Below are 57,671 nucleotides of genomic sequence, written 5' to 3' on the forward strand. Positions count from 1 at the left end.
GGCCGCCAGGGCCCGCGGGCCGCGCTGCCCGGCGCCGGCCGCCAGGGCGGAGCGCGCGGACAGCAGGGTCCGGGGCAGCCGCAGCAGGGCCGTCCGGGCGCGTCGGGCATGGCGGGCGCCTTCGGCCAGGCGCCCGGCGGGCCGCAGGGCCAGCAGGGTCCCGGCGCGGGCGGTCAGCAGGGCTTCGGCGACGGCCGGCACCCGGGTGCCCAGCAGCAGTCGCAGGGCTTCGGCGGCGCGCGCGGCGGTGTTCCCCCGCAGCGCGGTAACGGCGGCGAGCCCGGCCGGCAGCCGCAGCTGCCGCCGCGCGGCGGCCCGCGTGCCGAGCTGCCGGGCGGCAACGGGCCGTCCCGTACGCAGGGTTGGGCCGACGAGAACGCTCAGCACCGGGCCGCTCTGGACGCACCGCGCGGCCACGACGAGCAGGGCCCGGAGCAGACCTCGCAGATGCCGCGGATCGACGACCGGCAGGGACCCGGCGCGACGGCCGAGATACCCCGCTTCGACGACCGGCAGGGCCCGGGCTCCGCCGCGGACACCTCGGCGTTCCCCCGCCCCGACTTCGACGCGCCGCAGCAGGGCACGGACGGCTCCCAGAACACGGGCCAGTTCGTCCGCTCGGACGTCTACGGTCAGTCCGGGCAGCACAACCCGGCCGACACGGGCCGGTTCGCGGCCCAGCAGGGCTACGACCACGGCAACACGGGCCAGTTCCCCGCACAGCAGCAGTACGACAACGGCTCCACCGGCCAGTTCGCGGCCCAGCAGGGCTACGACCACGGCAACACGGGCCAGTTCCCCGCACAGCAGGGCTACGACAACAGCTCCACCGGGCAGTTCGCCGCACAGCAGCAGTACGACAACGGTTCCACGGGCCAGTTCGCACAGCCGGGTCACGACAACGGCTCCACCGGCCAGTTCGCACAGCCCGGTCACGACAACGCCGCACCCGGCCGGAACGCCCACCCGGGTGGTCCCGCCGACTTCGGCGGGCTGCGCGGCCCGGCCGCCCAGCGGCCGCAGCAGCGCCCCGCCCGCCCGGAGCCGGGCAACCAGGGCGCCCCGCAGCAGCGGCCGGACGACGCCTGGGCCCTGCCGCCGGCCCCGGGTCCCGGCGACGGCCGTACGCCGCTGTTCGACACCCTGGAGACCAACTGGTTCCACGGTGAACAGCGGCAGCAGCAGGGCGGCGAAGCGGCTCCCGCTCCGGCCGCTCCCCAGCAGCAGCAGCCGCAACAGCCGCAGCGGCCGCAGCCGCAACAGCCGCAGACTCCTGCGGCCCCTCAGCGTCCCGCCGCCTCCGCCTGGCGCACCTCGCCGAACGACGAACTCGTACGGCAGGCCGAACGTGTCAGGCAGCCGGCTGCGGGCGGAGTCACCACCTCCGGCCTGCCGCGCCGGGTGCCCCGGGCCAATCTCGTCCCGGGCACGGCTCAGCAGCAACAGCACCAGAGCGGTCCGCAGGTCTCGCGTGCGCCTGACGACGTACGCGGCCGGCTGACCAATCTCCGTCGGGGCATCGCACAGGGCCGTCAGGCCGGTAACGGTCAGACGGGCAGTTTCCCCAGCCCCACTCACCAGCAGGAGCGTTAGTTGAGCCCGATGAGCCAGGCGGCACAGAACCTCAACTGGTTGATCACCAACTTCGTGGACAACACCCCCGGGGTGTCCCACACCGTCGTGGTGTCCGCCGACGGACTCCTACTGGCGATGTCCGAAGGTTTCCCCCGGGACCGCGCCGACCAGCTCGCGGCCGTGGCCTCGGGTCTCACCTCGCTGACCGCCGGGGCCTCCCGGATCTTCGAGGGCGGCAGTGTGTCGCAGACGGTCGTCGAGATGGAGCGCGGCTTCCTCTTCCTGATGTCCGTGTCGGACGGGTCGTCCCTGGCGGTCCTGGCCCACCCCGAGTGCGACATCGGCCTCGTCGGCTACGAGATGGCGCTGCTCGTCGACCGCGCGGGGGCGGTCCTGACGCCAGATCTGCGCGCCGAACTACAGGGCAGTCTGCTGCACTGACCGGCTCCGGCACCATCCAACTCACCAAATCACCGTCCGGCCGCCACAATCCCCCCACCGGCCCCGTCAGACGGCTTGACTGACCGACTTGCTGTCCCGCCCGCCCGGAGGATTCATGACCCCGCCCCCCGCCTCTCATGATCCGTACGCTGAGCCGTACGGGGATGAGGGCGACCAGCCGCTGGTACGTCCCTATGCGATGACCGGCGGCCGGACCCGGCCGCGCTACCAGCTCGCCATCGAGGCGCTGATCAGCACCACGGCCGACCCGGCAGCGCTGATGGGACTGCTCCCGGAGCACCAGCGGATCTGCCATCTGTGCCGCGAGGTGAAATCCGTGGCGGAGGTCTCGGCGCTCCTGTCCATGCCGCTCGGTGTGGCCAGGATCCTTGTCGCGGACCTTGCTGAGGCCGGCCTGGTGGCCATCCACCAGCCGGGCGGGGACGAGAACAACGGTGGCGCACCGGCTGTGACGCTGCTCGAAAGGGTGCTCAGTGGACTTCGCAAGCTCTGACGGCGGTCGGGCGACCACCTCCGCCAAGATCGTGGTGGCGGGCGGCTTCGGCGTGGGCAAAACCACGTTCGTCGGCGCCGTCTCGGAGATCAACCCGCTGCGCACGGAGGCCGTGATGACGTCCGCTTCGGCGGGCATCGACGACCTCACCCACACCGGGGACAAGACCACCACCACGGTGGCCATGGACTTCGGCCGCATCACACTCGACCAGGACCTGATCCTCTACCTGTTCGGCACCCCCGGCCAGGACCGCTTCTGGTTCATGTGGGACGACCTCGTCCGCGGCGCCATCGGCGCCATCGTCCTCGTCGACACCCGCAGGCTCGCCGACTGCTTCCCCGCCGTCGACTACTTCGAGAACAGCGGACTGCCCTTCGTCATCGCCCTCAACGGCTTCGACGGACAGCAGCCCTACAACCCCGACGAAGTCCGCGAAGCCCTCCAGATCGGCCCCGACGCCCCCATCATCACCACCGACGCCCGCCACCGCGCCGACGCCAAATCCGCCCTCATCACCCTGGTGGAACACGCCCTCATGGCCCGGTTGCGGTAACAGGGGAGCAAATACAGCCCCCAAGTCGAGAGCGCCATACGGCAGTTGTCGTAGACACACCGGGGCCGGCCGGGTCCATTGACACGGTCGGCCCCGGTGTTCATAACGTTTCGGCAGAGGAATCGCGTGGTATGGCCACGCGTCGCGCACATGCGATGCCGCTGTGCGCACAACCCCCCGGACTTTTGCGGCGGCTAGTTGTTTATGACCGTTTTATGTGGGACGTGCGTCACGCGGGACCACCCGTTTCCGCTGTTTGGAAGTGCGCATGTCGACGTGCTGGAATGCCTGAACTACCCCATGGCCACAGACGTACTCACCGGTAGTGGTCCGTCGATGGCGGACAAGGTTCTGAGACACAGCGGCACGACCTAGGTGCCGACCCGCCGAGAGGTTGTTGGTCGAGTGAGGCGAAGCAAGAACGGCCCCGAGCCGTCGGCCCGGGGCAATTTCACCCCGCCGCCGCGTGCTGCGGCGCCCGCGCACGTGCCCGGTTCGCAACCGACGGCAGCGGCCATCGCGAGCGGCGGCCGCTTCTCCCCGCGCAACTGGCGGGTGCGGACCCGGCTGAACGCGATCCTGCTCCTGCCCGTACTGGTCGGCCTCGTCATGGGCGGCTTCCAGGTCAACAGCTCCATCAACACCTGGCAGGACGCCCAGGACGCCGAGCACACCGCCCGCCTGGTGCAGGCCTCGCTGGGCTACGCCGACGCCCTCTACCACGAGCGCGATGTCAGCGCGGCCCCCCTGCTCCAGGGCAAGGGCCAGGACGACCCGGACGTCACCGAGGCCCGCCGGCAGACCGACAAGGCGGCCGGCGTCTTCAACGAAGCCGCGCAGTCCATGCCGCACAAGGCCGGTCTTGAGCGCCGGCTCAAGCTGTTCCGCGACACCGAGCCCGAGCTGCAGAAGCTGCGGGCCGCGGCGTTCACCTCCAAGCTGCCCGGCGCGCAGACCGAGGAGGCCTACGTCAAGGTCGCCCACCCGCTGATGGAGTTCGCCAACGAACTCGGCCTGGGCACCGGCAACATCACCTCCTACGGCCGTACCGTCTACGCCATCTCGCTGACCAAGGCCGCGCTGTCCCTGGAGCGCTCGCTCGGCATGCACCTGCTGATCAAGCCCGGCCCGGACGCCACGGACCTGGCCGGCCAGCGCGTCGCCCTGTCGTCCTACGCCTACCTGGAGGGCATCGCCGTCGAGGAGTACATCGGCGGTGGCACCCAGGAGGACGCGGACAAGCTGGACGCGCTGAAGAAGGAGATCCAGGACAAGGCCGCGGCGATGGCCGAGCAGGCCAAGGCCAAGGACCCGAACTACGTGGCCCCGCCCCAGGACCCGACCCAGATGGTCACCGCGCTGGCCACGCTGAGCAGCACGGACCCGGCGGCGCGCACGGCCCTGGCGCAGCAGGGCATCACGCCCGAGAACTGGTGGGCCGTCAACACCCTCAAGTTCGACGCCTACCGCCAGATCGAGTCGGACATGGCCGACACCGCGGTGAACGAGGCCGCCGCGATCGCCGACAACGCCAAGAAGTCCACGTTCATCACCGGTGCGATCGTCGTGGTCGCCCTGCTCGCAGCGTTCATCCTGGCCGGTCTGGTGGCCCGCCAGATGAGCCGCTCCATGCGCCGGCTGCGCAACGCCGCCTTCGGTATCGCCGAGCAGCGCCTGCCGATGCTGGTCGACCAGCTCTCGCGCACCGACCCCGGCCGTGTCGACACCCGGGTCGCGCCGATCCCGATCACCTCGACCGACGAGATCGGCGAAGTCGCCCGCGCCTTCGACCAGGTGCACCGCGAGGCCGTCCGGCTCGCCTCCGAACAGGCCCTGCTGCGGGGCAACATCAACGCGATCTTCACCAACCTCTCGCGACGCAACCAGTCGCTGATCGAGGGTCAGCTGACCCTGATCACCGACCTGGAGAACCACGAGGCCGACCCGGACCAGCTGGAGAACCTCTTCCGCCTGGACCACCTGGCGACCCGTATGCGCCGCAACGGCGAGAACCTCCTGGTCCTCGCCGGCGAGGAGCCCGGCCGCCGCTGGGACCAGCCGGTCCCGCTGGTCGACGTGCTGCGCGCCGCCTCCTCCGAGGTGGAGCAGTACGAGCGCGTCGAGCTGTCCGGCGTGCCCGAGGCCGAGATCCACGGCCGCGCGGTGACCGACCTCGTGCACCTGCTGGCCGAGTTGCTGGAGAACGCCACCACGTTCTCCTCGCCGCAGACCAAGGTCCGGGTCACCGCGACCCGGCTGCCCGACGGCCGGGTCATGATCGAGATCCACGACAAGGGCATCGGCCTGACCGCCGAGGACTTCGCGGACATCAACCACAAGCTGGCCAACCCGCCCACCGTGGACGCGGCGATCTCCCAGCGCATGGGCCTGTTCGTGGTCGGCCGCCTCGCCGACCGGCACGGCGTCCGCGTGCAGCTGCGCCCCTCCGGCGAGCAGGCCGGCACCACCTCGCTGGTCATGCTGCCGGACGCGATCACCCACGGCGGTGGCGGCGAGCAGGCGCTGGACCGCGACGACTTCACCGTCTCGCAGATCATCCCCGAGCAGGGGTTGCAGGGCGAGGACTTCGGCGCTTCCCAGCCGATGCGCACCGCCGCGGAGCTCGGCTTCGACGACAGCCGCTACACCGACGACTCCGACGACTCCCGGGAACTGGACCCCGTCGGCCGCTCCCTCAAGCGCGAGGAGCGCCGCGCCGCCCTGGAGGCCCAGACGCACGACGGGACGGCGGGCCCGGAGACGGCCGAGCCCTCCGGGTACCCCGACGAGCACACCGGTCAGCAGCCGCTGTACGACACCGGCCAGGCTCCCTTCCCGGAGCAGGGCGGGTACGACCAGCAGACGCCGTACGAGGAACCCCAGCACACGGCGTACGACCAGCAGCAGGCGGCCTACGACGAGCAGGGCCGGCCGGCGTACGACGAGGGGTACTACGCGCCGGACGCCGGCCTGCCGCAGGGCGATGCCTACTCGTCCAACGGCGGCTACCCCGGCCCCGGCTATGCGGAAGCCGGGCAGCAGGAGCACACGTCCGCGCACGCCGCGGCGCCGGAGACGTACGCCGGCTTCCAGGAGCAGTCCTACCAGGACGGCTGGCCGCAGCAGGCCGGGTACCAGAACGGCCACCCGGACGAGTACGCTCCGGAAGCGGAATCCGCGCAGGCCGCTGACGCGGGCGCGGCGGACCGCGTAGGCTTCGACCGTCCGGGACCGGCCCCTTCCGCCGCCCACGAGCTGACCGACGCCGGGCTGCCCCGTCGGGGACCCGTCGCGAGCGGTTCGAACGGCGCGGGGCCCGTGGACCAGGAAGCTCCGAACGGCACTCCGGCGGGCGACGGCGACGGCTGGCATTCAGCGAACGACAAACGCTGGCAGCAGGCTTCGCAGGTTCGCAAGCCCAAGGCAGGCGGGGTGACCTCCTCCGGACTGCCACGGCGCGTGCCCAAGGCCAACCTGGTCGAGGGCACCGCGGAATCAACCCCGCAGGGAGGCCCACAGGTCTCCCGCGCCCCCGAGGACATCCGGGGCAGGCTGAGCAACCTGCGCCAGGGCGTCCAACGAGGACGCAGTGCAGGAATTGACAAGAACGGTCAGGCCACAAGAAATGAACCCAGTGGTCCTGACAGCACCTACAACCAGGAGCGTTAGTGTGAGCCCGATGAGCCAGGCGGCACAGAACCTGAACTGGTTGATCACCAACTTCGTGGACAACACCCCTGGGGTGTCCCACACCGTGGTGGTCTCCGCCGACGGACTCCTTCTGGCGATGTCCGAAGGCTTCCCCCGCGACCGCGCCGACCAGCTCGCGGCCGTTGCCTCCGGTCTGACCTCGCTGACCGCCGGTGCCTCGCGCATCTTCGAGGGCGGCAGCGTGAACCAGACGGTTGTGGAGATGGAGCGGGGATTCATGTTCATCATGTCCATCTCCGACGGTTCGTCGCTCGCGGTTCTCGCACACCCCGATGCGGACATCGGCCTCGTCGGGTACGAGATGGCCCTTCTGGTGGACCGCGCGGGCACTGTCCTGACGCCGGATCTCCGGGCGGAACTCCAGGGGAGCCTTCTCAACTAACAGACAGACGGTGCTTTTTGGCGTCCCGGGGCCGTAAGGTTTCGGGACGCGGCTCCCACCCCGTGGGGGCCCGGCACAGTCGGAGGAGGAGAGAACGTGGCAACACTCCCAGGCGGTTCGTCTTCGGGCAACTGGTCGTACGGCCCCGCACAGGGCGCGGGCGACGGTTCGGCGAACCGGTACGGTTTTCCCTCCACCCCCCAGCACCGGCAGCCATACACGCCGCAGGGCCCTGGTCCGTCTCCGTACGACCAGCCGTCCGCGCCGCGTATCCAGCCGGTGCAGCCGCAGCCACGCACCCCTGAACCGGCGCCCGCGGGGGCGTCGAACAACCCCCTGGTGCGCCCGTACGCCATGACGGGCGGCCGCACCAGGCCGCGGTACCAGCTCGCCATAGAGGCACTGGTGCACACCACCGCGCAGCCGCACCAGATGCAGGGCCAGTTGCCCGAACATCAGCGGATCTGCCATCTGTGCCGCGAGATCAAATCGGTGGCCGAGGTCTCGGCCCTGCTTTCGATCCCTCTCGGCGTGGCCAGGATCCTCGTCGCCGACTTGGCGGAGGCGGGCCTGGTCGCCATCCATCAGCCCGGCGGCGACGAGAACGCCGGTGGCCAGCCAGACGTGACACTGCTCGAAAGGGTGCTCAGTGGACTTCGCAAGCTCTAGCGGCGGTCCTTCCCGCTCCACCACCTCAGCGAAAATCGTGGTGGCGGGCGGCTTCGGCGTGGGCAAAACCACGTTCGTCGGCGCCGTCTCGGAGATCAACCCGCTGCGCACGGAGGCCGTGATGACGTCCGCTTCGGCGGGCATCGACGACCTCACCCACACCGGGGACAAGACCACCACCACGGTGGCCATGGACTTCGGCCGCATCACACTCGACCAGGACCTGATCCTCTACCTGTTCGGCACCCCCGGCCAGGACCGCTTCTGGTTCATGTGGGACGACCTCGTCCGCGGCGCCATCGGCGCCATCGTCCTCGTCGACACCCGCAGGCTCGCCGACTGCTTCCCCGCCGTCGACTACTTCGAGAACAGCGGACTGCCCTTCGTCATCGCCCTCAACGGCTTCGACGGACAGCAGCCCTACAACCCCGACGAAGTCCGCGAAGCCCTCCAGATCGGCCCCGACGCCCCCATCATCACCACCGACGCCCGCCACCGCGCCGACGCCAAATCCGCCCTCATCACCCTGGTGGAACACGCCCTCATGGCCCGGCTCCGCTAGCACTCGGGCAGTACTCGGGACGAACGAGCAGGCGGCCCTCCCGCAAGGGAAGGGCCGCCTGCTTTCTGCCCGGCGGGCACGAGGACGACGGAAGAGGGCCCCTCCCACTGGGAGGGGCCCTCTTCCGTCATACGCGGCCGGTCCGGCCGGCGGTCAACCTAGCCGTGCCAGCTGTGCGGGGCGCGGAAGCCGTTCTCGCGCTCCAGGCGGCGCCAGCCGGCCTTGGGGCGGCCGCGGTGGGCCGGGGTCGTGTCGGCGGGGCGAGCCGCGGCGCGGGCCAGGAGAAGGGCCGTGATGGCGGCCACTTCCTCGGGCTCGGCGTGGCCCTTCTCTACGCGGATGTCAACGTGGTCCATGGGTGTCAGTCTCCGTGGCTGAGGGGTCCGCGGGGTGGCCGCGGCACGTCCGCTGGGTTACTGCGGGGGGTTGCCGTGCTTGCGGGAGGGCAGGTCGGCGTGCTTGGAGTGCAGCATCGCCAGGGACTTGGCCAGGACCTCGCGGGTTTCCGCCGGGTCGATGACGTCGTCGACCAGGCCGCGCTCGGCGGCGTAGTAGGGGTGCATCAGCTCGGCCTTGTACTCCTTGACCATCTTCTGCCGCATGGCCTCGGGGTCCTCGGCCCCGGCGATCTGGCGGCGGAAGATGACGTTGGCCGCGCCCTCGGCGCCCATCACGGCGATCTCGTTCGTCGGCCAGGCGTAGGTGAGGTCGGCGCCGATCGACTGGCTGTCCATGACGATGTAGGCACCTCCGTACGCCTTGCGCAGGATCAGCGAGATCCTCGGCACGGTGGCGTTGCAGTAGGCGTAGAGCAGCTTGGCGCCGTGCCGGATGATTCCACCGTGCTCCTGGTCGACGCCGGGCAGGAAGCCGGGTACGTCCAGAAGAGTGACGATCGGGATGTTGAAGGCGTCGCACATCTGTACGAAGCGGGCGGCCTTCTCGCTGGCCTCGATGTCCAGGACACCGGCCAGGACCTGCGGCTGGTTGGCGATGATGCCGACGACCTGGCCGTCCAGGCGGGCCATCGCGCAGATGATGTTCCGCGCCCAGCGCTCGTGGATCTCCAGGTACTCGCCGTCGTCGACGATCTCCTCGATGACCTTGGTCATGTCGTAGGGCCGGTTGCCGTCGGCCGGGACCAGGTCGAGCAGGACGTCGGAGCGGCGGTCGACCGGGTCGGCCGACTCCGCCCGCGGCGGGTTCTCCCGGTTGTTCTGCGGGAGCAGGGACAGGAGGTAGCGCACCTCGGCGATGCACGTCTCCTCGTCGTCGTAGGCGAAGTGGCACACACCGGAGGTCTCGGCGTGCACGTCCGCGCCGCCCAGGCCGTTCTGGGTGATCTCCTCGCCGGTGACCGCCTTGACCACGTCCGGGCCGGTGATGAACATCTGCGAGGTCTCGCGGACCATGAACACGAAGTCCGTGAGCGCCGGGCTGTAGGCGGCGCCGCCGGCGCACGGGCCCAGCATCACGCTGATCTGCGGGATGACCCCGGAGGCCTTGGTGTTGCGCTGGAAGATGCCGCCGTAGCCGGCGAGGGCGGAGACGCCCTCCTGGATGCGGGCGCCGGCGCCGTCGTTGAGGGAGACCAGCGGGGCACCGGCCGCGATGGCCATGTCCATGATCTTGTGGATCTTCGTGGCGTGGGCCTCGCCCAGCGCGCCGCCGAAGATGCGGAAGTCGTGGGCGTAGACGAAGACCGTCCTGCCCTCCACCGTGCCCCAGCCCGTGATGACACCGTCGGTGTACGGCTTCTTGGCCTCGAGGCCGAATCCGCTCGCCCGGTGCCGGCGCAGCTGCTCGACCTCCTGGAAGGAGCCCGGGTCCAGGAGCAGTTCGATCCGCTCCCGCGCGGTCAGCTTGCCCTTGGCGTGCTGTGCCGCGGTCGCCTTCTCGCTGGGGCCCGCCACCGCCTGCGCACGGATCCCGTGCAGTTCGGCGACCCGGCCGCGCGCGTCCGCCGGCTCACCCGTCGTCTCTTCCAAAACGGTCATGTAGCGACCTTACGAAGGACACCTGGGAAAGCGGGCCGTTGACTCCGTACAGTCTCCGACCCGTTTTCCTGGTGCCACTGAACAGAACCTTGGCGGCTTGCAGCCCTTCCAACTGCTCAGAGGGCTTCCGCGTTGTGGAGATGTCACAAAGTCAGGGCGTGCGAGCCTGCTCACATTCGGATGCGGCACATGCCCTCACTGGAGTGACGCGCAGACCCGGACGGCGGCGGCTCACACAGAGCGTAGCCGCCGTCCGGGGTAGGCGGCGCCGGGTCAGCAGCCGCCGCAGTTGTAGTACAGGACGTCCCAGTGGTTGCCCTCGTCGGCGTAGATGTTGCCGGAGCCCGACTGGTACTGGGGGGCGCCGTCGCCGCGCAGGCCGATGTAGGCGAAGTAGTTCTTGATGTAGTTGGTCACGCAGGTGTTCTTGCCGTAGTCGAGTTTGTAGCCGTTCCAGTGGGAGTAGGTGCCGGAGGCGTGGCCGGTCTCCGTGCCGCCGGTGATGTTGAGGGCGCAGCCGCTGGCCTTCTTGAGGGTCTGCGCCCCCTTCGCGGTGTCCAGGTTGAGCTGGTCGAAGGACGTACAGGTGGAGACGTTGCGGTCCGAGCAGTTGCCGGAGGAGGACCAGGTGACGCCCACGTCGCGGAACATCTGAGTGGCGGTGGCGTGGCTGATCTTGGTGGCGGCGGAGGCCTCGGTGGCCGTACCGATGACCGCGACACCGGGGGCGACGACGAGGGCGAGGGCGGTGACCGCGGCGCGGGCCTTGGTGAGCTTGCCGACCTTCGTGATCTTCATGGGGGAACCTTCCTGCTGTCGGCCGTGCGTCCTGTGGGGCGGCTGTGCAGGTGGTGCAGGTGGTGCAGGGAGATAGTGCCCGAGGTCTACGCGCGTCCGCCAGAGGGCGTAAGCGATTACTGTCCGCCATCCCGCGAACACGTACCGGATGATGTTGAAAGTCGAACGGAATAGGTCTACGGTCGTAACCGTTCACCTCGTTGAATCTTCAACTTACTGGGCGCTCCGCCTCGGCACCGAGCGAACCCACCGTCCTCAAGGAGCACCTCATGGGCATCTTCGGCCGCAAGAACGTCACCACCGGCACCACCAGCGCCGCCCCCGCCGCCGTGAACCCGGCTCTGGCCGCGCTCACCGGCGAGTACACGATCGACCCCTCGCACTCCACGCTCGGCTTCGTCGCGCGGCACGCCATGGTCACGAACGTCAAGGGCAAGTTCAACGACTTCACCGGTGCCCTGCACCTGGACGGCACCGACCCGGCCGCCTCTACCGCGTCCATCGACGTCAGGATGGACAGCATCGACACGGGCTCCGCGGACCGCGACGGCCACCTGAAGAGCGCGGACTTCTTCAGGACCGAGGAGTTCCCGCAGATGACCTTCCGCTCCACCAAGGCGGAGGCCCTGGGCGGCGACGACTACCGCATCACCGGTGACCTGACCATCCTCGGTGTCACCAAGCCGCTCACCATCGACCTCGAGTTCAACGGCGCCGCGAAGGACCCGTTCGGCAACGAGCGCGTCGGTTTCGAGGGCAAGGCCGAGATCCTGCGCTCGGAGTGGGGCCTGACCTGGAACGCGGCCCTGGAGACCGGCGGTGTCCTGGTGTCCGACAAGATCAAGCTGAGCTTCGACATCTCGGCCGTCAAGAACGCCTGAGCCGGGCTCAGAACCCGCCCCCGAAGTCACCGCCTCCCCCACCGAAGTCGCCTCCCCCGCCGTCGCCGAAGCCACCGCTGAAGTCACCGGGGTCGAAGTCCGCGCCCGACAGGTCGCCGCCCTGGGGGCCGCCGTACGCGCCGAAGTCGCCGTAGCCGGTGCCGTAGTCGGCCGCGTACGACGGGGTGGCCATCATGCTGCCGAGCAGCGTGCCGACCAGAAGGCCGGGCAGGAGGCCGCCGCCGAAGTAGCCGCCCGCCCAGGGGCCGTACGCGGGGCCGGCGTCCCAGTAGGGGCGGCGGCCCCATTCGGTGTCGACCTCGCGCACACGCGGGTCCCGGCCGTCGGCCAGGCGGACCTGGTCGGCCGCGCACACCGGGACCTCGCGGGGTGAGCCGCCCGGGGGCGTCCAGGTGGCGTCGGTGACCGACGGGCCGTGGCGCGGGTCGAAGAAGCAGGGCGGACGGCGCTCGGGCAGCGGACGGCCCTCGCGGCGCGCGGCGAGCTGGGCGAGCGAGAACCGCCCGTCCTCCAGGGCCTGGGTCACCGCCCGCACATCCTCCGGCCTGTCGGCGGCGGCCATGTACTGCTTGGCCTGTTCGTAGGCGTCCAGCGCACGCTCGTAGTCGGCGCGCATGGCGTCGTCCGCGCCGGCCTCCGCCGGATGGAAGTCGAGGCGGTCCAGCTCCTCGCCGAAGGCGGTGATGTCCTCGTCGACCACGACCCGCAGCTTCTCCAGCGCGGCCCGCTGCTCCGCCTCCCGGCGACTCCTGCCGCGCCTGACCAGGGCGTACGCTCCCACGCCGCCCGCCACCAGGACCGCGGCGGCGGTGATCAGCGCCGTGTTCGGGACCGTGCCGCGGTGCCCGGTGTCACCCCAGGTGCGGGGCGCCGAGCCGCCCATGCCGGCCAGGGCACGGTCGGTGAAGTCGGTGAGCTGGGTCCTGGCGCTCTCCCCCTGGACGCTGGTGACCAGGTTGCCCACGGCCGTGCGCGACAGCACCGAGGAGTCGGCGCGGGCGTCGAACCTGTCGCCGAGGCGGACGGCGTAGGCGCCGGTGATGCCGGTGGCCGTGCGCAGCTCGGTGAACAGGTTCCGCGTCGGGTAGTCCGCCGGCAGTACCGCGATGAACAGGGGTTTTCCGGCGTCCTTGATCCGCCGGGTGAGCGCGGCGGCGTCGGCGCGCGAGAGCTGTGCGGACGCGGCCGGATCGACGTAGACCGGACTCCTGCGGAGCGCCTGGGCGATCGCGGAGACACTGGTCACCGCCGCGACCCGCGGCACACCGCCCGGCAGCGCGACCGCGTCGGGCCGGACGTTCACGACCGGGGCCGCCATGGGCACGGCGGCAGCGGGCGTCGTGCTCGCGCTCGTCGTGACCTCCGCCGCGACGGAGGCCGGGGCCGCGACCATCACGGCGGCCGCGAGGGCGAGAAGAGGGCGGAGAAGGGCTCGGGTCGGGGCGGCGGCCTTCATGCTTCGAAGTTACCGGAATACGGACAAACCGGCCGCCATGGGCAGAGGCGGCGTCCCGCGCACCCGCGCGGGACGCCCCCTGCTTTCGACTCACGCGGCCGAGTAGGCCTTCGTGAGCTGATCCACCGCCGCTCCGTACCGTCCCGTCAGCAGCAGATGATCCGCGTCGGCGAAGGGCTTCGCCATCGCCGCGCTCATCCGCCCGTCCGCCTTCTGCTGAACGATCAGCCGCGCCTTGGTGACCAGCTCGCGGCCCACCGTGTCGGCGCCCGTCCGTTCGGCCGCCCACGCCGCCAGACCCAGCGCCTTGAGCGTCGCCGTGCCGCCCGCCGGGACGCCGCTGAGCGTGGTCAGGCCCCAGCCGTAGGGGAACTGCGGGTCGTACGCCGTGTCGCCCACGTTGATCGGGAGCTGCTCCTGCGACTTCGGCCAGGTCACCGGGAGCTGCCCGGTGAAGGGCCGGGTGCCGTAGAGCACGTCGGCCACGCCGTCGCCCTCGGTTCCCGGCAGCCAGGAGGCGACGAGGGCATCGATCTTCCCGAGCCGGTCGCCGATGAGCTGCGGACGCCCGGAGACGACCAGCACCGCGCACTTCATGGCCCCGCACACCTTGTCCACGGCTGCCCGGTCGGCGGCCGAGAGCTGGAGGTCGTGGCCGTTGCCGACGTCGCCCACGCCCTCGGCGTACGGGGTCTCGCCGACGACGACCACCCCCACGTCGTGACCGGACGTGGGCGCCGAGGCGTCCTTGGAGTAGGTGACGTTCCCGCCCGCCTTGCGCATGGCCTGGAGGATCGTCGTGCCCTGGGTGTGGGTGCCGGACTCGCCCTGCCAGGTGATGGTCCAGCCACCGGTCTGGTTGCCGAGGTCGTCGGCGTTGGACCCGGCGACGTAGACCTTGGCCTTCTTCTTCAGCGGCAGCAGGCCGCCCTTGTTCTTCAGCAGCACCTGGGACTCGGCGGCTGCCTGCCGGGCGACGGCGCGGTGGTCGGCGGAGCCGATCCGGGAGGCGCCGGCGGTGTCGGAGTAGGGGTGCTCGAACAGGCCCAGTTCGAACTTCTTGGTGAGGATCCGGGAGACCGCGTCGTCGATCCGCTCGACGCTGATCCGGCCCGCCTTCACCTCGGCGACCAGGTTCGCCCGGAAGGCCTGGTACGCGTACGGCACCATGATCATGTCCAGGCCGGCGTTGACCGACGTGCGGACCTGCGTGGCGGCGTCGCCGGGGAGCTGGTCGATGGCGGCCCAGTCGCTGATGACGAAGCCGTCGAAGCCCATGCGGTCCTTGAGCACGCCGTTGATCATGTCGCCGCGGGCGTGCATCTTCACCGGGCCCTGCCCGTCGCCGGCGATGTCCAGCGAGGAGTACGACGGCATGACCGAGCCGATGCCCCGGGCCACGGCCGTCCGGTACGGCGCCAGGTGGATGTCCTCCAACTGCTGCCGGGTGACCTTGGTGACGCCCTGGTCGATGGGGTAGGAGCCGGTGGTGGAGGAGCCGTACAGGGTGCCGCCGTCGCCGACGAAGTGCTTGGCGGTGGCCAGCACCTTGTCACCGCGGCTCAGGTCACGCCCGTCCGCGCGACCCTGAAGGCCCTGGATGACGGTCTCCATGGAGTCCACCAGCGCCGGGTCCTCGCCGAAGGACTCGTAGGAGCGGCCCCAGCGTTCGTCGCGGGTGACGCACAGGCAGGGCGCGAAGTCCCACTGGATCCCGGTGGCGCGGACCTCGCTCGCCGTCACCGCGCCGGTCTTCTCGGCCAGCCGGGGGTCGCGGGAGGCGCCGATGCCGATGTTGTGCGGCATGACCGTGGCACCGGCCAGGTTGTTGTGCCCGTGCACCGCGTCCACCCCGTAGATCAGCGGGATCTGGTAGCGGGTGGCCCGGGTGCGCAGCTGGAAGTCGTCGATCATCTTCGCCCAGGCCTGCGGCGTGTTGGGCGTCGGGGTCGAGCCGCCGCCGGACAGCAGGGAGCCGAGGTCGTAGGCGGCGATGTCGCCCGGGGCGGTCATCGCCCCGCGCTCGGCCTGGGTCATCTGCCCGGCCTTCTCCTCCAGGGACATCCGGGAGATCAGGTCCGCGACCCGCTTGCGCACCGGCAGCTTGCTGTCGAGGTACGGCAGTCCGTGCGCGTCGACGACGATCTGCGGGTTCTCGGCGGGGGCCTTGGCGCCGGTGACGGCGAGCTGCAGCGGGATCGTCCCGGCGGCCTTCGCGGCCTTGGCCTTGAGGGTGGTGACCTTCAGGGTGCGGGAGGTGCCGGAGGCGGTGCCCGCGGGGAAGGTGAGGGTGCCGGAGGCCGGGGTGTAGTCCTTGCCGGACTCGGCGGTGCCGGTGCCGGTGCGGTAGGCGACCGTCACCGGCTCGTCGAGCGGGGCGGAGCCGGTGGTGGCGACGGTGACCTTCACCGCCGCCGTGCCGCCCGCGGTGACCGGGTAGACCGGGGCGTCGGTCGTGACGGAGGCGCGCGCCGACTGGTCGGCCCTGCCGTACAACTGCACGTCGTCCATGGCGAACCGGCCCTTGACGCCGGTCGGCAGGGTGACGGCGTACCCCCACATCGCGGTGAGGCCGAGGACGTGGTCGATGCCGCCGACCGGCTGGTAGTCCGTGCGATAGGTGAAGTCACCGAAGGGCAGCTCGATCTGCTTCCAGCCGGTGAAGTCGTCGGTGAAGGAGGTCGTCCACAGCTCGGACGCCTCACCGTGCGCGCCGCCGTCCTTGATCTCGAAGGCGATCTTCCTGCCGTTGTTCTGGCCCTCCCACCAGAACCGGATGCCCTGGTGGGCGGACCAGTCGTGGGCCGGCAGGGCGGCCGCGAAGTCGTGGGTGAAGCCGCCGTAGCCGCTGATGTCGTACGTGCCGGAGAGGACCTTGGCGCCCTCGGGTGCGTCGGAGCGGTCGGCGAACTGCAGCGTGGGCGGATCGTCACTGTCGCCGCCCCAGGTGAAGATGCCCTCCGCGGGCTGGGCGGCGAAGGGCACCTCGCCCTCGAAGCGGTCGATGGACACGGGGGCGGGCCCCGGGTCGCCGGCCGCGTGTGCCGACGTCAGCGGGATCAGCGCGGCGAGCAGGCCGGCGGAGACGAGCAGGGCGGTTCTTCGCATGGACGGACCTTCCCTCGGCTCTGGGACTTCCCCAGGCTCATGATTCACTCACGACTTAGATCACGGCTTGAGTGAACTAGTGTCCTGCCACTGCCGTCAAGACTTCACTCCGGACTGCGGGGATTGCCAACTCACGGCCGGATCAAGGAGGTTGTCGCTTCGGCTCCTGAACGCGCACCCTCTTGACTCGGCCCCGAAGCCGTCATTTACTCACCGCTCGCACGCCCCATCCCCCCACCTCACGAAGGGCGGCACCCGATGCACCCCTTTCTCGACAGACGCGGCCGCGCGCTGCGGCTGCTGCTCGCCGGACTGCTGTCCACGGCGGGCCTGACGGCCCTGGGCGCCCCGGCCGCGCACGCGGCGGGCGAGCCCGTCACCGCCTGGCTGACCACGACCGACGACTCCGACGGGCGGCACGTGGTCCGCGGCCTCGAACCGCAGACGCCGTTCGCCTTCCAGCCCGGCACCGGAGGCGGCGGTGAGAACATCACCGTCGACGAGAACACCCGCTACCAGACCTTCACCGGCGGCGGCGCCTCCTTCACCGACACCGCGGCCTGGCTGATGAACAGCAGCGGCGCGCTGTCGCAGTCGACCCGGGACGCGACCATGCGGAAGCTGTTCTCGCCCACGGACGGGATCGGGCTCTCCTTCCTGCGCAACCCGATGGGCGCCTCCGACCTGGCGCGCAACGGCTACACCTACGACGACGTGCCGGCCGGGCAGAGCGACCCGTCGCTCACGAAGTTCTCCATCGCCCACGATCTGGCCGACGTGGTGCCGCTGACCCGGCAGGCGCTCCAGCTCAACCCGGCGCTCACGGTGATGGCCTCGCCCTGGACCGCGCCCGCCTGGATGAAGGACAGCGGGCAGCTCAACGGCGGCTGGCTGAAGGCGGAGGACTACGGGGCGTACGCCACGTACTTCGTGAAGTACCTCCAGGCCTACCGGGACCAGGGCGTCCCGGTGTCCTACGTGACCGTCCAGAACGAGCCCACCTGCTGCTCCGGCTACCCCTCGATGAGCTGGAACGCCAGTGGGCTCGCCTACTTCACCAAGAGCGAGCTGCTGCCCAAGCTCCAGTCCGCGGGCCTGTCCACCAAGGTGCTGGCGCACGACTGGAACTGGGACACCTACGACTCCTACGCCGCCCAGACGGTGGACGACGCGGCCGTCCGCTCGCACCCGAACTTCGGCGGCATCGCCTGGCACGGCTACGGCGGCAACGTCGCCATGCAGACCACCGTGCACAACCGGTACCCGCAGCTGGACGCCTTCGGCACCGAGCACTCGGGCGGCACCTGGATCGGCCACCAGCAGCGCGAGGACATGCTCAACATCGTCGACTACACCCGGAACTGGGCGAAGTCGGTGACCAAGTGGTCGCTGGCGGTGGACCAGAAGGGGGGTCCGCACAACGGCGGTTGCGGCACCTGCAGCGGGCTGATCACCGTGCAGAACGGCGAGGCACGGTCGGGACAGGTCGACTACACGGTCGAGTACTACGACATGGGGCACCTGACGAAGTTCGTACGGCCGGGTGCGCAGCGGATCGCGTCCACCGCCTCCTCGGCGGTGCCGAACGTCGCCTGGCGCAACCCGGACGGCGGCAAGGCCCTGATCGCCTACAACGACGCCACCACCGCGAAGACCGTCACGGTCAACTGGGGCTCTCAGCACGCCACCTACTCGCTGCCGGGCCGGACGTCGGCCACCTTCACCTGGTCGGGGACGCAGTCGGGCGGCGGGAGCAAGTCGGGCGCGTTCGTCGGGCTCGCGGGCAAGTGCCTGGACGTGGCGGGCGGTTCGTCGGCGAACGGCACGGCGGTGCAGCTCTACGACTGCAACTCCAGCACGGCCCAGCAGTGGACGGTCCAGCCGGACGGGTCGGTGCGGGCGCTGGGCAAGTGCCTGGACGTGACGTCGGCGTCGACCGCCAACGGGGCGAAGGTGCAGCTCTACGACTGCAACGGCACCAAGGCCCAGCAGTGGTCGTACAACGCCTCGACCGGTGACGTGGTGAACCTCGCCGCGGACAAGTGCCTGGACGTGACCGACAACTCCTCGGCCAACGGGGCCCGCGCGCAGATCTGGTCGTGCACCGGAGCGGCCAACCAGAAGTGGCGGTTGCAGTAGTGCCGCCCGGCCGGCCGGAATCCCCTCCGGCCGGCCGGACACCGGTCGCGGCACCGGGCCGGCGGCCCGGTGCGGACGTATGGTCGGGGGTGTCCCCGTGCCCGACATGACCACCCCGACCAGGAGCGCCGGCATGACCACACCTCGGGACCTGTTGTTGATCACCATGGACGTGCCGTCCGAGCGCCCCGTCGAGCAGGGCGATCTGTCGCTCGCGCTGGCGGGCGCCGAACTGGCCGACCTGCTCGCCGCCGGGGCCGCCGGGCTGGACGGTGACCGCATCGTGCCGCTCCCCCGGCGGGACACCGGGGACCCCTTGCTGGACCGGGCGGCGGCGTCGCTGAAGGAGCGGCCGCCGCACGAGTCCGTCGAGGACTGGCTGTGGCGCCGCGGAGAGGGCCTGGCCGTGGCCTACATCGACGCTCTGGACGCGGAGGGGCAGCTCACCGGTCGGCGGCACCGCTGGATGCCCGCGCGCGGCAACCGGAAGACGCCCGCCGACACACCGGCGCGGCACGCGGCGGCCGAGCGCTGGGCCTCCCGCGACCCGGTCATCGCCGGACTCGCGGCCGCCGTGGGCATCGAGGCGGAGCCGGGCGCCCCGCTCACCGCGCCGGACGACGACGCCCTGGTCACCGTGCTGGCCACCGTCAACGACGCGGTGACGGAGCTGGAGGCCGTACGGCAGCGGCGGCGCATCGAGAACGCGGCCTTCGACAACATCTGGCGCGCTCCCTGAGGAGGGTGGCTAGTGCATGGGCCGGCCGATGCCCAGCAGGTTTCCCTCGCTGTCCCGGAACCAGGCGCCGCGCTCTCCGCGCGCACCCTTGCTCGGGTAGTTCCCCTCGACCTCGGCGATGCCGTCCCGCGTGCGGAACCCGGGCCTGTCGACCTCCTCGAGGACGACGCCGAGCCGCCGCAGCTCCGACACGGCCGCCTCGATGTCGTCGACCTCCCACGCCATCTGGGTGAACGTGCCGGGCGAGGCCCCGGTGGAGAGGAAGACCACGAAGCTGCTCCCTCCGCACCGGTACAGCAGTCCGCCCGGCCGCTCCTCCACAGGCCGCAGCCCCAGTCTGTCGGCGTAGAAGCGCCGCGCCCGGTCCAGGTCCCGGGCCGGCAGCCGGGTCGTCACACGCCCCCTCGCCAGGAAGCCGCCGTCCGGAGAGCCGATGTCCGAAGAGCCGGTGTCCGGAGAGCCCGAGTCGTCCGCGTCCATGTCTCCACTGTGCCGTGGCGGGCGGCGGACGGCGGCCCCGGGCGTCCGTACGGCTACTTCGCCGGTTCCACCCCGGCGCGCAGCAGACCGTAGGTGTACGCGTCCTCCAGGGCCTGCCAGGAGGCCGCGATCACGTTGTCGGCCACGCCCACCGTGGACCACTCGCCCCGGCCGTCCGAGGTGGAGATCAGCACGCGGGTGGTGGAGGAGGTGCTGTGCTTGCCCTCCAGGATGCGGACCTTGTAGTCGACCAGGCCGAGGGAGGCCAGCTCGGGGTAGATCTTCTCCAGGGCCACCCGCAGTGCGCGGTCGAGGGCGTTGACCGGGCCGTTGCCCTCGGCGGTGGCGACGATGCGCTCGCTCTTGGCCCACAGCTTCACCGTGGCCTCGTTGGCGTGGGTGCCGTCGGGGCGGTCCTCGACGATCGCCCGCCAGGACTCCACGTCGAAGTACTTCAGCGGCCTGCCCTCGGCCTCGGCGCGCAGCAGCAGTTCGAAGCTCGCGTCGGCCGCCTCGTAGGTGTAGCCCTTGAGCTCGCGCTCCTTGACCCGCTCGACCACCCGGCCGACCAGTTCGCGGTCGCCGCCGAGGTCGATGCCGAGTTCCTTGCCCTTGAGCTCGATGGAGGCGCGGCCCGCCATGTCGGAGACCAGCATGCGCATGGTGTTGCCGACCTGCTCGGGGTCGATGTGCTGGTACAGGTCCGGGTCGACCTTGATGGCGGAGGCGTGCAGGCCCGCCTTGTGGGCGAAGGCGGAGACACCCACGTAGGGCTGGTGGGTGGAGGGCGTGAGGTTGACGACCTCGGCGATGGCGTGGGAGATGCGGGTCATCTCGCGCAGCCGGTCCTCGGGCAGCACCCGCTTGCCGTACTTCAGCTCCAGGGCCGCGACCACCGGGAAGAGGTTGGCGTTGCCGACGCGTTCGCCGTAGCCGTTGGCCGTGCACTGCACGTGGGTGGCGCCGGCGTCGACGGCCGCGAGGGTGTTGGCGACCGCGCAGCCGGTGTCGTCCTGGGCGTGGATGCCGAGGCGGGCGCCGGTGTCCGCGAGGACGGTGGAGACGACCGCCTGGACCTGGGCGGGCAGCATGCCGCCGTTGGTGTCGCAGAGGATCACCACGTCCGCGCCGGCCTCCGCGGCGGTGCGGACGACGGCCTTGGCGTACTGGGGGTTGGCGCGGTAGCCGTCGAAGAAGTGCTCGCAGTCGACGAAGACCCGGCGGCCCTCGGCGCGCAGGTGGGAGACGGTGTCGCGGACCATCTCCAGGTTCTCCTCCAGCGTGGTGCGCAGCGCCAGCTCCACGTGCCGGTCGTGCGACTTGGCGACCAGGGTGATCACCTGGGCACCGGACTCCAGCAGCGCCCTGACCTGGGGGTCGTCCGCCGCCTTGGCACCGGCCCGGCGGGTCGCCCCGAAGGCGACGAGCTGGGCGTGCCGGAAGTCGATCTCCTCCTTGGCGCGGGCGAAGAACTCGGTGTCCCGCGGGTTCGCGCCGGGCCAGCCACCCTCGATGAAGCCCACGCCGAAGTCGTCCAGGTGCCGAGCGATGGCCAGCTTGTCGGCGACCGTGAGGTTGATCCCCTCACGCTGGGCGCCGTCGCGCAGGGTGGTGTCGAAGACGTGGAACGAATCGTCGAGCTGGCTGGTTGCGGTCATGGTCTCAAGGCTCCTGTTTGCAATCTCGGTCTTGCCGTCAATGACCGGCTCCACCGTTCCCCCAATGGTCCCTCGCGCAGCGGTCCCGGCTGTGGGTGGGCCGGGAAAACGAAAGACCCCTCGCGGGTGCGAGAGGTCTGCGCGCGGGTCGAGGACGACGATGGCCGCCCGTACCTGGTCGTACGTGGCGGTCACTGCGGACCGGCGCGCCTGCTGCCAATAATCATGGCGGACGAGAGCACGGGGGCAGTCTGGCACAATCCCGTCACTCACGGACGCGCGTCTCAGGATGCGGGCGTCAACCTGGACACCTCCCAGGCCTTCGGCACTTCGTCGGGTATCTGGTGTACGTCAGTTCAGCCGTCGTACGAAGACGTCCGGGACGCCGTTGGTGTCGTGCGGCACCAGGTCGGCGGCCGGGGAGGAGAAGACGACGGCGTGGCCCCGGCGGTCCATGGCGCGGGGCGAGGCGGTGGCGCCCGCCGGGGCCACCTGGTGCCGCCTGCCGGACGGCAGGGTGAGCAGGTCGAGTCCGCCCTCGCCGGACAGCAGCACGTGCCGCAACGTCCCGTCGGCTGCGACCGCCTCGGTGCCGGCCACCTGCCGGACGCGTCCGGTGCGCAGGTCCTGGACGTACGCGGTGGTCGTCCAGTCGGCCGCCGTGGCGTTGAACAGGGCGCTGCGGCCGTCGTCGGAGAGCCGGACGAGCGTGGCCGGAAATCCGCTGCCGACGGCGGACTCGTGTCCGTCGCGGACGACGTGGATCCGCCCCTCGGTGCCGTGGTCCGTGCGGGCCGCCACGCTGTAGGCGACCGTGCGGCCGTCGGCGCTGAACCAGGCGTTGAGGATCATGCCCTCGGCCGGCAGCGGCGAGATCTGCCGGTCGGTGCCGGTGTCCAGGTCGCGGACGTAGAGCACGCGTGCGTAGTCGTCGCCGTGGCGGTTGCCGAGGGTGTACGCCACGTGCCGGCCGTCGGCGCTGATCGCGGCCGCGGTGCCCAGTTCGTAGGAGGTGTCCTGCGGCGGCTCCTCGGGCCACAGCACCTCCGTGCGACCCGTGACGCGGTCGTACACGTACGGCTTGGGGTACCGGTTGCCGTTGGAGTAGGCGAGACGGCGGCCGTCGCCGCTGAGCATCGGCCCCGTGGTGTGGAGCAGGTCCTCCGGGACCTGGGTGAGTCTGCCGGTGCGCAGGTCCTTGAGGTACAGGCGGGTGTCGAAACCACCCTCGGGGTCCGCCGAGGAGAAGACGGCGTACCGGCCGTCGCCGCTGATGACGCCGCCGCCCGAGGCCGCGGTCAGCTCGCTCCCGTCGGTGGCGGTGCTGATCCGCTCGACGCGTGGCGGAGGGGGCGCGGCGACGGCGGCCGGGCCGAGCGCGAGCAGCAGTGCCGCTGCCGACGCGGCGCCGAGAACTGCGCGGACGTGTGCGGTCATGGCCATGGTTCCCCCCCGAACCGGTCCTCCCCCGGTCCCGCACCGAGGACTTTCCGGATTCAAACGCACCGGCCGGTACGCGGCAATGCGCCGGATTACGTACAACCCCGGCGGTTGATCAGGCGTCCGCGAGCCCGGGCCGGTTCAGCGCGTCGTCGAGGAACTCCCTCACATGGCACATGACCTGGGGCCGGTCCGTACCGCGCAGCCCGATCGCGACGTGGATGGAGAAGCCGTCGAGGAGGGCGCGCAGCCGGGCGGCGAAGCGGTCCGCGTCGACCGGCCGGAACTCGCCGCGGGAGACACCCTCGGCGACCAGCGCGGCCAGGTCCCGGTGCCAGGCGCCCTCGATGGCGGCCTGCCGGTCGCGGGCGTCCTCGCCGGCATTCAGCGAGCGGTTCCAGACCTCCAGCCACAGCGTCCAGTGCGGGTCGCGGTGACCGTCCGGCACGTACAGGTCCACGTAGGCGTCGAGACGTTCGCGGACCGGGGCGGCACGGGTCAGCAGCCGCCCGCGCTCGGCCCCGAGCCGGCTCTCGCTCCACTCCAGGGTCTGCAGCAGCAGCTCGTCCTTGGAGCGGAAGTAGTAGAGCAGATGGCCGCTGCTCATCCCGACCTCGCGCCCGAGCGCCGCCATGGTGAGCTGCTCGAGACCGCGCTCGGCGATCATCTCCATGGCGGCGGCGAGCACGTCCTCACGCGGCGGCGCGGGGGTACGCCTGCGGGGCGCCGGGGCGGTGCTCATGCCGGGACCGTCCGTACGGCGCCGGGCAGGAAGTGGGTCTCGTAGGGGCCGTAGCACTCGCCGAACAGCGTCGCCACCACCGCTCCGCACCCGCCGCACACCTGGTTCGGGCCCTCCCGGCCGGTGGCCCCGCAGCACCCGTGCTCCTGGCAGGCGGGGTTGTACGACAGGAAACCGGCCGTGTCCTCGGGGCCGACCACCAGGGTGTCGCGCGGCCCGGCCGACATCGGGAATCCCGGGCCGTCGGGGTTCCCCACGCACACGCCGGGGACGGCGGCCCCCGCCCACTCCGGGTCCGGGTGCGGCACGAACGGCGCCCCGCTCGGCTCGGGATCCACGGCGTACGTGCCCGGCGGCACGGTCGGCGGGGCGTGCCGCGAGCCGTCCGGGTTCTTCCGGCCGTCGTGCTCCGGGCGGGGCGGCAGTTCTGCCGGCGGACGCAGCGGTTGGGTGAGGTGTCGGGCGCAGGCTGCGCAGACCAGTACGTTCACTCGTACGTTGTACCTGACCGGCTGCTACCTGACGACCGGCTTCGGCTGCTGCTGGGTGATGCAGTGGATGCCTCCGCCGCCGGCGAAGATGTCGCGGGCGTCGACCGGGGTCACGGTGCGGTCGGGGAAGAGCCGGCTGAAGATGCCGGCCGCCTGCTCGTCGCGCGGGTCGTCGAAGGCGCACAGGACGACGCCGCCGTTGCAGAGGTAGTGGTTGATGTAGGAGTAGTCGGCCCAGTGCCCGTCGGCCTCCAGGACGGTGGGGGCGGGGACTTCGACGACCTCCAGGGGGCGGCCCTCGGCGTCGGTGGCCGACTTCAGGAGGCCGATGACCTCCTTGGTCACCTCGTGGTCGGGGTGGGCCGGGTCCGGCTGGTGGTGGGCGACGACGACACCGGGGCGGGCGAAGGCGGCCACGATGTCGACGTGGCCGAGGGTGCCGTAGCCGTAGGGAGGGTAGTCGCCGGTCAGGCCGCGCGGCAGCCAGATCGCCTTGCGGGTGCCGAGGTGGGCGTGGATCTCCGCCTCGACCTGCTCCTTCGTCCAGTGCGGGTTGCGCTCGGGGCCGAGCTGCACGGTCTCGGTCAGCAGGACCGTGCCCTCGCCGTCGACGTGGATCCCGCCGCCCTCGTTGACGAGCGAGGAGGCGTACGTCTTCGCGCCCGCGAGGTCCGAGACATACGAGGCGATCTTCCCGTCGTGCTCCCAGCGGGCCCAGTCCTGGGCTCCCCAGCCGTTGAACGTCCAGTCGACGGCGGCGAGTTCGCCCGCGTCACTGGTCAGGAAGGTGGGGCCGATGTCGCGCATCCACGCGTCGTCCAGATCGCGTTCGACGGTGTCGATGCCGTCGCCCAGGAGGGTGCGGGCCTCGGCCGACTGGCCGGGGCCGCAGACCACCGTCACCGGTTCGAAGCGGCGTACGGCACGGGCCACCGACGCCCAGGCGGCACGGGAGGCGGCGACGTCGTCGGGGGTGTCGAAGGTCGGGTTGGGACCCGGCCACGCCATCCAGGTGCGCTCGTGCGGCGCCCACTCGGCGGGCATGCGGAAGCCGTCGGCGGCGGGGGTGTTCATCTCGGGAGTCCTCGCAGGGGTCACGGAGGTCACAGGAAGTACAGGCGGTTGAGGGAGACCGAGTCGGCGGGCTCCGAGCGGACCGGGTCGCCGTCCAGGGTGACCAGGCCGGTGCGCTGGTCGACGTCGACGGATCCGGTACGGGAGTTGAGGCGCAGGTCGGCGGGGCCGATACCGCGGGTGCCGCGCACGGCGACCCGGCGCCGCCGGGTGGGCATCGTGTCGTGGCCCTGGTCCACGGCGGCCTGGGCGACGAACGCGACCGAGATCTCGGCCGGGGTGGCGCCGTGCGCGCCGAACTGCGGTCCCAGCACCAGGGGTTCGCAGGTGTCCGTGGCCGCGTTCGGGTCGCCCACCACGCCGTACGCGGGGAAGCCCGACTTGAGGACCAGTTGCGGCTTGGCGCCGAAGAACTCGGGGCGCCACAGCACGATGTCGGCCAGCTTGCCGGTCTCGATCGAGCCGACCTCGTGGGAGAGGCCGTGCGCGATGGCGGGGTTGATCGTCAGCTTGGCGATGTAGCGCAGGACGCGCGCGTTGTCGTCGTCCGGGCCGTCCCCGTCGACCGGACCCAGCTCGGCCTTCATCTTCCCGGCCATGGCGAAGGTGCGGCGCACGGTCTCGCCGGCCCGGCCCATGCCCTGGGCGTCGGAGGAGGTGATGCCGATCGCGCCCAGGTCGTGCAGCACGTCCTCGGCGCCCATGGTCCCGGAGCGGATGCGGTCGCGGGCCATGGCGGCGTCGCCGGGCAGGTCGGTCTTGAGGTCGTGGACGGAGACGATCATGCCGTAGTGCTCGGCGACCGCGTCCCGGCCGAAGGGCAGGGTGGGGTTGGTGGAGGAGCCGATGACGTTCGGGACGCCGGCCATCTTCAGCACGTTGGGGACGTGTCCGCCGCCGCAGCCCTCGATGTGGAAGGCGTGGATCGTGCGGCCCTCCAGGACCCGCAGGGTGTCCTCGACCGACAGGCACTCGTTCAGCCCGTCGCTGTGCAGGGCGACTTGTACGTCGTGCTCCTCGGCGACCCGCAGTGCGGTGTCGAGGGCGCGGGTGTGGGCGCCCATGTCCTCGTGCACCTTGAAGCCCGAGGCGCCGCCCTCGGCCAGCGCCTCCACGAGCGGGGCGGAGTGCGATGACGAACCGCGGCCCAGGAAGCCGATGTTGACCGGCCAGGCGTCGAAGGCGCCGAACGCGTGCCGCAACGCCCAGGGCGAGTTGACGCCCACGCCCCACACCGGCCCGAACTCCTGGCCGATGATGGTGGTCACGCCGGAGGCGAGCGAGGCCTCCATGATGCGCGGCGACAGCAGGTGCACATGGGTGTCGACGGCGCCGGCGGTGGCGATCAGCCCCTCGCCGGACACGATCGTGGTGCCCGTGCCGACGACGACGTCGACGCCGTCGAGGGTGTCGGGGTTCCCGGCCCGCCCGATGGACTGGATCCGGCCCTCGCGGATGCCTATGGAGACCTTGCGGATGCCCTGCACGGCGTCGATGACGACGACGTTGCTGATCACCACGTCGCAGGTCTCGCGGACCGCCGCCGCCTTCAGGTGCAGTCCGTCCCGGGCGGTCTTGCCGAAGCCGGCGAGGAACTCGTCGCCGTATCGCTGCGCGTCGGACTCGACCCGGATCACGAGGCCGGAGTCGCCGAGGCGGACGCGGTCGCCGGCCCGGGGGCCGTGGGTGGCTGCGTACGCGTAAGGGTCGATGCTCATCGGCCGGCTCCCAGATATCCGCAGGCGGCGGCCCGGCGCAGGGCCTCTTCCTTGGCCCCCGGCGCGTCCAGGGGCCCGTCGACGAGGCCCGCGAAGCCGATCGCGATCCGCTCGCCGCCGACCGGCACGAGGCCGACCTCGACGCTCTCCCCCGGTCCGAACCGCACGGACGATCCCGCGGGCACCGAGAGCCGCATGCCGTAGGCCCGCTCGCGCGGGAAGTCGAGGCGCGGGTTGGCCTCGAAGAAGTGGAAGTGCGAGGTCACGGAGACCGGCACGGACGCGGTGTTGGTGACCGTGAGCCGTACGGCCGCCTCCGGCTCGGCGTGCTCCGGCCCCGGCAGCAGCGCGCCCGGAGCCATCTCACCCAGGCCGCCCCCGGCTATCGGGTCGGAGACCACCGCGAGCCGTGAGCCGTCGTCGAAGACCGCCTCGACATGCACCTCGGTGACCACGTCCGCGACGCCGGGCAGGACGTCGTCCGGGCCGAGCACCGTGCGGGCGCGCTCGATCGCCTCGGCGAGCCGGGCGCCGTCGCGGGCGGCCTCGCACACCGTGTCGGCGATCAGTGCGGTGGCCTCCGGAACGTTGAGCCTCAGGCCACGGGCCCTGCGGGCGCGGGCCAGTTCGGCGGCGCTGAACAGCAGCAGCCGGTCGCGTTCGGTGGGGGTCAGTCTCACGCCACGGCACCTCCTTGCTCGTCACGTTAGAGCAACACTCTAAGCGTGAGATTCACAGAAAGGAACCGTTGACGGGCAAGCCACTCAGCCCTCACATTGAACGTCGCTCTAACTTCCGGGCGGCCGTCGAAGGAGACCTGCCATGCCGATGGAACAGCGCGGAGTCGACACGGCGTGATCATCTTCGGCTGGCTGCCGCAGTCGTTCGGGCTCGGCTGGTGGGCGCCACCGACGCCCTCCAGGTCTTCAACCGGCGCTCCCACGGCGGCGTCTACTGGTACCGGTCCGGCTGGAACGTGCAGGCCACCGTCTCCTGGGCAGTGGGCGCCGGCGTCGGTCTGCTGGCCGTGTCCCTGCCGTCGTACGAGGGACCGCTGCTGTCCCTGACCGGCGGCGTGGACTGCAGCTTCCTGCTGTCGGGAGCCGTCGGCGGCCTGGTCTACCTGCTGCTCACCCCGCGGCCGCGGCCGTCGGCCCCCGTCGAGGCCGGGAAGGAAGCGGCGCGCGCCGACATCGGCATCTAGTGCTGTGACCGGAAAGGTTCACCGGCTCGCGACGCCCGGCACGGCACCTCGCCGCGTTGTCGCATCACCCGAGTACATCCAGTACACGGGCGATGCTCCGCCTTGCGATGCTCCCCCACTGCCCGAAGGGCGTGGGAGGTGCCCCCAGCACCGGACGCCGCGAGCTTTCCGGCAAACCTTCCCGGTCACAGCACTAGGGCCTCTCGTTTGGCTCAGGCCGGGCTCGCGGGCCCTGGCACCGCTTCCCCAAGCTCTTCGAGCAGGGGGCACCCCCAGCCGCGTTGTCGTCGGTTGGCAGGGCTCCGCCCTGCCGCCCTCCTCCGCCTTGCGATCCACGGCACCAGACCCCGCTCCCTGATCCGGCCTGATCCAAACGAAAGACCCTGGTGCTGTTCCGAGGTGATCGATCCACAGGCCATCAACTGCCGTTACCCGTCCGCCGGTTCGCGAAGCCGGCGGACGGGGAACGGGAGGTGGGCAGCGGGAGGCGGCCGGTGAGGCGCGGGCCCCGGCGGGCGGCTACGCCAGCGCGTGCATCCAGCCGTGCTTGTCCTCGGTGACGCCGCGCTGGACGTCCAGCAGGGCCTGGCGCAGCTTCATCGTGACCTCGCCGGGCTCGCCGCCCGACTGCTTCCACTCGGCGCCCGCGCGCTTGACGGTGCCGACCGGGGTGATGACGGCGGCCGTGCCGCAGGCGAAGACCTCCGTCAGCGTGCCGTTCTCGGAGTCGCGCTGCCACTGGTCGATGGAGACGCGGGCCTCCTCGGACTCGTAGCCGAGGTCACGGGCGACCGTCAGCAGCGAGTCACGGGTGACGCCCTCCAGGATCGAACCGCTCAGGGACGGGGTGACGATCTTGTTCCCGTACACGAAGTACAGGTTCATCCCGCCGAGTTCCTCGACCCACTTGTGCTCCACGGCGTCCAGGTAGCAGACCTGGTCGCAGCCCTTGGCGGCGGCCTCGGCCTGGGCGAGCAGGGAGGCCGCGTAGTTGCCGCCGGTCTTGGCGTCGCCCATGCCGCCGGGGACGGCGCGGACGCGGTCCTCGGAGGCCCAGATGGAGACGGGCTTCACGCCGCCCGGGAAGTACGCGCCGGCCGGGGAGGCGATCACGAGGAACAGGTACTCGTTGGCGGGCTTGACGCCCAGCCCGACCTCGGTGGCGATCATGAACGGGCGCAGGTAGAGGGACTCCTCGCCGCCGTGCGCCGGCACCCACGCCTTGTCCTGGCGGACCAGGGCGTCACAGGCCTCGATGAACGTCTCGACGGGCAGCTCGGGCATGGCCAGACGGCGGGAGGACGCCTGGAAGCGCTTGGCGTTCCTCTCCGGGCGGAAGGTGGCGACCGAGCCGTCGGGCCGGCGGTAGGCCTTCAGGCCCTCGAAGATCTCCTGCGCGTAGTGCAGCACATGCGTGGCGGGGTCCAGGGGGATCGGCGCGTACGGAACGAGCTGGCCGTCGTGCCAGCCCCGGCCCTCCGTCCACCTGATCGTCACCATGTGGTCGGTGAAGTGGCGGCCGAATCCGGGGTTGGCCAGGATGGCCTCCCGCTCCGCGTCGGAGAGCGGGCTGGCCGATGGCTTGAGCTCGATCGTGGGCGTCGTCATGAGTGAGTGTCCTTCACCGAGTGTGTTGTGACGGGCCGCGCTCACGCCCGTACGTCCGGAGGCCTGTGCTTGGACGTCCGAGCATTCCCTCATACCGCGGCTCCGCGTTCGATTATCGCGCGGAGCGGACGGCGGAAGAAAACGGGGTGAATGCGGCCCCGGGACTGATGGTGGCACCCGGCGGCGGACAGGGGGAAGCCGCCGGGCGCTGATGCGACCCGACGGCTTCGAAGTTTTCGAGTGGCGGCCGGGTCAGCCCGCTACTCGTACGCGGAGCGCGTCGCCGATCTCGGCGGTGCTCCGCGCGGGCAGCGCGCCCCGCTCCGCGAGGTCGGCGGAGACCGCGTCCTCGATACGGGTCGCCTCGGACTCGTAGCCGAGGTGGCGCAGCAGCAGGGCGACGGACAGGACCGTGGCGGTGGGGTCGGCCTTGCCCTGGCCCGCGATGTCCGGGGCCGAGCCGTGGACCGGCTCGAACATGGACGGGAACTCGCCGCTCGGGTTGATGTTGCCGGAGGCGGCGACGCCGATGCCGCCGGAGACGGCCGCGGCGAGGTCGGTGATGATGTCGCCGAAGAGGTTGTCGGTGACGATGACGTCGAACCGCTCGGGCTGGGTCACCAGGTAGATGGTGGCCGCGTCGACGTGGATGTACTCGGTGGTGACCTCGGGGTACTCCTCGGCCACCTTGTTGAAGATGTTCGTCCACAGGTGGCCCGCGAAGGTCAGCACGTTGTTCTTGTGGACGAGCGTGAGCTTCTTGCGCGGACGGGCCTGGGCGCGCGCGAAGGCGTCGCGGACCACGCGCTCGACACCGAAGGCCGTGTTGACGGAGACCTCGGTGGCGACCTCGTGCTCGGTGCCCTTGCGGATGGTGCCGCCGTTGCCCGTGTACGGGCCCTCGGTGCCCTCGCGGACGACGACGAAGTCGATCTGCGGGTCGCCCGCGAGCGGGGTGGCGACACCGGGCAGGAGCTTGCTCGGGCGCAGGTTGACGTGGTGGTCGAAGGCGAAGCGGAGCTTGAGCAGGAAGCCGCGCTCCAGGACGCCGGAGGGCACCGACGGGTCGCCGATGGCGCCGAGCAGGATGGCGTCGTGCCGCCCGAGCTGCTCCAGGTCGGCGTCGGTGAGGGTCTCCCCGGTGGCGTGGTAGCGCCGGGCGCCGAAGTCGTACTCCTTGGTCTCCAGCTTCACGTCCTGCGGTAGGGCGGCGGACAGGACCTTCAGGCCCTCGGCCACGACTTCCTGGCCGATTCCGTCACCGGGGATCACTGCGAGATCGATGCTGCGAGACATGCCGGCACCCTACTCCTCGTCCCATGGGATGACACGGAGCGTCCGCGATCCGGACACGTCGAGGACGGCTCCCGGGGGCTCAGTGGCCCGTCTCGCCACCGTTGTCACGACGGTCGAGGGCGCGCTGGAGGGCGGCTGCGGCGTTCTTGCGGTCGGACTCGCCGGCACGGGTGGTGTGACGGACACGGCGGCGGAGAGCGGTTGCGGCCATGGGGAATCAGCTCCTTCGGCACACGTGGGGTGCGGATGAGAAACGAGATACGCCGGAAGGGGGCGGGGAGCGGTGCCGCAGGGGTGTCCTGCGCGGGGCCCGGCTCACGACCGCCATTCGCTTGATCAGCGAGACGTTCGGCTCCTTCAAAGCTAAGCGAGGAACGGGCGCCTGTCTCCACCATTACTCGGACTTCCTACTATCTGAGACGGCGCGTCGGCGGACCCCCCGCCGACCTGCCCTTTCGTCCGAACAGGGGTTCACAGCGCCGCCGCCACCGCCCGGCGAAAGCCCTGGGGTTCCTCGACCCAGGGCATGTGCCCGGCGTCCGGGAAGACGACCCGGCGCACCCGGGGCAGGGCCCGCTCCAGGGAGTCGACCGCCGTGCGCGGGCGGATGTCCCTGCCGCCGTCGACGATCACGACCGGCAGGTCGAGGCGACGGCAGGCGGCGTCGAGCCCGGACGTGCCCCAGGTCCGCTTCCGCTCCGCGTTCAGTCCTTGGTTGCACTCGTAGTTGATGCCGAACCAGGGGTCGGCCATGCGCTCGGCGAGCACGAGTGCCCGCTTCTGGTCCGCGAAATCGGCCGACCACTGGAGCACGGCCCGCTCCCGGTCCTCCGTCTCCGTCTCCGGCGGCCGGTCCGTCAACTCCTGCCTACGGGCGAGGCGTTCGGGGTGCTCGCCGAGCCGGGCCAGGAAGTTCCGGCGGTACGCGGGATGCCAGTCCTCGTCCGGCCCGATCCCCGTTCCGGCCACGTACACCAGCGCGCTCACCCGTTCCGGATGCGCCAGCGCGTAGGTCAGGGCGAGCTGTGCGCCCCAGGAGTGACCGAGCAGGGCCATCCGGTCCAGACCGAAGTGCCGGCGCACGGCATCGAGGTCGGCGACGAAGCGCTCGCTCGTCCATGGCCCCGCGCAGCGCTGCGACCGTCCGCAGCCGCGCTGGTCCCAGCGGACGACCGGGGTCACGCCGGCCAGCAGCCCGGCCAGGTCCCCGAACATGTCCCACAGGCCGGGGCCGCCGTGGCACAGCACCAGCGGGGTGCCGTCCGGGCCAGAGCGTTCCGCCCACAGACGCACTCCGTCGTCCGTCTCCACCATGTCTTCCACCGCTCGTGTCATGGGGAGAGTCTGCCCCGGCGGACATGGAGACGGGCCGGGAAGCCTGCTCGGGGGCAGGCTTCCCGGCCCGTGCCAGGGAGGGCTGGTCAGCCCATGTGGGGGTAGCCGTAGTCGGTCGGCGCGACCAGGGTCTCCTTGATGGCGCGGGTCAGGGTCCAGCGCATCAGGTTCTGCGGGGCGCCCGCCTTGTCGTTGGTGCCGGAGGCACGGCCGCCGCCGAAGGGCTGCTGGCCGACCACGGCGCCGGTCGACTTGTCGTTGATGTAGAAGTTGCCGGCCGCGTAGCGCAGCTTCTCCATCGTGTACGCCGCGGCGGCACGGTCGCCCGCGATGACCGAGCCGGTCAGGGCGTAGTCCGACACCGACTCCATCTGGGTCAGCATCTCGTCGTAGGCGTCGGCCGAGCTGTCGTCGTACACGTGCACCGCGAGGATCGGGCCGAAGTACTCGGTCGTGAAGACCTCGTTCTCCGGGTCGGTGCACTCGATGACGGTCGGGCGGACGAAGTAGCCGACCGAGTCGTCGTAGGTGCCGCCCGCGACGATCGTGCAGGACGGGTCCTGCCGCGCGCGGTCGATCGCGGCCTTGTTCTTCGCGAAGGAGCGGTCGTCGATGACGGCGCCGATGAAGTGCGACAGGTCGGTGACGTCACCCATGGTCAGGGAGTCGACCTCGGCGGCGAACTCCTCCTTGAAGCCGGAGTTCCAGATCGACGCCGGGATGTACGCCCGGGAGGACGCCGAGCACTTCTGGCCCTGGTACTCGAAGGAACCGCGGGTCAGCGCCGTCTTCAGCACCGCACGGTCCGCGCTCGGGTGCGCGACCACGAAGTCCTTGCCGCCGGTCTCGCCGACCAGGCGCGGGTAGGCGCGGTACTTCTCGATGTTGTTGCCGACCGTCTTCCACAGGTACTGGAAGGTCTTGGTCGAACCGGTGAAGTGGATACCGGCCAGGTCGCGGTGGTTCAGGGCCACCTCGGAGACCTCGATGCCGTCACCGGTGAGGAGGTTGATGACGCCCTTGGGCATGCCCGCCTCCTCCAGCAGCTTCATGAGCAGCACGGCGGCGTGCGTCTGGGTCGGGGACGGCTTCCAGATCACCACGTTGCCCATGAGGGCCGGCGCGGTGGGCAGGTTGGCCGCGATCGCCGAGAAGTTGAACGGCGTGATCGCGTAGACGAAGCCCTCCAGCGGACGGTGGTCCATGCGGTTCCACACGCCCGGGGAGTTGGCCGGGGGCTGCTCGGCGAGGATCTGACGGGCATAGTGGACGTTGAAGCGCCAGAAGTCCACCAGCTCGCAGGGGCTGTCGATCTCGGCCTGCTGCGCGGTCTTGGACTGGCCGAGCATCGTGGAGGCGGCGATCGTCTCGCGCCACGGGCCGGACAGCAGCTCGGCGGCGCGCAGGATGATCGCGGCGCGGTCGTCGAAGGACATCGCGCGCCAGGCCGGGGCCGCGGCGAGAGCGGCGTCGATCGCGTCCTGGGCGTCCGCCTTGGTGGCGTTGCGGTAGGTGCCGATGACGGCCTTGTGGTTGTGCGGCTGGACGACCTCGAAGGACTCGCCGCCACCCGGGCGCCTGACGCCGTCGATGGTGCAGGGCAGGTCGATCGGGTTCTCGGCCAGCTCCTTGAGCTTGGCCTCCAGGCGGGCACGCTCGGGCGAGCCGGGGGCGTAGCCGTGCACCGGCTCGTTGACGGGGGTGGGGACCTGGGTCACAGCGTCCATCAGTTCCGAACTCCTTGACTTGAGCGGTGTTGCGAGCGGGGTGCGGCGGCTCAGCCCTTGCTGACCATGCTCCGGAGGAAGAAGCGCAGGTTGGCCGGCTTCTCCGCGAGGCGGCGCATGAAGTAGCCGTACCAGTCGGTGCCGAAGGCGGTGTAGACGCGCATGCGGTGGCCCTCGGCGGCCAGACGCAGGTGCTCGTCGCTGCGGATGCCGTACAGCATCTGGAACTCGTACTCGTCGAGCTTGCGGCCGGCGGTGCGGGCCAGTTCCTGCCCGATCGAGATCAGGCGCGGGTCGTGGGAGCCGATCATCGGGTACCCGTCACCCTGCATCAGAACGCGCAGGACGCGCACGTACGCCTTGTCGATCTCGTGCTTGTTCTGGTACGCGACCTCGGCGGGCTCCTTGTAGGCGCCCTTCACCAGGCGGACCCGGCTGCCGTTCGCGGCGAGGCGGCGGGCGTCGGCCTCGGTGCGGAAGAGGTAGGCCTGGATGACGCAGCCGGTCTGCGGGAAGTCCTTGCGCAGTTCCTCGTGGATGGCGAACATCGAGTCGAGGGTGGTGTGGTCCTCGGCGTCCAGGGTGACCGTCGTGCCGATGGCGGCGGCGGCCTCGACGACCGGGCGGACGTTCTTCAGCGCCAGCTCGTGGCCGTGCTCAAGGGCCTGGCCGAACATGGACAGCTTCACGGACATCTCGACCTTCGGACCGAGCTCCAGGTCCTTGATCCGGTCGATCAGTTCCAGGTACGCGTCCCGTGCGGCGGCGGCCTGCTCGGGGGTGGTGATGTCCTCGCCGACCACGTCCATGGTCAGTTCCAGGCCCCGGCCGGTGAGGTCCTCGATGATCGGGACGATGTCGCCCACGGTCTCGCCCGGGATGAAGCGGTCGACGACCTGCTTCGTCCCCGGGGCCGCCGAGATCAGGCGTCGCATCCGGTCGCTGCGCGACGCGGCGAGAATCACGGGACCCAGCACGGGGCACCTCCACACGAACAAGCAAGAAGGCCGCGACCCCACGGTTCGGGGGCGGCACGGAGAACCACCGTGAAAGTAAAGGTTTCCTCAGATCGTCGGCCATCGACAGCTGTCACGCATCCGCGCCCGTGATCTCAGACAGATGTATGAAGGCTCCGCGGAAATGCGGGAGAATGCCCGAGTGACATCCAGTGACAGGCGTGACTACCAGGAGCTGGTCGACGAGATCTCGGAGCTGCTCGGCGCGCCGGCCACCCTGGAGAACCGGAACTTCGAACTGATCGCCTTCGGCGCCTACGACAGCGAGGGCGATCTGGATCCGTCCGCCCTGGACCCGGTGCGCACGCGCTCGATCCTCACCCGCCGCTCCACGTCGGCCGTCCGCCACTGGTTCGAGGGCTTCGGCATCACCCGGGCGACCGGTCCGGTGCGGATCCCGCGGACCCCGGAGGCGGGCGTGTACCGGGGGCGGATCTGCCTCCCGGTCCGCCATCGGGGTGTCGTCCTCGGCTATGTCTGGCTCCTGGACTACGACCCCGGGCCCACCGAGCAGCAACTGGCCGCGGCCATGCTGGTGACCGGGCGGATCGGCGCGCTGCTGGCCGACGAGGCCCAGCACGGCGCGGACCTCACCCGGGAGCTGCGGGCGGTGCTGACCGCCGAACCGGGCTGGCCGCGGGACATGGCGGTGGCGGAGCTGCGGACGGCCCTGGGCGTCCGCGCGGACGGACCACACACGGTGGTGTGCGTGGCCCCCTGGCCGTCGGCGGACCCGGACAACGCCCCCTCGGTGCGCACCCTGCCCGGCGCCAGGGCCCTGTGCGCGATCCCCTGGGGTGGGGGCACCTCCCACGCCCTCAAGGCAGTGGGGGACACCCAGCAGAGCCTGGTGCTGCTGGTCGGCCTGCGCTCCACGGACACCCTGACACCGGCGGTGTCGGCGGCGACCCGCCTGCTGGAGCGGGCGGCGGCGCCGGGACCGCCGGGCGGTGCCGGACGCACCACCGCGGGAAGCGCGCGCGGTGGCGCCGGGGCCGGGGCCGGACAGGCGGCACGCCCCGAAGGCGGCGCGGGCGGCACCGGCGCCGGGAGCGGAGGGGCCGCCCAGGACGCGGCGACCGGACGGGACGGCGGCCCGGGCCGGAGCACCGGGGGAGGTTCGCACGGCGGGGTGGCCGCCGGGATCGCCGCGGCGCGGACGGGACTCGCCGGGCTGGGGACCGCGTGGGCGGAGGCCTCGGCGGCCGCGCGGGCCGCGCTGGCGGAGCCGCGGCTGGGCCCGGTCGCGCAGTGGGCGGCCATCGGGCCGTACCGGCTGCTCACCTCGCTGCCGCCGGAGGCCGCGCACGACCCCGCCCTGCACGCACTGCTCTCCCCCGCCCACCGGGAGCTGGCCCGCACCGCGGAGGTCTACCTCGACTGCGCGGGCCAGGCCGGGCGCACCGCCGCCGAGCTGGGCATCCACCGCCAGACCCTGTACTACCGGCTGTCCCGCGTGGAGCAGCTCACGGGCCTCGACCTGGACGACGGCGAGGACCGGCTGCTGCTGCACATGGCACTGAAGGCGGCGCGGCTCTAGGGCCGCGACAGGCAACGTTTGCCCCGTCGCGGCACTAGGACGGCCTCCGTTCGGCCTGCCGGACGCCTGTGATCACCCGGCGCAGTCCCTCGGTGAGCTGGTCCGCGTCGGTCGCGGAGTCGGAGTCGAAGAGCCACTGCACCATCAGGCCCTGCAACAGGGTCTGATAGAGGCGGCCTTCGCTGTCGACGGTCTCCTTGCTCTGGTCGGCCTCGGGGATGCCGTTGAACAGCGGCAGCAGCCCGGAACGACCCTGTTCTTCCGCCTCCACCAGCATCTTGCGCACCTCGGGGAGCCGGTCACCCTGGAGGACGATCTCGAAGCCCAGCAGCCAGATCCCCCGTGACTCGGGCATCGAGCGGATGATGTTCGCCCACACCTCGCGGAAGCGCTCGAGCGAGCCGGGAGGCGCCTGGGTGGTCCCGCCCGCGCCCCACCCGGGTTCGAACCGGTCGCCCATCCCTTCGATGAGGGAGACGTACGCCTGCACCAGCAGCGCGTCCTTCGAGCCGTAGTGGTAGCCGATCGACGCGAGATTGGTCCCCGACTCCTTCACGATGTCGCGCGCGGTCGTGCGCACGAACCCCTTCTGCAGCAGGCAGCGCTTGGCGCCCTCCAGCAGGTCCTCACGGTGTCCCATGCCGGCCACCCTACCCGCGATCCATACAACCGTCCTAGACGACCGACTTACACAAGCGTTCTAGACAAGCGTTTAAGACGCCCGTACATTGCTGGGCATGACGAACACGACGAGCACCACCACGACCCCGCCGTCCGCGGACCGGCCACGCGCCGGGCGACGGGAATGGACCGCTCTCGGCGTGCTGATGCTGCCGTTGCTGCTGGTCTCGATGGACGTCTCGGTCCTGTACTTCGCCATCCCGGCGATCAGCGCCGACCTGGAGCCCAGCGGCACCCAGCAGCTGTGGATCTTCGACATCTACGCCTTCGTCCTGGCCGGCCTGCTGATGACGATGGGCTCGCTCGGCGACCGCATCGGCCGCCGCAGGCTGCTGCTGATCGGCGCCGCCGCGTTCGGAGCCGCCTCACTGGTGGCGGCGTACGCGGACAGCGCCGGGACCCTGATCGCCGCCCGCGCGGTTCTCGGCATCGGCGGGGCGACCCTGATGCCGTCCACGATGGCGCTGGTCCGGACGATGTTCACCGACCCCACCCAGCGCGCGAAGGCGATCGGCGTCTGGTCGGGCGTGATGACCGCGGGGATCGCGCTCGGCTCCGTGCTGAGCGGCGTGCTGGTCCAGTTCTTCTTCTGGTGGGGCTCGGTGTTCCTGGTCAACCTGCCCGCGATGGTGCTGCTGCTGGTGCTCGGCCCGCTCCTGCTGCCCGAGTCGAAGAACCCCGCACCGGGCCGCTTCGACCTGCTGAGCGTGCCCCTGTCCATGGCGGCGGTGCTGCCCGTGATCTACGGCCTGAAGAAGATCCCGTCCGAGGGCGTCCACCCGCTGTACGTCGTCTCCGTCGCCGTCGGCCTGCTCTTCGCCGCCCTCTTCGTGCACCGCCAGCACACGGCGGCCTCGCCGATGATCTCGCCGGCCCTGTTCCGCGGCCGGGGCTTCGCGCCCGCGGTGGTCCTCAACCTCGTGTCGTCCTTCGCGATGATGGGCTCGGCGTTCTTCACCACGCAGTACCTCCAGTCGGTGCTCGGCAAGAGCGCGATGGAGGCGGCCCTGTGGGCGCTGCTGCCGTCCGTGCCGATCGGGATGGCCGCACCGGCGGCCGCCGCGCTGGTCCAGAAGGGCGTCAACCGGGCCTACGTCGTGACGGCGGGCTTCGCGATCGCCGCCGCGGGCTACGGCATGCTGGCCCTGGCCGGCCCGGACTCGCTCTGGCTGGTGCTGGCCGCGGCCGGGGTCCTCGCCTCCGGCATCGTGGCGGTGCTGTCCCAGATGACCGACCTGGCGCTGAGCGCGGCCCCGGTGGAGAAGGCGGGCGCGGCCTCCTCGCTGCTGGAGACGGGCGCGGAGTTCGGCGGCGCCCTGGGCATGGCGGTCCTCGGCTCGATCGGCACGGCGATCTACCGCCATGGAGTCCCGTCCTCCGCCCCGGCCGCGGCGCACGAGACCCTGGGTGGCGCGCTGGCCGTCGCCCGCCACCTGCCGGGGCGCGCGGGAGACGCCCTGGCCACCGCCGCCCGGGAGGCCTTCACCAGCGGAATGCACGGCGCGGCGCTCACCGGCGCGGTGGTGCTGCTCCTCGCGGCGACCGGAGCGGCGACGACACTGCGCCGCATCCACGTCAGGGAGACGGCGGCACCGGGCACGGAGACGGAGCCGGCGAAGGCCTCGGCCTGAGAACAACAAAAACGCCGGGCGGGCTCAAGCGGCCCGTCTGGGCGTCCCCCCTGCTCGAAGAGCTTGGGGGAGTTCGAGGACGATCCCGTTCAGGGCGAACGGGGCCCGGGGGCAGCGCCCCCGGGAACGGGGACCTCAGACCAGGTTCACCGAACGGGCAGACGTCGCCCCGATCTCCTCGGCAACCTCCGCCAGCACCCCGGCGGGCACGGTGTCGTCGACCGTCAGCACCGCCAGCGCCTCCCCGCCGGCCACCGCACGGGCGACCTGCATACCGGCGATGTTGATGCCTGCCTCGCCGATGACGCGGCCGACCGTGCCGACGACACCGGGGCGGTCCTCGTAGCGCAGGACGACCATGTGGTCGGCGAGCGCCAGGTCGACGTCGTACTCACCGACGGCGACGATCTTCTGGAGGTGCTTGGGGCCGGCCAGCGTGCCGGAGACGGAGATCTCCTCGCCGTCCCCGAGGGTGCCGCGCACGGTGACGACGTTGCGGTGGTCGCTCGACTCCGAGCTGGTGGTCAGGCGCACCTCCACGCCGCGCTCCTGGGCGAACAGCGGCGCGTTGACGTAGGACACGGTCTCGTCGACGACGTCCTCGAAGACGCCCTTGAGCGCGGAGAGCTCCAGCACCTTCACGTCGTGCTGGGTGATCTCGCCGTACACCTCGACGTCGAGGCGGACCGCGACCTCGCCGGCCAGCGCGGTGAAGATGCGGCCGAGGCGCTCGGCGAGCGGCAGGCCCGGCTTGACGTCCTGGGCGATCACGCCGCCCTGGACATTGACCGCGTCCGGCACGAGCTCACCGGCGAGGGCGAGGCGGACAGAGTTGGCGACGGCGATGCCGGCCTTCTCCTGGGCCTCGTCGGTGGAGGCGCCCAGGTGCGGGGTGCACACGACCTGGTCGAACTCGAACAGCGGCGAGTCCGTGCACGGCTCCTTGGCGTACACGTCCAGACCGGCGCCCGCCACCCGGCCCTCCTTGAGGGCTGTGTACAGCGCCTCCTCGTCGACGATCCCGCCGCGCGCGGCGTTGACGATGCGCACGCTCGGCTTGACCTTGTGCAGCGCCTCCTCGCCGATCAGGCCGAGGGTCTCGGGCGTCTTGGGCAGGTGCACGGTGATGAAGTCGGAGACCTCGAGGAGCTCGTCCAGCGTCAGCACCTTGACGCCCATCTGCGCGGCCCGCGCGGGCTGCACGTACGGGTCGTAGGCGACGACCTTCATGCCGAAGGCGGACATGCGCTGGGCGACCAGGGCGCCGATGCGGCCGAGGCCGACGACACCGAGGGTCTTCTCGGCGAGCTCCACACCGGTGTACTTGCTGCGCTTCCACTCGCTGTTCTTCAGCGCGGCGTTGGCCTGCGGGATGTTGCGGGCGGTGGCCAGGAGCAGGCCGCAGGCCAGCTCGGCGGCGGTCACGATGTTGGAGGTCGGGGCGTTGACGACCATCACGCCGGCCTTGGTGGCGGCGGAGACGTCGACGTTGTCCAGGCCGACGCCGGCTCGTGCGACGACCTTGAGCTTGTTCGCAGCGGCGACGGCCTCGGCGTCGACCTTGGTCGCCGAGCGGATCAGGATCGCGTCCACGTCGGCGATGGCGGGGAGCAATTCGGCCCGGTCGGCGCCGTTGCAGTGCCGGATCTCGAAGTCCGGGCCGAGCGCGTCGACGGTCGCGGGCGACAGCTCTTCAGCAATGAGTACGACGGGTTTCGAGCTCACGTGAGTCCTCACAGATCTGGGGGCACCTCCCATGCCTTGAAAAGCTAGGGGGGAGCATGCGGACGGCCGTGTCCCGACGGCCGCAGGCGGAGGAGGGGGCTAGCCGCGTGAAAGACGCACGACGCTGTGGGCCTGACGCGTTGTAGTTCCGAAGTGTAATGGCGCCGCCTGCATCGTATTGCGCCACTGCGGAAGGATCACCCGTCCGTGGCTGGACGGGCAGGACAACGCCGCGAACCGGCCACGGAGCGGTGGCGGGTCCGGGTTCGCCGAAGGGGCCGGAGCAGCAGTGCTCCGGCCCCTTCGGCGTGAGGCTCACGCCTCCTCGTCCACCCAGCTCATGAGCTTGCGCAGCTGCTTGCCGGTGGTCTCCAGGAGGTGCTCGGAGTCCTGCTTCTTGTACTCGTTGTACTTCTTCAGACCGCCGTGGTACTCGTCCATCCAGGTGCGCGCGAAGGTGCCGTCCTGGATCTCGGCGAGGACCTTCTTCATCTCGGCCTTGGTGGCGTCGGTGATGATGCGCGGTCCGGTGACGTAGTCGCCCCACTCGGCGGTCTCGGAGATCGACCAGCGCATCTTCTCCAGGCCGCCCTCGTACATGAGGTCGACGATCAGCTTCAGCTCGTGGAGGCACTCGAAGTAGGCGATCTCCGGCTGGTAGCCCGCCTCGACCAGGGTCTCGAAGCCGGCCTTCACCAGCGCCGCGGTGCCACCGCACAGCACGGCCTGCTCACCGAACAGGTCGGTCTCGGTCTCCTCGGTGAAGGTCGTCTTGATGACACCGGCGCGGGTGCCGCCGATGCCCTTGGCGTACGACAGGGCCAGCGCGAAGGCGTTGCCTGAGGCGTCCTGCTCGACGGCGACGATGCAGGGAACGCCGCGGCCCTCCTCGTACTGACGGCGCACCAGGTGGCCCGGGCCCTTGGGGGCGACCATGCAGACGTCCACGCCGGCCGGGGGCTTGATGAAGCCGAAGCGGATGTTGAGGCCGTGGCCGAAGAACAGCGCGTCGCCGTCCTTCAGGTGCGGGGCGATGGACTCCTCGTAGACCTGGGCCTGGATCGGGTCCGGCACCAGGATCATGATGACGTCGGCCTCCGCGGCGGCCTCCGCCGGGGTGACCACGCGCAGGCCCTGCTCCTCGGCCTTGGCCTTGGAGCCGGAGCCCTCGTGCAGACCGACCCGGACGTCGACACCGGAGTCGCGCAGCGACAGGGCGTGGGCGTGGCCCTGGCTGCCGTAGCCGATGACCGCGACCTTGCGGCCCTGGATGATGGACAGGTCGGCGTCAGCGTCGTAGAACAGCTCGGCCACTTTGGGTTCTCTCCTTGTGTGCAGTTTGTGCTTCCCACCGTATGCCGGTGGGGGGACGGGAGGACGGGGAGTCTCGGTATCCGGGCGGCCGGTGTCACCCGACCGCCCGGACCCGGATCACGCGGAGCGGTCCAGGGCGCGCAGCGACCGGTCGGTGATCGAGCGGGCGCCGCGTCCGATCGCGATCGTTCCGGACTGGACCAGTTCCTTGATGCCGAACGGCTCCAGCATCCTGAGCATGGCCGACAGCTTGTCGCTGGAACCGGTGGCCTCGATGGTCACGGCCTCCGGGGAGACGTCGACCGTCTTGGCGCGGAACAGCTGGACGATCTCGACGATCTGGGAGCGCGTCTCGTTGTCGGCGCGCACCTTCACCAGGACGAGTTCGCGCTGCACGGCCTGCGACGGCTCAAGTTCGACGATCTTCAGCACGTTGACCAGCTTGTTGAGCTGCTTGGTCACCTGCTCCAGCGGGAAGTCCTCGACGCTGACCACGATGGTGATGCGGGAGATGTCGGCGTGCTCGGTGACGCCGACCGCCAGGGAGTCGATGTTGAAGCCGCGGCGGGAGAACAGGGCGGCGATCCTGGCGAGGATGCCGGGCGTGTTCTCGACGAGGACCGAGAGGGTGTGCTTGGACATGGTTCTCACTCAGCTCTCTGTCAGTCGCCGTCGTTGTCGCCGAAGTCGGGACGGACGTCCCGGGCGGCCAGGATCTCGTCGTTGGAAGTGCCGGCCGCGACCATCGGCCAGACCATCGCGTCCTCGTGGACGATGAAGTCGACGACGACCGGGCGGTCGTTGATCGAGTTCGCCTCCTCGATGACCTTGTCGAGGTCCTCCGGGGACTCGCAGCGGATGGCGTAGCAGCCCATGGCCTCCGACAGCTTCACGAAGTCGGGGACGCGGGTGCCCCTGGCCTCCGGGTTGACGTCGCCCGGGCCGGAGTGCAGCACCGTGTTGGAGTACCGCTGGTTGTAGAACAGGGTCTGCCACTGGCGGACCATCCCGAGGGCGCCGTTGTTGATGACGGCGACCTTGATCGGGATGTTGTTCAGCGCGCAGGTGGTGAGTTCCTGGTTGGTCATCTGGAAGCAGCCGTCGCCGTCGATCGCCCAGACGGTCTTCTGCGGCTGGCCGGCCTTGGCGCCCATCGCGGCCGGAACGGCGTAGCCCATGGTTCCGGCGCCGCCGGAGTTCAGCCAGGTGGCGGGCTTGTCGTACTGGATGAAGTGCGCGGCCCACATCTGGTGCTGGCCGACGCCCGCGGCGAACACCGTGCCCTCGGGTGCGAGTTGCCCGATGCGCTCGATGACCTGCTGCGGGGAGAGCGAGCCGTCCCCGGGCTGCTCGTAGCCGAGCGGGTAGGTGTCGCGCCAGCGGCCGAGGTCGTTCCACCAGGCGGTGTAGTCGCCGCGGTGGCCCTCGCTGTGCTCCTTCTGGACGGCCTGGATCAGGTCGGCCAGGACCTCGCGGGCATCTCCGACGATCGGCACGTCGGCGGCGCGGTTCTTGCCGATCTCGGCCGGGTCGATGTCGGCGTGGACGATCTTGGCGTACGGGGCGAAGCTGTCCAGCTTGCCGGTGACGCGGTCGTCGAAGCGGGCTCCGAGGGCGACGATCAGGTCGGCCTTCTGCAGCGCGGTGACGGCGGTGACCGCACCGTGCATGCCCGGCATTCCCACGTGCAGCGGGTGGCTGTCGGGGAATGCGCCGAGCGCCATCAGGGTGGTGGTGACGGGCGCTCCGGTGAGTTCCGCGAGGACCTTCAGCTCGGCGGTGGCGCCGGCCTTGATGACGCCGCCGCCGACGTAGAGCACGGGCCGCCGCGCGGAGGTGATGAGCTTGGCCGCCTCGCGGATCTGTTTGGCGTGCGGCTTGGTGACCGGGCGGTAGCCGGGCAGGTCCATGACGGGCGGCCAGGAGAACGTCGTCTGCGTCTGCAGCACGTCCTTCGGAATGTCGACGAGGACCGGACCGGGGCGACCGGTCGAGGCGATGTGGAACGCCTCCGCGATCGTCTTCGGGATGTCCTCGGCCTTGGTGACCAGGAAGCTGTGCTTGGTGATCGGCATCGTGATGCCGACGATGTCCGCCTCCTGGAAGGCGTCCGTGCCGATCGCCTTGGAGACGACCTGGCCGGTGATCGCGACCAGCGGCACCGAGTCCATGTTCGCGTCGGCGATCGGCGTCACCAGGTTGGTGGCACCGGGGCCCGACGTGGCCATGCAGACGCCGACCTTGCCGGTCGCCTGTGCGTAGCCGGTGGCCGCGTGGCCCGCACCCTGTTCGTGACGGACGAGCACGTGGCGCACCCGCTTGGAGTCCATCATCGGGTCGTACGCGGGAAGGATCGTGCCGCCGGGAATGCCGAATACGGTGTCGACCCCGACCTCCTCGAGAGAGCGAATGAGGGACTTCGCACCCGTGACGTGCTCGGGCGCCGACGGGTGTCCTCCGGATCGGGGCCGCGGCTGCGGATGAGGGGCCCCGGTGGCCTGCTCGGTCATCGGCATTCTCTTCTCGATGCTGAGGGTTTTTGCGAGGTTTGGGCGGAGTTCGGGTGCCGCACGCCAGGTGCTCGTGCAACAAAAAACCCCTCGTGCCGCAAGGCAAGCGAGGGGAAGCGCGCCGGTGTGGTCGCTGGGTTCCGGATCGTCGTCCGGTGATTCCCAGCTCAGCCGACGCGCTGTCCAAGTACGAGAATTCGGGTGCGCATGGAAATGACCCTCCCTCCGGCACGCACCCGGTGTCAAGTGGGTGGGACGGGAGTCTCATTATGTGAGCGCAGGGCCGTCCCGCCTCCGAAGACGACGGGCACTCCCGCCGCCGTGTAGGCACCGGTGCTCCCGCCGGCGAACACCGGCTCGGCCGGACCGTGGGGCACCTGGTAGTGGCCCAGGGTGAGGGCCCGGCGCAGCCGGTACTCGTCCAGCGGGCCGGAGAACACCATGCCCTGACCGTGGGTGCACCCCATCGCGCGCAGGGCCACGGCCTGCTCCGGCAGGTCCACGCCGTCGGCCACGGAGCGGAGCCCGAGGTCGCCGGCGATCCGGAGCAGACCACTGGTGATCTTGTGCAGCCGGGCGGACTCGACGACGCCCTCGACCAGGCTGCGGTCGAGCTTCAGCACGTCGACGGGGAGCCTTCTGAGAGCCGTGACCGCCCCGTGGCCGCTGCCGAAGCCGTCCAGCGCGATGCGCACACCGAGCCGCCGCAGGGCGGCCAGGCGCCGCTCCAGCTCGTCCAGCGGCACCCGCGGGTCGGTGTCGGACAGCTCGATCACCAGGGCACCGGACGGCAGCCCGTGCCGGGTGAGCAGGGCCTCGACGGTTCCGGGCGGCAGCGAGCGGTCCACCAGACGGCGGGCGCCCATCCGGACCACAACGGACACGCCCGGGCCGGTCGCGGCGGCACGCTCGGCGGCCTGCGCCACGGCCTCCTCCAGCAACCAGCGGCCCAGTTCGGCCGTCCTGTCGCTGTCCTCGGCCACCCGCAGGAACTCGGCGGGGGTGAAGAGCACGCCCTGCGAGGACCGCCAGCGCGCCTGGGCGGCGACCGAGGTGATCCGGCCGTCGTCCAGGCGGACCACCGGCTGGTGCAGCAGGGTGAACTCGCCCTCGTGCAGGGCGTTTCTGAGCCGGGTGGCCAGCTCCGCCCTGCGGACGACGTCCTGCTGCATCTGCGGCTTGTACAGCTCGACCCGGCCCTTGCCCGCAGCCTTGGCGCGGTACATGGCGAGGTCGGCGTTGCGCAGCAATTCCCCTGCGCCGAGGCCGGGTTCGGCGAAGGCCACCCCGATGGACGCGGCCACGCGGACATCGTTGCCGTCGATGGCGTACGGCTGCGACAGCGTCAGCCTGAGGCGGTCGGCGAGCTCCAGGATGTGCCGTTCGCGCGCGGTGCGGTCGCGGGTGCCGTCCCCGACGATCAGGGCCGCGAACTCGTCGCCGCCGAGTCTGGACGCGGTGTCCCCGTGCCGTACCGCCTCGTGGAGTCTGCGGGCGGCCTGGACGAGCAGTTCGTCCCCGGCCTGGTGCCCGATGGTGTCGTTGACGCCCTTGAAGCCGTCGAGGTCGATGAAGAGCACGGCCGTGCCGTGGTCGGTCGAGCGACGGCCGGACAGGGCCTGCTGGACGCGCCTGGTGAACAGCGCGCGGTTGGGCAGGTCGGTGAGGGGGTCGTGCTCTGCGTTGTGCTGGAGCTGCGCCTGGAGGCGCACTCTCTCGGTCACGTCCCTGCTGTTGAAGATGAGGCCGCCGTGGTGGCGGTTGATGGTCGACTCCACGTTGAGCCAGCCGCCGTCGCCGGACCGGAAGCGGCACTCGATGCGCGCGGTGGGCTCCCCGACCGGGCTGGCGGCCAGGAAGCGGCGCACCTCGTGCACCACGGAGCCCAGGTCCTCGGGGTGGATGAGCCCGGCGAGTTCGGTGCCGACCAGGTCCTCCGCCGGCCGCCCGTACACCCCGGCGGCGGCCGGGGAGACGTACCGCAGGATGCCGCTCGGCGTGGCGATCATGATGACGTCGCTGGAGCCCTGGACCAGGGAGCGGAAGTGGTTCTCCTGCTGGGCGAGCTCCTGGGCGAGCACGATGTTGTCGCGCAGCACGATGCCCTGGCGCACCACGAGCACCAGCACGACGGCGCCGGAGGTGATCAGCACCACGCGGTCGACGCTGTGGCCGATGAGCGCGTTGTACAGGACCCCCAGCGTGCACACGGCCGCGGCGAGGTACGGGGTGAGGGCGGCGAGGGACCCGGCGACGGGCCGGCCGGCCGGATACCGGTCGTGGTCCGCGCCCGGTGCGGGCGGTCCGCCGGGCACGGGACGAGCGGCGCCGGCCTGCTGACCGGGCGCATGGTCGTCCGGAACGCGCGCGTGGTCCTCGGGGCCGTGCCCGTAGGCGTCGGCCACGCGCGCGTGCCCGGGGGCGGAACGCGGATCGAGGTCGGGCCCGTCCGGCTGGTGACCCTCGCCCTCGTACGGGTCCGCCTCGTACGGGTCCGTGCCGTGCGGCTCGTCGGCCGGTCCTCCGGGGCGGGGCGCCGCCCAGGGGGCGTAGGCCAGGAGCAGGGAGCCGGCGAACCAGCCGGCGTCGAGCAGTTGCCCCGAGCGGTAGCTGTTGTGCAGCAGCGGCGACGTGAACAGGGCGTCGCACAGCACGGTCAGGGCGAGCGCGCCGATCGCCGTGTTCACGGCGGTGCGGTTGATCGAGGAACACCGGAAGTGCAGCGCGAGCACCATGGACACCAGGGCGATGTCCAGCAGCGGGTACGCCAGCGAGAGCGCGGTGTGCGCGACGCTGGAGCCGTCGAACTTGGCCGCCTGGGCGAGTGCCAGGCTCCAGGAGAGCGTGAGCAGCGAGCCGCCGATCAGCCACGAGTCCAGCGCCAGGCGCGTCCACCCGGCCCTGTTCGCCGGACGCTTGGCGAGCACGAGCAGGCCGACGATCGCGGGTGGCGCGAAGCACAGGAAGAACAGGTCGGCGTAGCTGGGACTGGGGACGGACGTGCCGAGGACGACCTCGTACCACCCCCAGACCGAGTTGCCCAGCGCCGCCATCGCCGAGGAGAGGGCGAACAGCAGCCAGGCGGTCCGAAAGCGGACATGGCGGCCGCGGGCGTACAGCGCGCACGAGACGGCGGCGGTGCCGGCCGCGGCGCTCAGCCCGAAGTCGCCCATGAACAGGGCGACCTTGCTGGAACCCCAGCCGCACGCGGCACCGATGGCGTATCCCGCGCACACCAGTGCCAGCAGAAGCTGCGGGGCCAGTCTCGGACGGCAGTCGGCGGCCGCCGGCCGGGACAGCAGCACCCCCGGCGCGGGCGGCGTCCGCAGCGCGCCGTCGAACGCGGTCATGGCAGGCGGTGGCGGGCTCACCGGGACCTCCCGGTCCGCGCGGCCGGGTCCCCGGGCTTCCGGTGCGCCGGGTGGGCATGCCTCCGGCGGCCGCCGGGCCTGTGGTGGTGATGGGTGTGGTGGCTGTGGTGGCCGCGTCTGCGCGCGGCCGTGCGCCAGGGCCGCCGGTGGCGTCCCCGGCGCCGAACGGTGCGCGGCGCAGCCCCTGTCGGGACGATACACCAGTCTCGTCACTCAGGGACATAGCTCCTCTACGCTCCGTGACGACCAGCGCGGATGCGGGTACGCAGCGCGTCCGGAGGGTCGCGCACCGTACCCGAAGCGGATCAGGCGCTTGCCGTGCCCGTTGTGAGGACCACGTTGGCGAGCGGCTCCCGGTTCACGAAACGGCGCAACTGGTCCGTCAGAAGGCGTTCGGCGCGCGGCCGGAAGGCCGATGTGGGGCCGCCGACGTGCGGGCTGATCAGCACCCCCGGAGCGCGCCACAGGGGGTGGTCCGAAGGCAGCGGCTCGGGATCGGTGACGTCGAGGGCGGCGGTCAGGCGGCCGCTCTCCAGCTCGGTGAGCAGCGCCTCGGTGTCGACCACGGCGCCGCGCGCGACATTCACCAGCAGTGCGCCGTCCTTCATCCGCGCCAGGAAGTCCGCGTTCACCAAGGCGCGCGTGGACTCCGTCAAGGGTGTGGACAGGACGACGACATCGGCCTGGGGCAGCAGGGCGTGAAGGTCGGTGAGCGGATGCACCGGACCGCGCTCCGTGGTGCGCGCGGAGCGCGCCACGCGCGCCACCCGCGCGACCTCGAAGGGCACGAGCCGGTCCTCGATGGCGGCCCCGATCGAGCCGTACCCGACGATGAGGACGTTCTTGTCGGCGAGGGCGGGGTGGAAGCCTCCGCCCCACTCGCCCCGGTCCTGGGCCCGGACGAACCCGGGGACGCCGCGCAGCGAGGCCAGGACGAGCGTCAGGGCGAGCTCGGCGGTACTCGCCTCGTGCACCCCGCGCGCGTTGCAGAGCCGGACACCGGGCGGCAGGTGCCGCAGGCCCGGCTCCACCTGGTCGGTGCCGGCGGACAGCGTCTGCACGACCCGTACGGAACTCATCCGGGGCATCGGGCGCAGACCGACATCGCCGGGCCTCATGTACGGCACGACGTAGAAGACGCAGTCGGCGGGGTCCGCCGGGAACTCCTCGGCGCCGTCCCAGAAACGGTAGGAGGGCCCCTGCGGAAGCCCCGCGATCTCGTCCGGCGGAATGGGCAGCCATACGTCAGCAGTCATGCTCAGGAGGCTATGCCAGGGGCATGCGGCGTCAGAGGTTAGGTTGGTGGGCCCCGAGAGAGGGAGGGTTACGGCCAAGTGGAGCGCAGGACGATCGGCGCGGCGGCACTCGCGGTGGGGGCCGTCGGACTGGGGTGCATGCCGATGAACTGGGCGTACAGCACGTCGCGGCAGCGGGGCGCGGAGTCGCTCAGGGCCGTGCACCGGGCGCTGGACCTGGGCTCGACGCTCCTGGACACGGCCGACATGTACGGCCCGTTCACCAACGAGCTGCTGCTGGGGCGGGTGCTGAAGGAGCGACGGGCCGACGCCTTCGTCTCGACGAAGGTCGGTCTGCTGGTGGGTGACCAGCACATCGTGGCCAACGGCCGCCCCGGCTATGTGCGGCGGGCGTGCGACGCCTCGCTCAGACGGCTCCAGACGGACGTGATCGACCTCTACCAGTTGCACCGCGCCGATCCCGAGGTCCCGGTCGAGGAGACCTGGGGGGCGATGGCGGAGCTCGTGCGGGCCGGGAAGGTGCGGGCGCTCGGCCTGTGCGCGGTGGGGGCGCGCGGCCGGCGCCGGTCCGGTGCCCGGCTGCACGACGGAACGATCCGGCAGCTCGAGCGGGTGCAGCAGGTCTTCCCGGTCAGCGCGGTGCAGGCGGAGCTGTCGGTGTGGTCGCCGGAGGCGCTGGATGCGCTGCTGCCGTGGTGCGCGGAGCGCGGGATCGGCTTCCTGGCGGCGATGCCGCTGGGCAACGGCTTCCTGACCGGCACGCTCACCCCCGGCCAGGGGTTCGAGCCGGACGACGTGCGGGCCCGGCACCCCCGTTTCACCGCCGAGATGATGGCCGCGAACCAGCCGATCGTGGCCGGCCTGCGGCGTACGGCCGCCCGCCACGGCGAGGACGTCACCCCCGCCCAGGTGGCCCTGGCCTGGGTCCTGGCCCAGGGCCGCCACGTGATCCCGGTGCCCGGCGCCAAGCAGGAGCGCTGGGTCGCGGAGAACGCGAACTCGGCGGGGCTGCGGCTGACCCCCGGCGACCTGACGGAACTGAGCCGTCTGCCACCGGCCCGGGGTTCGTGGGACTGAGCCGGGCCCCGGACCGTCCACCGCGGGCGGGATTCGGGTGATCGGGAACCTGGGAGGCCTCCGCGGTGTAAGACAGGTAGAAGCCGCCGTGTGAAGGGACGAAGATCGTGCAACGTCGAGCTGTGACAGGCGTGCTGGCCGCCGCCCTGCTGCTGACGGCCGGCTGCTCCTCCGGGGCCTCGTCGGCCGGTGGGGACGGCGCGGCGCCAGGTCGTACGACCGCGGTGGCCTCGCCCTCCGGGCAGGCCCCCACGGAGACCGCGCCGCCGGCCAAGGGATCGGTGAAGGTCCTGCGCACGGTCGCGGAGGGCCTGAACAGCCCATGGGGACTGGCCCCGCTTCCCGGCGGTGGTCTCCTCGTCTCCTCCCGCGACCGGGCCACGATCACGCGGATCGACGAGAGGACGGGACAGAAGACCGAGCTGGGCAGGGTGTCCGGGGTGTCCCCCGAGGGCGAGGGCGGGCTGCTGGGCTTGGCGCTCTCCCCGGACTACGCCTCCGACCACATGATCTACGCCTACTTCACCTCGGCCTCGGACAACCGCATCGCCCGGATGCTGTACGACGACAAGAAGCCGCCCGGTATGCAACTGGGCGCACCCGACACGGTCTTCAAGGGCATCCCCAAGGGGGTCATCCACAACGGCGGCCGCATCGCCTTCGGCCCCGACAGGATGCTCTACGCGGGCACCGGCGAGACCGGTGACCGGGGCCTGGCCCAGGACAGGAAGTCCCTGGGCGGCAAGATCCTTCGGCTGACCCCGGACGGCCGGCCCGCCCCGGGCAACCCGTTCCCCGACTCCCCCGTGTACTCGTACGGCCACCGCAATGTGCAGGGCCTGGCCTGGGACGGCAAGCAGCGTCTCTTCGCCTCGGAGTTCGGCCAGGACACCTGGGACGAGCTGAACGCGATCAAGCCGGGCGACAACTACGGCTGGCCGGACGGCAAGTCGAACGACCCGAGGTTCCACAACCCGTTGACCCAGTGGCACACGGACGTGGCCTCCCCCAGCGGCATCGCCTACGCCGGGGGTTCCATCTGGATGGCGAGCCTGAAGGGCGAGCGCCTGTGGCGCATCCCCCTGCGCGGCACCGAGCTCTCGGCGGTCCCCGAGGCCTTCCTGACCGGTACCTACGGCCGTCTGCGCACGGTGGCCCCTGCGGGCGGCGACAAGCTCTGGCTGATCACCAGCAACACCGACGGCCGCGGCACTCCGAAGAAGGGCGACGACCGGATCCTGGAACTGGAGGTGAAGTAGGCCCCCGCCCGCCGCTCCGCCCCCGGCCCTCACTCCTGGCCGGTTTCGGCCTCCTCCGCGGAAGGCTCGGGCGGACGTACGACGACCTTCCCGGAGGCGAGGTCGATCGGCCCGCGCCCGGGATCATTGTCCCCGACGTCCTCCCGGGTCAGCTCCAGCCGGTTCTGCTCGTCCCGGGTGTGCTTGCGGCCGGGCGCGAACAGTTCCTCGAAATCGTTGAACACGGCTTCCCTCCCGGTCGGTGCCTCGCCGTCAGCCCGCGACCAGCCGGTCTTCGGCCCCCGGCGGAAACATGCCCAGCCGGTGGGCCAGTGCCGCCGCCTCTCCGCGGCCCGAAACACCCATTTTAGCCAGGATGTTCGAAACGTGGACGCTGGCCGTCTTCGGCGAGATGAACAGTTCCTCGGCTATCTGCCGGTTGGTGCGGCCGGCGGACACCAGCCGCAGGACGTCGCGTTCCCGGCCGGTCAGGCCCAGGGACTCGACGGGGTCGGCGGAAGCGGAGGAGTGCTGCGCGGCGCCGGTCAGGGCGAGGCGGGCGCGCCGGGCCAGCAGGGAGACGGAGTCGGCGAGCGGGCGGGCGCGCAGGTGCTCGGCGACGGCGTGCGCCAGGCGCAGCAGCTCGGTGGCCCGGTCCCGCTGGTCCTCGTCGGTGCCGAGCAGGACCTCGGCGAGACGGCAGCGGACGCGGGCGAGATCGTAGGGGCGTTCCAGCGTCTCGAAGGCGGCGACGATCCCGGCCCACTCCTCCGGGCAGCCGCGGCCCTCGGCGTGGAGCAGTTCGGCGCGCACCCAGCGTTCGTACGCCTGCCAGACGGGGACGTTGGTGGTCAGCGACTTGGCGGCGCCGCGGATCAGCTCCAGGGTCCCGGCGCGTCCGGGGCCGGCGACGGGCAGCCCTGCCGCGCGGGTCTCCATCGTGGCGGCGGTGAGCAGCAGCGGCCAGCCGTAGCGCTGGGTGCCGGGCGGGAAGCCGTCGTCCAGGACGCGCTGGAGTTCGGCGCGGGCGTCCAGCAGGCGGCCCTCGCCCGCGGCGACCGCGACGGCGATGCGGGCGAGCGGCAGGGCGTGCTGCGGCGCGTTGTCGTAGGCGCCGAAGTTGTCGAGGGCGTCGGCCAGTTGACCGGAGGCTTCGGTCAGGTCGCCGCGTTCGAGGGCGAGTTCGGCACGGATACGGGCGTGGAAGCCGCGCGGCTTGGCGCTCTGGCCGACCCGGCGGGACCGGGAGGCGGCCTCGGCGGCCTCCTCCCAACGCCCAAGGGTGAACAGCGACTCGGCGAGGTTGCCCCACACCCAGGCCTCGCTGTCCAGCAGGCCGAAGCGCCGGGTGAAGGCGATGCCCTGTTCCATGAGCGGCACGGCCTCGCGGGAGCGGCCGACGGACTCCAGCTCGGAGGGCAGGTTGACGTAGGAGCGGCCGGCGACGGCGGCGATGCAGTCGCCGACCGTGCGCCTGTTGACCTCGTACATCTCGGCGAGACCCGCCTCGACGTCGCCGGCCTGGACCATGAGGCCGCCCAGGGTGAGCCGCGCGGTCATCTCGATCTCGCAGGCGCCGACCATGCGGGCGTACTCCACGGCCCGTTCGGCGGCGGAGAGAACGTCGGGGCCCGGCACGTGGACCATGGACCACTGGGCGACGTTGGCCAGCACCTCCGCGTGCACCTCGGACGGCGGCAGCCCGCGCACGAGGTCCTGCGCGGTGCCCAGTTCCTGCCATCCGTCGCCGTGGGCCTTCGCCTGGACCAGTTTGGAGCGCTGGATCCAGAACCAGGCGGCGCGGAGGGGGTCGTTGTCGTCCTTCACTAGGCGCAGTGCCCGCTTGATGATCTTCAGGGCGCGGTCCCGCTCCCCGCAGAAGCGGCCCGCGACGGCGGCCTCGGCCATCAGGTCGAGGAAGGTGAGCGGGGTGGTCGCCGGATCGCCGCCGCAGGGAGGGTAGATCTCGGTGTAGTCGACGGGCCGCAGCCGGGCCCGCACCTCTTCCGGTGCGGCGTCCCACAGCTCCATCGCCCTTTCCAGCAGCCGCAGTTGCTCGCTGTAGGCGTGGCGTGCGCGGGCCGCGACGGAGGCGTCAAGAACGGCGGGCAGGGCCTTGGCCGGGTCGTGGGCGTGGTACCAGTAGCTGGCCAGCCGCGTGACCCGCTCGTCGGACGGGACGAGGGTGGGGTCGGCCTCCAGGGCTTCGGCGTAGCGGCGGTTGAGGCGGGTGCGCTCGCCGGGCAGCAGGTCGTCGCCGACTGCCTCTCGCACCAGGGAGTGCCGGAAGCGGTAGCCGTCCCCGGTCGGGGCGGCGATGAGGATGTTGGCGTTCACGGCGCCCCGCAGCGCCTCGATGAGGTCGTCCTCGGCGAGCCGGGCGACGGCCGCGAGCAGCCGGTGCTCGACGGTCGACCCGCCCTCGGCGGCGATCCTGACGATCCGCTGGGCGGGCTCGGGCAGCGTCTCGACCCGGACGAGCAGCAGGTCGCGCAGGGAGTCGCTGAGACTGGTGCGGCAGCCCTCGTGAGCGGCGACGGCGAGTTCCTCGACGAAGAAGGCGTTGCCGTCGGAGCGTTCGAAGATCTCGTCGACCTGGACCGGGTCCGGTTCGGTGGCGAGGATGCCGGCGATCTGCCGGCCCACTTCCTGCCGGGTGAGGCGGGCGAGTTCGAGGCGGCGGACCGCGCGGAGCCGGTCGAGTTCGGCGAGCAACGGCCGTAGCGGGTGGCGGCGGTGGATGTCGTCGGAGCGGTAGGTGGTCAGGACGACGAGGCGGCCGGTGCGCAGGGTGCGCAGGAGGTAGGCGAGCAGGTGCCGGGTGGAGGCGTCGGCCCAGTGCAGGTCCTCGAGGGCGACGACGACGGTGTGGTCGGCGGCGACGCGCTCCAGCAGGCGGGCGGTGAGTTCGAAGAGGCGGGCCATGCCTTCCTCGTCGTGCCGGCCGGTGCCTCGGGCGGGGGCCGGCTCGCCGATTTCCGGCAGCAGCCGGGCGAGTTCCTCCTCCTGTCCGGCCGCCGCGGCGGCGAGTTCGCCGGGCAGTTCACGGCGCAGGGCGCGCAGGGCGGCGGAGAAGGGGGCGAACGGCAGCCCGTCGGCGCCCATCTCCACACAGCCTCCGAGTGCCACGACGGCGCCGGCGCGAGCGGCGGCGGCGGCGAACTCCTCGACCAGGCGGGTCTTGCCGACGCCCGCCTCACCGCCGAGCAGCAGGGCCTGCGGCTCTCCCCGGGCCGCGCGGGCGAGCGCGTCGTGCAGCGTGCTCAACTCGTCGGCGCGGCCGACGAACACGGGACTGACGGACCTGGTCTCCACATGCCCGAGCATCGCACGCGGGTCCGGCAGCGCGGCACCTGTTTTCCGCACAGCGGGCGGAAGACCCCGGTCCACCCCCGTGGAGCCGGGACCTTCGTGGCCGCCGGGATCCCGCCGGCCCGCGTTCACGCCGCTCGGGTGAACCGGTACCGGTGCGGGCGGTGAGTATGGGGCTCCGTCTCGGCGGTCCGTCCACCGGCCGAGCGGCGGGCGGCACGGCGGGCGCGCAGGACCTCACGGACCAGGCGGTCATGCTCGGCGATGCGGCCGAGTTCGGCGGAGCGGAGCTGGTGCAGTTCGTAGTGGAACACGGTGTCTCCCTGGTGAGCGGTGGTTTCGGCGTCGCTTTCCGCGATGCCTCCACTGTCGTCTCCCAGGGGGTGCGGCCACATCGGGAGAATGCCGCATCTTCCCCGTGCGGGGCGCCTTAGGCGCGTGTGCGGCGGGCCTCGGCGGGGCCGTAAGGCACCGGGTGGGAAGGGTAAGGCGGCCACGACCCGGCCGGGACCGGCGTAAGGCGCGGCCGGCGGCGCCCAGGCCGTCCCAGCGGCCCTCGCGTGCGTGCCTCATGCCACTCGGGGCGGGCGCCGACCGCACCGGAGTGCCACGGCTCCGGGGACGCGGTTCGGCTCCGTCACGCAGGGGTGTCGCGTACGTCCTGCCGCGTCTCCTTCGCCAGTTCGCCCACGACGTCCGTGAGCCTCTCGTGCGCGGCCCGGCACTCGGGCGGCTCGATGCTGATCCGGGGCAGTACGCGGTCGAGCCGGCGCGGCAGCCACCAGTTGGCGCGGCCGAGCAGGTGCATCAGGGCGGGCACGAGCAGGGTGCGCAGCACGAAGGCGTCGAGGGCGACGGCGGAGGCGAGCGCGATGCCGAACATGGCGATCACCCTGTCGCCGCTGAGCACGAAGGCGAGGAAGACCGAGATCATGATGACCGCGGCGGAGTTGATCACCCGGCTGGTCTCGGCGAGGCCGACGCGGACGGCCCGCCGGTTGTCGCCGGTCTCCAGCCACTCCTCGTACATCCGGCTGACCAGGAAGACCTGGTAGTCCATGGAGAGCCCGAAGAGCACCGAGACCATGATCACGGGCAGGAAGGGTTCGATCGGTCCCGCCCGGCCGAGGCCGAGGAACTCGCTGCCCCAGCCCCACTGGAAGATCGTGACGACGACGCCGAACGCGGCGGCGACGGCGGCTATGTTCATCGCGGCGGCCTTCAGCGGGATGCCGAGTGACCGGAAGGCGAGCAGCAGCAGGACGCAGCCGAGGCCGACCACCACGCCGACGAACAGTGGCAGTCTGCCGATGATCACGCCGGCGAAGTCGTCGTATCCGGCGGTGACCCCTCCGACGTGCAGGTCGAGCGCGGTGCCGGTCTCGGCGCGCGGCAGCACATCGGTGCGCAGCCGCTGGACGAGGTCGCTGGTGTGCTGGGACTGCGGCGCGGAGTCGGGGACCACGGTCAGATAGGCCACGGTGCCACTGGAGTTGTATGTCGCCGGAGTCACCGCGGCGACGCCCTCGGTGGCGCGCAGGGTGGTGTCGAGGTTGTCCAGGGCGAGTCTGCCCTCGGCCCCGTCGACCCGGGTCACCAGGGTGAGCGGCCCGTTGACGCCCGGCCCGAAACCCTCGGCGACGAGGTCGTATGCCTTCCGGGTGGTCGAGGTGCTGGGGTCGTTGCCCTGGTCGGAGGTGCCGAGACGGAGGGTGAGCGTGGGCAGTGCCAGCACGGTGATGACGGCGAGGGCCACGACGCCGAGCGCCTTGGGGTGGCGTTCGACGAAGGCCGACCAGCGGGCGGCGAACCCGGTGGGCACCTCGGGTTCGGGCCCGTGCTCGGCCAGGCGGCGCCGTTCGCGGCGGCTGAGGGCGCGCGGGCCGACGAAGGACAGCAGCGCGGGCAGCAGGGTCACCGAGGCGGCGACGGTGAGGACGACGGTCAGGGAGGCGGCGACCGCCACGCCGTTGAGGAAGCCCAGTCTGAGGATGAGCATGCCGAGCAGGGCGATGCACACCGTGGCGCCCGCGAAGACGACGGCGCGTCCGGTGGTGGCGACGGCGTTCGTGACCGCCTCGGTGGGAGTGAGCCCGCGTTTCAGCCCGCGCCGGTGCCGGGTCACGATGAACAGCGCGTAGTCGATGCCGACGCCGAGTCCGATCAGCATGCCCAGCATGGGCGCGAAGTCGGCGACCGTCATGGCGTGGCCGAGGAGACCGATGGCGGCGTGCGCGGTGCCCACGCTCAGCAGCGCGCTGGCGATGGGCAGCACGGCCGCGGCGAGCGAGCCGAAGGCGATGAGCAGCACCCCGGCGGCGACGAGCACGCCGACGATCTCGGCGGTGTGGTCGCCGGAGGCCGCGGTGAGGCTGATCGCGCTGCCGCCGAGTTCCACCTGGAGCCCGTCGGTGCCGGCCGCCTTGGCCGCTTCGACCACGGCCTCGGCCTGGGGCTTGGTGATGTCCTGGGACGGGCGGGTGAAGGTGACGGTGGCGTACGCGGTGCGCCCGTCGTGGCTGATCTGGTCGGAGCCCTGGACGCCCTGGTCCGTGTAGGGACTGGTCACGGACGCCACCTGGGGCAGCGCGGCGATCCTGTCCAGGGTGCGGGTCATCGTCTGCTCGACGTCCGGGGCGCGCACCGTGCCGGACGCGGTGTGCCAGACGACGGTGTCG

General features: G+C 71.4%; 44 protein-coding genes and 2 pseudogenes (1 of these 46 running past the window's edge). 16 read left to right on the forward strand and 30 right to left on the reverse strand.

The window, feature by feature from the left end; genetic code table 11:
* From CG719_RS36875 to CG719_RS31360, 8 genes and pseudogenes are all read left to right on the forward strand, one after another.
* Positions 1-1,593: pseudogene (locus CG719_RS36875) on the forward strand (nitrate- and nitrite sensing domain-containing protein); the annotation flags it as partial.
* 9 nt (positions 1,594-1,602) lie between these two features.
* Entirely contained in the window at positions 1,603-2,016 is a 414-nt protein-coding gene (locus CG719_RS31330) for a roadblock/LC7 domain-containing protein (protein ID WP_018544706.1), read from the forward strand.
* 115 nt (positions 2,017-2,131) lie between these two features.
* Positions 2,132-2,530 (forward strand): DUF742 domain-containing protein, encoded by a 399-nt coding sequence (locus CG719_RS31335; RefSeq protein WP_100572091.1) that lies wholly within the window; start codon positions 2,132-2,134, stop codon positions 2,528-2,530.
* Positions 2,511-3,086 (forward strand): GTP-binding protein, encoded by a 576-nt coding sequence (locus CG719_RS31340; RefSeq protein ID WP_100572092.1) that lies wholly within the window; start codon positions 2,511-2,513, stop codon positions 3,084-3,086. The genes CG719_RS31335 and CG719_RS31340 overlap by 20 nt, the downstream gene beginning before the upstream one ends.
* 405 nt (positions 3,087-3,491) lie before the next feature.
* Positions 3,492-6,755 carry a sensor histidine kinase gene (locus CG719_RS31345; RefSeq protein ID WP_100572093.1) on the forward strand — a complete coding sequence of 1,088 codons (3,264 nt, stop codon included), beginning with the start codon at positions 3,492-3,494 and terminating at the stop codon, positions 6,753-6,755.
* A 10-nt stretch (positions 6,756-6,765) separates the two neighbouring features.
* Complete coding sequence (locus CG719_RS31350) at positions 6,766-7,179, forward strand: roadblock/LC7 domain-containing protein (protein WP_100572183.1); 414 nt, start codon at positions 6,766-6,768, stop codon at positions 7,177-7,179.
* A 96-nt stretch (positions 7,180-7,275) separates the two neighbouring features.
* Entirely contained in the window at positions 7,276-7,848 is a 573-nt protein-coding gene (locus CG719_RS31355) for a DUF742 domain-containing protein (protein WP_100572094.1), read from the forward strand.
* A complete protein-coding gene (locus CG719_RS31360) occupies positions 7,829-8,410 on the forward strand; it encodes a GTP-binding protein (RefSeq protein WP_100572095.1) in 582 nt (193 codons plus the stop codon). The genes CG719_RS31355 and CG719_RS31360 overlap by 20 nt, the downstream gene beginning before the upstream one ends.
* 158 nt (positions 8,411-8,568) lie before the next feature.
* Here CG719_RS31360 and CG719_RS31365 read toward each other — a convergent pair whose 3' ends face one another.
* The 3 genes from CG719_RS31365 to CG719_RS31375 form a co-directional block, all read right to left on the reverse strand.
* Positions 8,569-8,766 carry an acyl-CoA carboxylase epsilon subunit gene (locus tag CG719_RS31365; protein ID WP_100572096.1) on the reverse strand — a complete coding sequence of 66 codons (198 nt, stop codon included), beginning with the start codon at positions 8,764-8,766 and terminating at the stop codon, positions 8,569-8,571.
* Positions 8,767-8,823: 57 nt separating this feature from the next.
* A complete protein-coding gene (locus tag CG719_RS31370; protein WP_100572097.1) occupies positions 8,824-10,407 on the reverse strand; it encodes an acyl-CoA carboxylase subunit beta in 1,584 nt (527 codons plus the stop codon).
* Positions 10,408-10,680: 273 nt separating this feature from the next.
* Positions 10,681-11,205, reverse strand: coding sequence for a hypothetical protein (locus CG719_RS31375; RefSeq protein WP_100572098.1), 525 nt, complete (start codon positions 11,203-11,205; stop codon positions 10,681-10,683).
* A 269-nt stretch (positions 11,206-11,474) separates the two neighbouring features.
* On the opposite strand from CG719_RS31375, the gene CG719_RS31380 reads away from it, so the two are divergent.
* On the forward strand, positions 11,475-12,086 hold the full coding sequence (locus CG719_RS31380; RefSeq protein ID WP_100572099.1) for a YceI family protein: 612 nt from the start codon (positions 11,475-11,477) through the stop codon (positions 12,084-12,086).
* Positions 12,087-12,093: 7 nt separating this feature from the next.
* On the opposite strand, the gene CG719_RS31385 is transcribed toward CG719_RS31380, so the two are convergent.
* Positions 12,094-13,425, reverse strand: a complete 1,332-nt coding sequence (locus tag CG719_RS31385) for a hypothetical protein (RefSeq protein WP_376494317.1) — start codon at positions 13,423-13,425, stop codon at positions 12,094-12,096.
* Between the two features lie 228 nt (positions 13,426-13,653).
* Positions 13,654-16,671 carry a glycoside hydrolase family 3 protein gene (locus CG719_RS31390; protein WP_100572100.1) on the reverse strand — a complete coding sequence of 1,006 codons (3,018 nt, stop codon included), beginning with the start codon at positions 16,669-16,671 and terminating at the stop codon, positions 13,654-13,656.
* Positions 16,672-16,929: 258 nt separating this feature from the next.
* Between CG719_RS31390 and CG719_RS31395 the strand changes: the two genes are divergently transcribed.
* Both CG719_RS31395 and CG719_RS31400 read left to right on the forward strand, forming a co-directional pair.
* Positions 16,930-18,810, forward strand: a complete 1,881-nt coding sequence (locus CG719_RS31395) for a ricin-type beta-trefoil lectin domain protein (RefSeq protein WP_100572101.1) — start codon at positions 16,930-16,932, stop codon at positions 18,808-18,810.
* Between the two features lie 133 nt (positions 18,811-18,943).
* A complete protein-coding gene (locus CG719_RS31400; protein WP_100572102.1) occupies positions 18,944-19,549 on the forward strand; it encodes a GPP34 family phosphoprotein in 606 nt (201 codons plus the stop codon).
* Positions 19,550-19,558: 9 nt separating this feature from the next.
* Here the strand turns inward: CG719_RS31400 and CG719_RS31405 are convergent, their stop codons facing one another.
* From CG719_RS31405 to ureA, 8 genes are all read right to left on the reverse strand, one after another.
* Complete coding sequence (locus tag CG719_RS31405; protein ID WP_100572103.1) at positions 19,559-20,029, reverse strand: VOC family protein; 471 nt, start codon at positions 20,027-20,029, stop codon at positions 19,559-19,561.
* A 53-nt stretch (positions 20,030-20,082) separates the two neighbouring features.
* Positions 20,083-21,687: a citramalate synthase gene (gene cimA, locus CG719_RS31410; RefSeq protein WP_100572104.1), complete on the reverse strand. Its 1,605-nt coding sequence runs from the start codon at positions 21,685-21,687 to the stop codon at positions 20,083-20,085.
* A gap of 351 nt (positions 21,688-22,038) precedes the next feature.
* The gene (locus CG719_RS31420) at positions 22,039-23,124 is read right to left on the reverse strand and encodes a TolB family protein (RefSeq protein ID WP_234375853.1); all 1,086 of its coding nucleotides are present in this window, start codon (positions 23,122-23,124) and stop codon (positions 22,039-22,041) included.
* A gap of 118 nt (positions 23,125-23,242) precedes the next feature.
* Positions 23,243-23,869, reverse strand: a complete 627-nt coding sequence (locus CG719_RS31425) for a TetR/AcrR family transcriptional regulator (RefSeq protein WP_100572106.1) — start codon at positions 23,867-23,869, stop codon at positions 23,243-23,245.
* Positions 23,866-24,360, reverse strand: a complete 495-nt coding sequence (locus tag CG719_RS31430) for a hypothetical protein (protein WP_100572107.1) — start codon at positions 24,358-24,360, stop codon at positions 23,866-23,868. Before CG719_RS31430 ends, CG719_RS31425 begins: the two co-directional genes overlap by 4 nt.
* A 24-nt stretch (positions 24,361-24,384) precedes the next feature.
* Positions 24,385-25,434, reverse strand: coding sequence for an agmatine deiminase family protein (locus CG719_RS31435; protein ID WP_100572108.1), 1,050 nt, complete (start codon positions 25,432-25,434; stop codon positions 24,385-24,387).
* A 29-nt stretch (positions 25,435-25,463) separates the two neighbouring features.
* Positions 25,464-27,152, reverse strand: coding sequence for an urease subunit alpha (locus tag CG719_RS31440; RefSeq protein ID WP_100572109.1), 1,689 nt, complete (start codon positions 27,150-27,152; stop codon positions 25,464-25,466).
* Entirely contained in the window at positions 27,149-27,832 is a 684-nt protein-coding gene (ureA, locus tag CG719_RS31445) for an urease subunit gamma (RefSeq protein ID WP_100572110.1), read from the reverse strand. The genes CG719_RS31440 and ureA overlap by 4 nt, the downstream gene beginning before the upstream one ends.
* Positions 27,833-28,035: 203 nt before the next feature.
* Here ureA and CG719_RS31450 point away from each other — a divergent pair.
* Positions 28,036-28,356, forward strand: a pseudogene (locus CG719_RS31450) (cytosine permease); the annotation flags it as partial.
* Positions 28,357-28,875: 519 nt separating this feature from the next.
* Here the strand turns inward: CG719_RS31450 and CG719_RS31460 are convergent.
* The 6 genes from CG719_RS31460 to CG719_RS31485 all read right to left on the reverse strand — a co-directional run bounded on the left by CG719_RS31460 (position 28,876) and on the right by CG719_RS31485 (position 35,299).
* Positions 28,876-29,964: a branched-chain amino acid aminotransferase gene (locus CG719_RS31460; RefSeq protein WP_100572112.1), complete on the reverse strand. Its 1,089-nt coding sequence runs from the start codon at positions 29,962-29,964 to the stop codon at positions 28,876-28,878.
* 252 nt (positions 29,965-30,216) lie between these two features.
* On the reverse strand, positions 30,217-31,260 hold the full coding sequence (locus CG719_RS31465) for a 3-isopropylmalate dehydrogenase (protein WP_100572113.1): 1,044 nt from the start codon (positions 31,258-31,260) through the stop codon (positions 30,217-30,219).
* 79 nt (positions 31,261-31,339) lie between these two features.
* A complete protein-coding gene (locus tag CG719_RS37250) occupies positions 31,340-31,471 on the reverse strand; it encodes a hypothetical protein (RefSeq protein ID WP_100572114.1) in 132 nt (43 codons plus the stop codon).
* A 260-nt stretch (positions 31,472-31,731) separates the two neighbouring features.
* On the reverse strand, positions 31,732-32,595 hold the full coding sequence (locus tag CG719_RS31475) for an alpha/beta fold hydrolase (RefSeq protein WP_100572115.1): 864 nt from the start codon (positions 32,593-32,595) through the stop codon (positions 31,732-31,734).
* Between the two features lie 86 nt (positions 32,596-32,681).
* Positions 32,682-34,322, reverse strand: coding sequence for an L-glutamate gamma-semialdehyde dehydrogenase (gene pruA / locus CG719_RS31480; protein ID WP_100572116.1), 1,641 nt, complete (start codon positions 34,320-34,322; stop codon positions 32,682-32,684).
* Positions 34,323-34,372: 50 nt separating this feature from the next.
* Positions 34,373-35,299, reverse strand: a complete 927-nt coding sequence (locus CG719_RS31485; RefSeq protein WP_100572117.1) for a proline dehydrogenase family protein — start codon at positions 35,297-35,299, stop codon at positions 34,373-34,375.
* A gap of 163 nt (positions 35,300-35,462) precedes the next feature.
* On the opposite strand from CG719_RS31485, the gene CG719_RS31490 reads away from it, so the two are divergent.
* Positions 35,463-36,878, forward strand: a complete 1,416-nt coding sequence (locus tag CG719_RS31490) for a PucR family transcriptional regulator (RefSeq protein WP_100572118.1) — start codon at positions 35,463-35,465, stop codon at positions 36,876-36,878.
* Between the two features lie 34 nt (positions 36,879-36,912).
* Here CG719_RS31490 and CG719_RS31495 read toward each other — a convergent pair whose 3' ends face one another.
* Positions 36,913-37,518: a TetR/AcrR family transcriptional regulator gene (locus CG719_RS31495; RefSeq protein WP_100572186.1), complete on the reverse strand. Its 606-nt coding sequence runs from the start codon at positions 37,516-37,518 to the stop codon at positions 36,913-36,915.
* A 97-nt stretch (positions 37,519-37,615) separates the two neighbouring features.
* On the opposite strand from CG719_RS31495, the gene CG719_RS31500 reads away from it, so the two are divergent.
* Positions 37,616-39,190 carry an MFS transporter gene (locus CG719_RS31500; RefSeq protein ID WP_100572119.1) on the forward strand — a complete coding sequence of 525 codons (1,575 nt, stop codon included), beginning with the start codon at positions 37,616-37,618 and terminating at the stop codon, positions 39,188-39,190.
* 135 nt (positions 39,191-39,325) lie between these two features.
* Here the strand turns inward: CG719_RS31500 and serA are convergent, their stop codons facing one another.
* The 6 genes from serA to CG719_RS31535 all read right to left on the reverse strand — a co-directional run bounded on the left by serA (position 39,326) and on the right by CG719_RS31535 (position 49,366).
* A complete protein-coding gene (gene serA, locus CG719_RS31505) occupies positions 39,326-40,915 on the reverse strand; it encodes a phosphoglycerate dehydrogenase (RefSeq protein ID WP_100572120.1) in 1,590 nt (529 codons plus the stop codon).
* A 315-nt stretch (positions 40,916-41,230) separates the two neighbouring features.
* On the reverse strand, positions 41,231-42,229 hold the full coding sequence (ilvC, locus tag CG719_RS31510) for a ketol-acid reductoisomerase (RefSeq protein WP_100572121.1): 999 nt from the start codon (positions 42,227-42,229) through the stop codon (positions 41,231-41,233).
* A gap of 117 nt (positions 42,230-42,346) precedes the next feature.
* A complete protein-coding gene (ilvN, locus tag CG719_RS31515) occupies positions 42,347-42,871 on the reverse strand; it encodes an acetolactate synthase small subunit (protein ID WP_100572122.1) in 525 nt (174 codons plus the stop codon).
* Between the two features lie 20 nt (positions 42,872-42,891).
* A complete protein-coding gene (locus tag CG719_RS31520; RefSeq protein ID WP_100572123.1) occupies positions 42,892-44,739 on the reverse strand; it encodes an acetolactate synthase large subunit in 1,848 nt (615 codons plus the stop codon).
* Between the two features lie 242 nt (positions 44,740-44,981).
* On the reverse strand, positions 44,982-48,089 hold the full coding sequence (locus CG719_RS31530; protein WP_100572124.1) for a putative bifunctional diguanylate cyclase/phosphodiesterase: 3,108 nt from the start codon (positions 48,087-48,089) through the stop codon (positions 44,982-44,984).
* 326 nt (positions 48,090-48,415) lie between these two features.
* Entirely contained in the window at positions 48,416-49,366 is a 951-nt protein-coding gene (locus CG719_RS31535) for a 2-hydroxyacid dehydrogenase (protein WP_100572125.1), read from the reverse strand.
* 78 nt (positions 49,367-49,444) lie between these two features.
* Between CG719_RS31535 and CG719_RS31540 the strand changes: the two genes are divergently transcribed.
* Positions 49,445-50,443, forward strand: a complete 999-nt coding sequence (locus CG719_RS31540; RefSeq protein WP_100572126.1) for an aldo/keto reductase — start codon at positions 49,445-49,447, stop codon at positions 50,441-50,443.
* Positions 50,444-50,565: 122 nt separating this feature from the next.
* Positions 50,566-51,702, forward strand: coding sequence for a PQQ-dependent sugar dehydrogenase (locus tag CG719_RS31545; RefSeq protein WP_100572127.1), 1,137 nt, complete (start codon positions 50,566-50,568; stop codon positions 51,700-51,702).
* A 29-nt stretch (positions 51,703-51,731) separates the two neighbouring features.
* Here the strand turns inward: CG719_RS31545 and CG719_RS31550 are convergent, their stop codons facing one another.
* The 4 genes from CG719_RS31550 to CG719_RS31565 form a co-directional block, all read right to left on the reverse strand.
* Positions 51,732-51,926, reverse strand: coding sequence for a DUF6191 domain-containing protein (locus CG719_RS31550; RefSeq protein ID WP_100572128.1), 195 nt, complete (start codon positions 51,924-51,926; stop codon positions 51,732-51,734).
* Between the two features lie 28 nt (positions 51,927-51,954).
* Positions 51,955-55,008 (reverse strand): helix-turn-helix transcriptional regulator, encoded by a 3,054-nt coding sequence (locus CG719_RS31555; RefSeq protein ID WP_100572129.1) that lies wholly within the window; start codon positions 55,006-55,008, stop codon positions 51,955-51,957.
* Positions 55,009-55,121: 113 nt separating this feature from the next.
* Positions 55,122-55,307 (reverse strand): hypothetical protein, encoded by a 186-nt coding sequence (locus tag CG719_RS31560; RefSeq protein WP_100572130.1) that lies wholly within the window; start codon positions 55,305-55,307, stop codon positions 55,122-55,124.
* Between the two features lie 323 nt (positions 55,308-55,630).
* Positions 55,631-57,671, reverse strand: the 3' portion of a protein-coding gene (locus tag CG719_RS31565; protein ID WP_100572131.1) for an MMPL family transporter. It continues 197 nt past the right edge of the window; the window shows 2,041 of its 2,238 coding nt (coding positions 198-2,238); its start codon lies off the right edge, out of view; it ends in the stop codon at positions 55,631-55,633.

The organism is Streptomyces sp. CB01373, assembly GCF_002803075.1.
Lineage (GTDB): Bacteria > Actinomycetota > Actinomycetes > Streptomycetales > Streptomycetaceae > Streptomyces.

Excerpts from the sequence above, each read along its gene's own strand:
- CG719_RS31330 (WP_018544706.1), top strand. The coding sequence starts at position 1,603 with ATGAGCCAGGCGGCACAGAACCTCAACTGGTTGATCACCAACTTCGTG.
- CG719_RS31335 (WP_100572091.1), top strand. The coding sequence starts at position 2,132 with ATGACCCCGCCCCCCGCCTCTCATGATCCGTACGCTGAGCCGTACGGG.
- CG719_RS31350 (WP_100572183.1), top strand. The coding sequence starts at position 6,766 with ATGAGCCAGGCGGCACAGAACCTGAACTGGTTGATCACCAACTTCGTG.
- CG719_RS31365 (WP_100572096.1), bottom strand. The coding sequence starts at position 8,766 with ATGGACCACGTTGACATCCGCGTAGAGAAGGGCCACGCCGAGCCCGAG.
- CG719_RS31370 (WP_100572097.1), bottom strand. The coding sequence starts at position 10,407 with ATGACCGTTTTGGAAGAGACGACGGGTGAGCCGGCGGACGCGCGCGGC.
- CG719_RS31375 (WP_100572098.1), bottom strand. The coding sequence starts at position 11,205 with ATGAAGATCACGAAGGTCGGCAAGCTCACCAAGGCCCGCGCCGCGGTC.
- CG719_RS31380 (WP_100572099.1), top strand. The coding sequence starts at position 11,475 with ATGGGCATCTTCGGCCGCAAGAACGTCACCACCGGCACCACCAGCGCC.
- CG719_RS31385 (WP_376494317.1), bottom strand. The coding sequence starts at position 13,425 with ATGGCGGCCCCGGTCGTGAACGTCCGGCCCGACGCGGTCGCGCTGCCG.
- CG719_RS31390 (WP_100572100.1), bottom strand. The coding sequence starts at position 16,671 with ATGCGAAGAACCGCCCTGCTCGTCTCCGCCGGCCTGCTCGCCGCGCTG.
- CG719_RS31395 (WP_100572101.1), top strand. The coding sequence starts at position 16,930 with ATGCACCCCTTTCTCGACAGACGCGGCCGCGCGCTGCGGCTGCTGCTC.
- CG719_RS31400 (WP_100572102.1), top strand. The coding sequence starts at position 18,944 with ATGACCACACCTCGGGACCTGTTGTTGATCACCATGGACGTGCCGTCC.
- CG719_RS31405 (WP_100572103.1), bottom strand. The coding sequence starts at position 20,029 with ATGGACGCGGACGACTCGGGCTCTCCGGACACCGGCTCTTCGGACATC.
- cimA (WP_100572104.1), bottom strand. The coding sequence starts at position 21,687 with ATGACCGCAACCAGCCAGCTCGACGATTCGTTCCACGTCTTCGACACC.
- CG719_RS31420 (WP_234375853.1), bottom strand. The coding sequence starts at position 23,124 with ATGACCGCACACGTCCGCGCAGTTCTCGGCGCCGCGTCGGCAGCGGCA.
- CG719_RS31425 (WP_100572106.1), bottom strand. The coding sequence starts at position 23,869 with ATGAGCACCGCCCCGGCGCCCCGCAGGCGTACCCCCGCGCCGCCGCGT.
- CG719_RS31435 (WP_100572108.1), bottom strand. The coding sequence starts at position 25,434 with ATGAACACCCCCGCCGCCGACGGCTTCCGCATGCCCGCCGAGTGGGCG.
- CG719_RS31440 (WP_100572109.1), bottom strand. The coding sequence starts at position 27,152 with ATGAGCATCGACCCTTACGCGTACGCAGCCACCCACGGCCCCCGGGCC.
- CG719_RS31460 (WP_100572112.1), bottom strand. The coding sequence starts at position 29,964 with ATGACGACGCCCACGATCGAGCTCAAGCCATCGGCCAGCCCGCTCTCC.
- CG719_RS31465 (WP_100572113.1), bottom strand. The coding sequence starts at position 31,260 with ATGTCTCGCAGCATCGATCTCGCAGTGATCCCCGGTGACGGAATCGGC.
- CG719_RS37250 (WP_100572114.1), bottom strand. The coding sequence starts at position 31,471 with ATGGCCGCAACCGCTCTCCGCCGCCGTGTCCGTCACACCACCCGTGCC.
- CG719_RS31475 (WP_100572115.1), bottom strand. The coding sequence starts at position 32,595 with ATGACACGAGCGGTGGAAGACATGGTGGAGACGGACGACGGAGTGCGT.
- pruA (WP_100572116.1), bottom strand. The coding sequence starts at position 34,322 with ATGGACGCTGTGACCCAGGTCCCCACCCCCGTCAACGAGCCGGTGCAC.
- CG719_RS31490 (WP_100572118.1), top strand. The coding sequence starts at position 35,463 with ATGCGGGAGAATGCCCGAGTGACATCCAGTGACAGGCGTGACTACCAG.
- CG719_RS31495 (WP_100572186.1), bottom strand. The coding sequence starts at position 37,518 with ATGGGACACCGTGAGGACCTGCTGGAGGGCGCCAAGCGCTGCCTGCTG.
- CG719_RS31500 (WP_100572119.1), top strand. The coding sequence starts at position 37,616 with ATGACGAACACGACGAGCACCACCACGACCCCGCCGTCCGCGGACCGG.
- ilvN (WP_100572122.1), bottom strand. The coding sequence starts at position 42,871 with ATGTCCAAGCACACCCTCTCGGTCCTCGTCGAGAACACGCCCGGCATC.
- CG719_RS31520 (WP_100572123.1), bottom strand. The coding sequence starts at position 44,739 with ATGACCGAGCAGGCCACCGGGGCCCCTCATCCGCAGCCGCGGCCCCGA.
- CG719_RS31530 (WP_100572124.1), bottom strand. The coding sequence starts at position 48,089 with ATGACCGCGTTCGACGGCGCGCTGCGGACGCCGCCCGCGCCGGGGGTG.
- CG719_RS31535 (WP_100572125.1), bottom strand. The coding sequence starts at position 49,366 with ATGACTGCTGACGTATGGCTGCCCATTCCGCCGGACGAGATCGCGGGG.
- CG719_RS31555 (WP_100572129.1), bottom strand. The coding sequence starts at position 55,008 with ATGCTCGGGCATGTGGAGACCAGGTCCGTCAGTCCCGTGTTCGTCGGC.